The sequence below is a fragment of the Pseudomonas sp. LTJR-52 genome (assembly GCF_003691465.1).
In the GTDB taxonomy this organism is placed as follows: Bacteria; Pseudomonadota; Gammaproteobacteria; order Pseudomonadales; family Pseudomonadaceae; genus Chryseomonas; species Chryseomonas luteola.
In genome coordinates this window covers 858,375-916,045 of record NZ_CP033105.1, presented here as the reverse complement: position 1 = coordinate 916,045, position 57,671 = coordinate 858,375, and the positions used below count along the sequence as shown (strand labels likewise).

Genomic DNA, 57,671 nt, shown 5'->3' with positions numbered 1-57,671 from the left:
GAGCGAGTGAACAAGACGTTCAGCCGTCGCCAACCCGAGTCGCTGTTGATCGGGCCAAAGCGCTGGGGCACCTTGCCACCGGCCTCCATGGGGCCGTAGGTGAACGAGATGAAAATGACGTCTCGCTCATCCCCCTGCACGTTTTCCAGGTTCTTGATGAACAGCGGCTCGGCCAGTTCCGCATTACGCTCCCAGGCAAGCTGAAGCTCCGGGTTCTGCTTGGCGCGTAGCTCCAGCAGGCGTTCGATTTGGTCAGACTGTTTGACGTTCATCGCAACTACGCCCAGGGATTCCTGTGGGCGATTGAGCAGGTGATGCTCAATCGCTGCCACAACTGCCTCGGCTTCCTCTACGTTGCGCTGCTCGACGAAACGGCCGTTGCCGATACGCTCAAACTTGACGCCAAACTCAGCCGACTCACGATGCGGTGAGGGATAGACCACCAGGTTACCGTCATAGAAGGCTGCGTTGGAAAACGCAATCAGGCTTTCATGCCGCGAGCGGTAGTGCCAGCGCAGGCGGCGCAGCCGGAATAAGGGCATGGCCGCATCCAGGATACTTTCGGAATCCTGAGCGAGGGACAGGTCCTCATCTTCTGCGTCGTCTCCTGTTCCCTGGCGTGCAAAGAAGTTGGTGGGCGGCAGCTGTTTCGGATCACCGACGACCACGAGCTGACGACCTCGGGCAATGCTGCCCAAGGACTCTTCGGGACGCATCTGCGAGGCTTCGTCCATCACCACCAGATCGAACTCCACTTCGCCCGCGGGCAGATACTGCGCCACCGCCATTGGACTCATCATGAAGCACGGCTTGAGTGCCTGCAGCGCCTTGACGGCGCGCTGCATGAGACTGCGAATCGGCTGATGGCTCCGCTGTTTGCTGGCTTCGTGTTCCAACAACGCCAGTTCGGTACGCTCCTTCACCTTACCGGAGTTGTTGCCGGCAGGTACCTCTACCTGATCGATGTCATATGCCACCTCGTCGCGCTGAATCTGTTTGAGCGCCTGGTCGATTTCGGCAAAGCGCGCTCGAATAGCTTCCTGTTCCTTACCGGAAAACTGCCCCAGCGCTGGGTTATCCTCCAGAATCTGGCAGGCCCAGCGGTCCAGCAAGCCCAGCAGGCAGCCGTCGGCGCATTGATCTGCAGTCAGTCGCTGCCGCTCAATGGCCACAACGGTAGACTCGAAACCAAGATCAGCCAGCCGGCTACGCAGTCGACGGTATTCGAACCAGTGATCGAGCAGGTCTTCACGTTCGGACGCCCGGCGCAAACGTGCTTCCAGCGCCTCGAATGTCGGCTCCGTAACGACCTGCCACCACTCGTCAGGCTCGATTTCTCCTCGCACCAGAAAGGCGTCCAGACGGTCCTCCCAGGCTGCCATGGCCTGCTGAATGACCGCAGCCTGCTCTTGCCACTCCTGGATCAGGCGTTCGGCGCCGTCCGCGTCCTCCTCGGCCAGACGTGCCATCAGATCACGCCCAACAGACAACGCCAGCAATGGCCGGGCAAGCTCGACGGTATGACGCCAAGTGTTGAGGGTGGCGCGGGCGCTTGAGGCTTGCTCTAGGGTCGGTAGCTCGCGGCCTTCCAGCACAGCCGCAAGCTGCTGGTCCTGACGCAGCTGGGTAGCGCTTTGCTGCCATGCCTCCAGGGTTTTGATCTGTGCCTGCAACCCATTGAGCGTTGGATTCTGCTCCCGAACATAGGGCAGCATCGCCTTGAGCGCCCCACCCACGCTCTTGAGCAGGCGGACCAGCACACCTTCAGCGGCCAGCAGCGGCTGTGTGCGCAGATCATGAGCATCAAAGGTAAACAGGGTTTCGAGGTCCTGCCTTAAATCCTCTACTTCTCCTAGATAGGCCAGCAGTGTATCGGCCTCACCCTGTAACGCGGCGATGTCAGCAGCATCTGCCTTGGTCAGGTAATCCGCAATCCATACCTTGGCACCAAAGCCGCGGCCGCAGGTTTCCCGTACCTGACGATACCAGGCGCGCAGACGCAAGAGCTCATCGATTTCTGTCTCTAGCCCTTTGAACAGTGGCCCCAGCTTTTGGGCATAGCCGGTATTCTGCGCCAGCGCCGTGCTTTCACGCTGAAACGCGACGGCCTCCACCAGCGCGTCGATGCCTTCGCCCAGCTTCACACCGGGCCGTATCAACGTCAGCAGTTCTGTCTTGGCCGCTCGCCACTCGCCCTTGAACCAGCGCAGCAGAGACGCATCGGACAGCACGCGATGCAGATCCTCTAAACGCTGGCTATCAGGCAGGCGACTGAACGAAAACACCTTGGACAGATGCTCACGCTGACGGCGCAGTTCGGGCAGCTGATCCGCGAGCTTGGAGAGCAGTATATCGAGCGCCTCGTCTTCATAGCTTCGCTGACGCGCCTCGACCAATTCGGCCGGCAGTGCCTGCGCCAGGAGAAGCAACGTACCTAGCTGCTCCAGTCCCTCCCGGTCGCTTATCCACTCGCCTGCCGCGCCCTGCTCTTGCAGGTGTTGCACGGCCGTATTGACCTGAGCAGCTGCCTGCATCAAATCGCGGGTTCGCTTCATGAGGTCCAGCGCCTGTGACAGGTCCAGCTCTCCTTCCACATGCAACCGTAGCGCAGCGCAAGCCCGATTAAGCAGCTGGCAGATATCGGCGGAACGAATGGCGTCAGGCTTGAAACGGCGCGCTAGGGCTTCCTGCCCCTTGAGCAAGGCATCGAACCGCTCCAGCCAGTCACCCAATGCTGTACAGGATGATTCATCCAGCAAGGGCAGCAATGTCCAATCCTCGTCGCCTTGCGGGAGGATCAACGCGGGAAGGCGCTCCGCCAGATCAGCCAGTGCCTGGGGCGTGAACTGCGCGAGCGCCGGTGCCCCCATCCGTTCGGCCAGTGGAGCCCTGAGCGCAGCAAAGCGGGTCAGCGCTTGCCGGGCATGCTCAAGCGACGACATAAGGCCTTCCCGCTCGGTGCCGGTCAAACGGGTGAGGCGGCAGCCAAACCAGGGATGGGTTTCCAGCCGTCCCGGCTCGCCAGCTTCCTGTGCAGTCTTGCGGTAGTAGGTGGCGTAAAAGTTGGCTTGCTCTTCCAGCTGCACACGCGAAACAGGCAAGTCATACATAGGATGCAGTTCGGAAGGCGCCACGGGCAGGCTCTCACGCAAACGGGTCGCTTGCATGAGAATCTGATGCGCCGTCATGCCAACCTGCTCGTAGGGAGCATGCAATTGCTCGACATAGCGGTTGAGCTGTCGCTTCAGACGTTCATAGTGCTCGATCTGAGCCTGTCGCTCCTTGGGCGAACGAAAGGTACCCCGTTTCTGGATTCGCTGGCGGATACTGGAAATCACCGCCTGCTTCTGGCTTTTATGGCTGTGCAGCTCCAGGCAGAAATCACCCAGCCCTGCCCGCTCCAGACGATTCTTGACCACCTCCAGCGCTGCGCGCTTTTCTGCCACGAACAGCACCTTCTTACCCTGAGCCATGGCCGCCGCGATCATATTGGTAATGGTCTGGGACTTGCCGGTACCAGGGGGCCCTTCGATGATCAGGTTTTCACCCCGGATGACATCCACCAGCGCACTGTGCTGGGAGCTGTCCGCATCGTCGATCAGCGGATAATGCTCGTGCACCTCGGGCAGTTCATCAATTGCGTATTCAGCACTGAATCCAGCCTCGGCCAGAGGCTCCTTTTCATCCACCGAGGCGCCTGTCAGGCGCTGTACCAGCGGATGCGTCCCCAGCTGCCCTTCGCTCCAGCGCTCCGAATCAAGATCCAGATACATCATCAGCTTGCCGAATTCGAACAGGCCGAGCGAGGCAAACCGGCGCACCTGCCAAGTAGGCTTGGCCCTGAGGATCGTATCCTGTACCAGACGGAAATAGGCCTCGGGCGTTAGCTCTTCGGTGATGGAGGGCAACGCAATTCCAAAGTCCAGTTGCAACTTTTCCCTGAGCGACAGATTGGTCAGGATATCTTCGCCGGTGTACTGGATACGGTATTCGAAGGTCGCGGTTTCCGCGTTGAGCCTGCCTTTTTCCAGCTGCACGGGCACAAGCATGAGCGGCGCCAGACGCGTACTGTTGCTACCGGCTACAGATTCGTCCCATTCCAGAAAGCCAATGGCCAGATACAGGATATTCGCACCGCTTTCTTCCAGCGCGACCCGTGACTGGGCATGCAGAATCTGCAGGCGCGCCTCGAGTTCGGGCGGAAAATAAAGGCTCTGAATGGACTCATCCGAGTGCTTGCGCTCCCGGATCTCCTCCAGCACGGGAGGCTCTTCGATCAGGCCCCCTTCGTTTTCAAGCCGCAGAAGGCTGTCATCCACAACAGGCGCCTCGGCCAGTGTCGGCATGGGAAGTTCATAGCTGGAAGCCATGCCCAATACAGCAGCCCACTCTTCTGCAGTAGGTAGCTTTTTAACTTCGCGCATTTGCCCCGTATAGGGGTCTTTTTCCAGAAAGCCATGCTGGAGCAGCAACGCTTGCGTAGGCTCAGGCACGGCCGCAAAGCGCATCGAGCGCTCGGAAAGCAGCATCTCGAACAACTGGTCCGGAAGCTCGTCGATCACGCGAACGAAACGCTTGCTCCGCGCATGGGAAAAATTGAGCAGCCGGTTACGGGCGCTGAGATCGAGCAGACGGCTTCGCAGCCGCTCGAGATTGGAGAGATGGCTGACGGATGAGCCTGTAGTGTCGTCCACGAACAACGTCCTCAAAACAGCAGACCGACAGCCAGGCTGTCGGTATTCAAATCAACGGTCATCAATAGATAAGTCAGTCTGTCGGTGAAAAGATGAAGAACAGAAAACACTGACCGTAATGGCGAGCGCCATACACTGTGCGCTTTAAAACGCCTTGATCCGCAATGTATCGATACACATCAGATACTGTACATAAATACACCTGAAAAGCACGCGATATCCGGAAAAGTTCTGCTTAAAGCGTGGCAATGGCCGGACATGGCCTTATCCGTGTAGCCTAACGATGCATTTCTGCCTGCAACAAAGCCGCAGAGCGGCGCCAACAAGCCCTGTGCATATCACCGGTGCATAACGACTGCCATGAATAACCCGTCTGCTACCCGATTCGAATCCCTTCGCCTTGCCAACGGCCTGACCATCATTCTGGGACAGGTGCCTCGACTCAAACGGGCCTCGGCCGCCATTCGGGTCGCCGCAGGAAGTCATGATGTGGATAGCGCATGGCCCGGGCTGGCACATTTCCTTGAGCACCTTCTTTTCCTGGGCACGCAGGCCTATCCCGCCGATGAAGGCCTGATGGCTTACGTACAACGCCATGCCGGGCAGGTCAATGCCAGTACACGGGATCGCACCACGGACTTTTTTTTCGAGGTGCCACCTGCCGCGCTGGAAGGCGGAGTTGCCCGTCTGTGTGACATGCTCGTCCACCCGCGTCTTGCCTACGAAGATCAACGCCGCGAGCGCGAGGTTATCCATGCCGAGTTTATTGCCTGGTCAAGGGATACCCGCACGCACCGCCTGACGTGGCAGATGCACCCATTGTCGCGCCGCCACCCTGTCACAGCATTCCATGCGGGCAACCGCTACAGCCTGCTCGTGCCCAACCTACGTTTTCAAGCAGCACTGAAAGGCTTCCACGAGCGCTTCTATCAAGCCGGACAGATGACGCTGGTCTTGGTCGGACCACAGCCCCTGGATGAACTACGCCAACTGGCAGACCGTTACGGCGCTAGCTTCAATGCGGGGGCGCGTATCGAGCCATTATCGCCCCCTGCGCTTCTTCCTCCAGAACGCATCGCACCAATAGAGCCTCCGGACACAGAGACGCTCAGTTTGCTGTTCGCCTTGGAAGACCTGCCCGCTGATAGTCGTGAAGCCATTGATTGTCTGTCCCTCTGGACGCACGCCGAACATACCGGCGGCCTGATAAGCACCTTGCGAAAGAAAGGATGGATCAAGACGCTGACGCTGGAGCCGCTCTATCACTTCAGGCAGCAGGCGGTACTCGCTGTTGAAATAGCCTTGACCGAAGCAGGCATTAAAGCGTCATCACAGATAGCTCATGCCTTTTTCGACTGGCTGACGTTCCTGGAGCGCCAGCCTGATCTGACTGAGCTACAGGCGGAGTACACGCGCCTCGCGCAGCGAACACGTGCTACCAGCGCCGCATTGCCACTGGCCCGGTCACTTCTCGACGACGGGTTGAAAGCACCAGGTCTATCAAGCGCTGGCGTGACTGCCTTGCGTCACCTGTTCGAGCAATTGAAGCCTGAACACAATTTGCTTCCTGCTCCAGGCGCATGCGAGCGTCAGCAAGCGCCAGCCCTGAACTGGACGCTTCCACCGCTCAACCCGTTCCTCGTGCCTGCACAGATCGAGACGGGAGCAGATTCCGTTTCGCTACCCGCCCTTCAGAGTATCCAGGAAGCGGCTGCCGGCCTGGGTGAAGGTGCACTGTATATCCGCTGGCACTTTCTGGAGCCGGCCGCCCATCAACCGGCTCTCGTCCGCACACTCAACCACGCACTACAAGCTATCAGCCATCAGGCACGCCAGGCAGGTGTTGAGGTTTCCCTCAGCACACTTGGCCAGCAATGGCAGCTTAGGCTGACTGGCTTGAGTGAGGCGATTCCGGCTGTACTTCATGCGCTCATCCCTATGCTCCATAGGCCCAGCCACGAAGCTTGGCAAGCCTTCAGCCAGCCGCCCGCTGAGCCGAACAGCATGCCTATCAGGCAGTTCATAAGCCGGCTCACCGATCTGATGGCGGAGCCTCCTCAGACCCAGACGGATCAGGCAGGTCAGGAAATGGAAGGCCCCACCCAGCTTGCTGGACAATGGTCTGTTGCACAGTGGGATAGCTTGTCTATCGGCTTTTCGGAGATGGAGCTGAACTCGCTTCGCCATTGCTTGCTGGACTTGCCCGGAGTACCTGCACAGCGCCCCCCAGTCCCGCCGAGCCGTAGTGGTCGATGGTGGCACACCGTTCCCGGGCACTCGTCTGAACATGCCGTTCTGCTGGCCTGTCCGGCACCGCCCCATGACATCCGGCAGGAGGCCGCCTGGCGGTTCCTTGGCCATCTCGTGCAACCGCGCTTTTACCAGCGCATGCGTGTGGAGCTGCAGCTGGGGTATGCGGTATTTTCCAGTGTTCGTCAGATCGCAGGACGGTCAACGCTCGTGTTTGGCATCCAGTCTCCAACGGTGACGACCGCAGACATCCTTAATCATATCGAGGCGTTTCTTGCCCGGTTGCCGACCGAAATCGCTGCACTGACCCATGAGCCATTCGGGCAGCAGCAAAAGGTCCTTGCCGATCAGTTCCTACCTAGTGCACTCGACACCCGCCAGCTGGGTGAAGAGCTATGGAGCGCTCATCAGGGAGGTTATCCGCCGACCTATCTTGATGATCTTCGCAAAGCGATCCTGGCTCTGCACCCGGGCGACCTTCAGCACGCTCTGCATGCCTTACACAGCGCCTACCACGGCTGGACCTGTTTAGCCAACCATGTCTCGACAGAAACACATTGGCGAACCCTGTAACTATACGTCGCACCATATCAGGGTAAACTAGCTTAAGTGCGTTTCAGGATGTGTTTATCCTGAACGTATGCAAGGTATTTTGTACTAAGTAAATCGGACCTTTCCGATATCACTTTGAGGGGTATTCATTATGTGGACTAAACCTGCTTATACCGATCTGCGCATTGGCTTCGAAGTCACCATGTACTTCGCTAACCGTTGATTGCGTGATCCAGCGCCCCGGTTATCCGGGGCGTTCCTTTTCTAGCCACCTTAGAAGTGGGTCATGCCTACCGTGAGGCCTGTTCGGCGCAGCCGGACCGCCAACAGGAGCTTCTCCTGAATGTCCCTCGCCGCTCGTGACAAGTTCTAAGTTGGCCGCATTTCATAGATAAATCATGTATATCCAGATTCTTGGCTCCGCTGCAGGCGGCGGCTTTCCCCAGTGGAACTGCAACTGTCCCAACTGCCGTGGTGTTCGTGACGGCAGTCTTCGTGCGCAACCTCGCACCCAGTCGTCCATAGCCCTGTCCGATGACGGCGTAAATTGGGTGCTGTGCAACGCCTCACCGGATATCCGCGCGCAGCTGCAGGGTTTCGCCCCCATGCAGCCGGGCCGTGCACTACGGGATACTGGCATCGGCGCGATCATTCTGCTCGATAGCCAGATCGACCACACTACCGGCCTGCTCAGCCTGCGCGAGGGCTGCCCCCACGAGGTCTGGTGTACCGATATGGTTCATCAGGATCTCACGACTGGCTTCCCGTTGTTCAACATGCTGGAACACTGGAACGGTGGCCTGCGCTGGAACCGTATCGAGCTGGAAGGCAGCTTTGTTATTCCGGCATGCCCGAACCTGCGCTTCACACCTCTACCGCTGCGTAGCGCTGCACCACCCTATTCGCCGCACCGCTTCGATCCACACCCCGGTGACAATATCGGGCTGATCGTTGAAGACCTGCTTACGGGCGGCAAGCTGTTCTATGCGCCAGGCCTGGGTCAGGTGGATAACGCCCTGCTGGCCAAAATGGCCGAAGCCGACTGTCTGCTGGTTGATGGAACCCTGTGGGAAGACGATGAAATGCAGCGCCGTGGCGTTGGCACGCGCACTGGCCGCGAGATGGGCCATCTGGCTCAGAACGGCCCCGGCGGTATGCTTGAGGTCCTCGACCAGCTGACCTCGCCACGCAAGGTGCTCATTCATATCAATAACACCAATCCGATTCTGGATGAGGACTCGCCCGAACGCGCAGAGGTCGAGCGACGCGGCGTCGAAGTCGCCTGGGATGGCATGAGCATCGAGCTGTGATCCGCGTGCATCCGGTCATTTTATCTACCGAGGAGGCCAGACATGCCACACGCCCTCACGCCTGAAGAATTCGAGCAGGCCCTGCGCGCCAAGGGTGCGTACTACCACATCTATCACCCCTATCACGTCGCCATGTATGAAGGCCGTGCGACACGCGAGCAGATCCAGGGCTGGGTGGCCAACCGTTTTTACTACCAGGTAAACATTCCTCTGAAAGACGCCGCCATCATGGCCAACTGCCCCGACCGAGAGATTCGTCGTGAGTGGGTTCAGCGCATTCTTGACCATGACGGCGCCCCCGGAACGGAAGGTGGAATCGAAGCCTGGCTACGCCTGGCTGAAGCAACAGGGCTCGACCGTGAGCAGGTTCTCTCGCAAGAACTGGTGCTCCCTGGCGTACGCTTTGCGGTAGATGCCTACGTCAACTTTGCGCGCCGCGCCTCCTGGCAGGAAGCAGCCAGCAGCTCGTTGACCGAACTGTTTGCCCCACAGATCCACCAATCGCGTCTGGATAGCTGGCCCCAGCATTACCCTTGGATCGACCCAGCCGGCTATGAATACTTTCGCACACGCCTTGGTCAGGCACGCCGCGATGTGGAGCATGGCCTGCACATCACCCTCCAGCACTACACCACTTATGATGCCCAGCAGCGCATACTTGAAATCCTGCAATTCAAGCTCGATATCCTCTGGAGCATGCTGGATGCCATGAGCATGGCCTACGAGCTGAAACGGCCGCCCTACCACACCGTAACCGACCAGCGCGTCTGGCATAAAGGAATTCAACTATGAGCTTTGACCGTACTCAGGTGCCGCGCTGGCGCCCTGGCTATCGCTTCCAATTCGAGCCCGCACAAAACGGTTTCGTCCTGCTCTATCCGGAAGGCATGATCAAACTGAACGAAAGTGCTGGCGCCATTGGCGAGCTTATCGACGGTCAGCGTGACGTGGCCGCCATCATTGATGCATTGAACGAACGCTTCCCAGGCGTCCCGGAACTCGGTGACGATGTGGAGCAGTTCATGGAGGTTGCTCGTGCAGAGCACTGGATCCAACTCGGCTAACCTGCCTGAGCAGCCTGCGGTAGGACTGCCCTTGTGGCTCCTTGCAGAACTGACCTACCGCTGTCCCCTGCAGTGCCCCTACTGCTCCAATCCCCTGGACTTTGCGGCTCAAGGCAAGGAGCTGACCACCGAACAGTGGTTCACCGTCATGCAGCAGGCCCGGCAGATGGGCGCAGCACAGCTGGGCTTTTCCGGTGGCGAGCCTCTGGTACGCCAGGATCTGGCCGAACTGATCGGCGAGGCTCGCCGGCTGGGGTACTACATCAACCTGATCACCTCCGGCATCGGCCTTACCGAGCAGAAGATCGCTACCTTTCGCGACGCCGGGCTCGATCATATTCAGATCAGCTTTCAGGCCAGCGACGAAGAGGTAAACAACCTGCTCGCCGGTTCCAAAAAGGCCTTTGCCCAGAAGCTGGAGATGGCCCGCGCGGTAAAAGCCCATGGCTACCCCATGGTGCTCAACTTTGTCACGCATCGGCACAATATCGATAAGATCGACCGTATTATCGAGCTGTGTATCGCCCTGGAAGCGGATTTCGTCGAGCTTGCGACGTGCCAGTTCTATGGTTGGGCGCAGCTCAATCGGGTCGGCCTGTTACCCACTAAAGAGCAACTGGTGCGCGCCGAACGCATCACCAACGAATACCGCGCCAAGCTCGAAGCCGAAGGTCATCCCTGCAAGCTGATCTTCGTGACGCCGGACTATTATGAAGAACGTCCCAAGGCCTGCATGAACGGTTGGGGCAGTATCTTCCTCACCGTCACGCCGGATGGCACCGCATTGCCCTGCCACGGCGCTCGCCAGCTGCCGATCCAGTTTCCGAATGTGAAGGATCATAGCCTTCAGCACATCTGGTATGACTCCTTTGGCTTCAATCATTTCCGCGGTTATGACTGGATGCCAGAGCCTTGCCGCAGCTGCGATGAAAAGGAAAAGGATTTTGGTGGCTGCCGCTGCCAGGCCTTCATGCTGACCGGCGATGCGGCCAACGCCGATCCGGTCTGCAGCAAGTCCCCACATCACGACGTGATTCTTAATGCCCGTACCGAGGCCGAACAGGCCACTCAGACCATTGAGCAGCTGAGCTTTCGTAACGAGCGGAACTCCAGGCTTATCGCCAAAGCCTGAGTCTTACATAGCAACGGAGAAGCACCATGGCTTACCAGCACCCTGCTTCTACAGACGCAGACGGCACCTTTACCGCTCAACAGGCCGTCGCGGCAGGCATCGATTTTGCCGAGCTACAGGCATCGGCACTGGGGCTTTTCTGGAATCAATATGATCCTGCTGACGGCGCCTGCCGTCTATGGCGCTGGCATGATGGCAAACCGCACTGCCTGACACCGGATGGCTACAGTGCACGCAGCCGCGTTTATGAGTACGGAGGCGGCGCGTTTTGCCTGACCGAGTCAGAGGCCGTCTTCGTCAACGACTCGGATCAACAGCTTTACCGTCAACCACTCGATGGTAGCCAACCTGTGGCATTGACCCAGGGTAAACGCCGCTATGGTGATCTGCACTATGCAGCCAACCTCATCATGGCGGTGGAAGAAGCCCATGAGGACGAGGCCGTCATTCACCGGCTTGTCGCTATTTCCCTCGCAGACAGCCACCGTCAGGTCTTGGCCGAGGGTGCTGACTTCTACGCCTCGCCTACGCTGAGCCCCAGCGGCAAGCGCCTGGCCTGGATCGAGTGGAGTCGCCCACACCAACCATGGACCTCCACCCGCCTCATGTGCGCCGAACGCCTGGACAATGGGCAATGGGAGGCGCCGGTCTGCATTGCAGGCAGCGATCCGGAATCGATTCAACAGCCCCGTTTTGATGAACAGGACCAGCTCTACTGCCTGTCCGACCATGACGGCTGGTGGCAACCATGGGGTGAATGCACCTCAGGCGTCAGCAGACTGACTGCCATCAAGGCCGATCATGCGGCCGCCCCCTTCCAGCTGGGCGGCAGAAGCTGGTACAGCCTGGGCGGCGAGCGTTACATCGCCACCTGGTTCGAAGAAGGCTTCGGCCACCTGGGCAGACGCGAGGCCGATGGTCGAGTGCTGCGCTTCGCGGAAGACTTCACCCGCTTTCGCAGCCTGGCCCTGCATGATGGATACATCTATTGCATTGCCGCAGCGCCCAATCGTCCCTCGTGCATCCTTGAGATCAACGGGCAGAATGGCAACATCGAGATTCTAGCGGGCGGTATTGCGCCATTGCCTAACGAGCGCATCAGCCAACCCAAAGCCCTGCGTTACCCCAGCGGCGATGGCGAAGCGCACGGCTTTTTCTACCCGGCTATGACAGGAGAGGCCAAGCCCCCCCTGGTAGTATTCATTCATGGCGGCCCTACGTCAGCCTGCTATCCCGTCTTCGATCCCCGTATCCAGTACTGGACACAACGCGGCTTTGCCATTGCCGATCTCAATTACAGAGGCAGCACCGGCTACGGACGTGAGTACCGCAACGCGCTTCACCTGCGCTGGGGTGAGGCCGATGTCGAAGATGCCTGCGCTGTAGTGGATTATCTGGCCGAGCAAGAATTGATCGAACCGGCCCACGCCTTTATCCGAGGCGGCAGCGCCGGTGGCTATACGGCCTTATGCGCGCTAGCGTTCCAGACTGTGTTTTGCGGCGGCGCCAGCCTGTACGGCGTAACGGATCCGGCCGCCCTGGCTCGCGTGACCCACAAATTCGAAGCCGACTATCTGGACTGGCTCATTGGCGACCCCAAGAAGGATTCGGAGCGTTACCGGGCGCGGACGCCTCTCCTGCATGCCGACACGATCGATGTCCCGGTCATCTTCTTCCAGGGTGAGCTGGACGCAGTCGTTGTTCCGGAGCAGACACGGGCCATGCTTCATGCACTCAAAGATCGCGGCATTCGTGCCGAAGGCTATTTCTACCCCAACGAACGCCATGGCTTCAGGCAGGCCAAGAACCAGGCCCATGCCCTTGAACACGAATGGTTGTTCTACCGCAGTGTGATCGATCAGAACGCCTGATACAGGCGGCTTTCGGCGTTTCGCTGCCGGAAGCCGCTTCCTTGACGCTTGCAGCACACCAACCGACGACGGTATAAACCACTCGTCTCTTGGACGAGGTCAGGCTCTTGCGCCTAAGTGCCAGTAGCGATACATCTTGCCTCGAGCGTGCCATATTCCTGCACAGGTCACATGAGGAACCCCGCGATGGAACCGCAAGTCCGCCCTGCTCCCACCCTCACCGATTACTTCTACGCCTCCCCTGTCAAAAACGAGCTTGATGAGAGCCTTGATGTTGTCGAACGCCTGTTGACTCGCTCTGAGAACCGAATTGCGGAGTTGATCGAACTGGGCAATATGAGCAGCGACCTCAAGCTGATTCATATCCAGAACATCGAATCGATGATTACGGCCGCCGTGCGGCAGACGGAAGACTCATCCAACCACATGCGAGCTCATGAGGTCATTGAATTCTGTCAGCACCTTCGAGGCACCTTGCGCCCGAGTTGAAGAGGTACGCCTCCCATGTGCCAACCATGCAACATACCGATGTGAGAGTTCGCCCGGTTTTGCAATAAAGTTGGCATCCAAGGCTTCACAGATGAACTTACCCGATATGATTTGGGCGGTTGATTATCCTCTGTGAGAGCCAAGGAATGGACTCCCTGCATAGCCGTACCGCATCTTGTCTTGCTGTTTCCCTGCTGGTGGTTGCCGCCTGGTTTCTAGGACACGAAACCCAGGCGCAACCTTCACCCACGCTTACCACTACCTTGTCTGCCTACCCCAACTCACCTGCTGCACTGCCCAGCTCCGCCACACAGGCCGAACTTTCCGTTCGCCCCTGGAGACCTGCCAGCGCCAATATGCATCAGCGCCCGCAACGCTGGATTTTTTAACGCATATCACACTTTCCTGCAGGTCGTGCCCGGCCTGCAAAGACCTTGTCTTACACAACATCCGCCGCTTCACGTGTCGAATGAGCACGCGTTACGAAATAAAGCACCACGCCGACCCCTAGCAGAATGCCGGCACGCAGCCAGGTCTCCGCGCTCTGCTGACTCAAAAGCACCAGACACGACACGATCGCCAGCAACGGTACCAGCGTAGGGGTCCGGAAATGCGGCTGATCGACCTTGTCGCGGCGCAGCACCAAAACGGCCACGTTCGTACTCATGAATACAAAAAGCAGTAGTAGCACAACCGTCTCGGCCAGAGCCGACAACGTTCCTGTAACAGTCAACGCCATGGCTACAAGCGTTGTGGCAATAATCGCTACCCAGGGCGTACGCCGACGCGGCAGTACACGCCCTAGCACTGGGGGCAGCAGACCCTCCTCGGCCATGCCATAAGCTAGACGGCTTGCCATGATCATGGTCAGCAATGCGCCATTGGAAACCGCCAGCAAGGCCGCCACGGCAAACAGTTGCGGGGGTATGCCGTAGCCGGTTGCCCGAACCACGTCCAGCAACGGCGCAGAAGACTCTACCAGTTGTGCAGGTGACAAAACGATGGAAGCCGCCAGCCCCACCAGAACATATATTACGCCCGCGATCAGCAGCGCACCGAACAAGGTCCTTGGGTAAATACGTCTTACATCTTTCACTTCTTCGGCAATGTTGGCCGACACCTCAAAACCCACAAATGAATAAAAAGCCAGCAGCGCAGCGCCTAATACCGCCAGCGGTGGAGAAGTCCCCTCGGCAAATTGAAGAACCCGCGCCGGCTCTCCCTGCCCATGACTTACATACAACGCGGCTAGAATAACGACCAATAAAAGTCCCGACAGCTCAATCAGCGTCATGACCAGATTGGCATTAAGCGACTCCTTGATCCCGCGTGCATTAAGCAGAGCCACTAGCGTTAAAAAGACCAGTGCTGTCATCGTGGGCGAAACGTGAATAAACGCCCCGAGATAATCACCCGCAAAGGCCAGGGAAAGGCCGGCAGCACTCGTGACACCGGCGGCCAACATCGAAAAACCCACTAGAAAGGATACAAGGGGATGCTTGAAGGCCCGTGCGGCAAACACCGCAGCGCCTCCAGCTTTTGGGTATTTGGTGACGAGCTCTGCATACGAGGCCGCCGTCAACATGGCAAATCCCATTGCCACTACCAGAGGCACCCAGATGGCTCCGCCTACCTCACCTGCAATCTTCCCCGCCAGTGCATACACCCCGGCCCCAAGCACATCCCCGAGGATAAACAACAGCAGCAAAGGACCTGTAATCGCGCGGCGCAGTTTTGTATCGGGCTCGGGTGAAGACGTCGACATATGTAATCTTCCTATGAATGTCAGGCTCTGACATGTGAATTGGCAAGTCCGGGTCAGGACAGGACACTCACTGCACGCTGCTGTAACCCTTCCGTCTGACCACGCCTCTACTGGCAATACATATTGAAGGCTTCATTCATCGACCGCATGACGTTGCTGTCGGTTCGATATCCTGTCGATATATCCATTAGGATGCTATTGGTTTTCGGAACCAAGTAGGGCTGAGCGTTATCAGCTTAGTAACATCAAACAGACCTCATCCAACTCGTTAGCTATTTCGTGGAGAACGCATATGTCAGCTTCCAAGGTTGCCCTGGTCGTTGGGGCAAGCGGCATCATCGGCAATGCCGTTGTTGAAACTCTGGCCGAAAATCCTGAATGGCGAGTCCGCGCCGTCCGTCGTACCTTCGTACCGAACGTTGAAACCATTGATCTTGATCTAACTGACGCCAACGCCACTGCCCAGGCGCTAAGCCAGGCGGGGGATACGACTCATGTCTTTTATGCAGCGTTACGTCCTGATAGCAGCCTGGCCAAGGAAGCCGACATTAATGGCGCCATGCTGCGCAATGTACTGGACGGCCTGAAGTCTGCCGGCGCTAAGCTCCAACGTGTCGTTCACTACCAGGGGGCTAAGGTTTACGGCGTGCACCTGGGTCTAACAGCGGCGCCTTTTTATGAGGACGACCCGCGCCACCTCTCGCCTAATTTTTATTACACCCAGGAAGACCTGCTGCGCGAGCGCGCCGCCCAGGGAGAATTCGAGTGGTCTATCCTGCGCCCTGATGTGGTGGTGGGTGATATTGCAGGCAATCCCATGAACATCGCGCTGGTCATCGGGGCCTTTGCAGCCCTGAGTAAACAAGCCGGTGTGCCCTTGCGCTTCCCGGGCTCGATGAAAGCCTATCGTGGGGTCTTGGCTCAGCTGACCGATGCACACTGGCTGGCACGAGCCAGTGTATGGGCGGCGCTGGATCCGGCCGCTCGCAACGAAGCGTTCAACCTGGTCGGCGAGCCGTTCCGCTGGGAGCGGCTCTGGCACAAGATTGGTGAAGCCCTGGATATGGACGTCGCCGATCCGCAGCCTTTCTCACTGGCAACACAGATGCCGAGCAAGGCTGGCGACTGGCAAAAACTGGCTGAGCAGCACCAGCTGGAATCCGTACCGTATGAGAAGCTTGTAGGTTGGAAGTTTGGCGATTTTGTCTTCAACACCGAGTTCGACATGATCTCGGATATGGGCAAGATTCGTCGTGCAGGCTTTACAGAAGCGGTCAGCACCGAAGACTGCCTGATAGGCGCAATCAAGCGCCTACAGGAAAAGAAATATATACCTTGAGTCATAGGTCTCGCCCAGGGCTTTCCTTGGGCGAGCCTCCCCTGCTACTGAGCCGAGGCGTGCATTGCCTTGTCCGGTGAAGTCCGCAATGCCGGTGACAAGGACTGAACTGCTTTCCAGGCAGCCTGCTGCAACTCTCCTGCGTTCGCCTTTTCCAGCCGCTTGGACTCTGCTGCACTAGGCTGAGGCGGCATCTGACCATAGATCAGCGAATAAAACACCGAAGCGCCTATGTACGAGCCGGTGAAAGAAGGATGGCTACCGTCAGGCAGGAACAGCGACGGTTGAGGCTTTTCCGCCAAAGCAGTCTGCCAGGCCTGCCCCACTGGCGCCAACAGCGCACCCAGCTCATTGGCCAGTGTCGTGTACGCCTTATCCAGCTTGGCCTGCATCGCCGGATCGTTCTGGCGAGCCCACGTCAGGTACAGGATTGTCTTGGCACCGTTCTTTTTGACCTCAGCATCGATCAGCCGGGCATACTTGTACATGAAGTCTGGATTCTTGACCGGCAACATGCTGTGCTCCTGCAAGACGACGTAGTCCCACTTCTGCTCCTGCAACGCCTGCTGAACGTCCTTTTTCGTCCAATGCTGCTCAAGCGATGCGCCCGAGAAAGCCAGTGTCTTGGTCTCGATCGGGCGGGCCTGCTTGCCTTGCCTGGACATCTCACTCAGTACGGCTGGCAAGTCATTGACATAGGTATAGCTGTTACCTACAAACAGAATTCTAATTGGATCCGACTGGCTCTGCTGAGCCTGAGCATATGCCGCACCTGCCAGAAACATAAGGAAGAGCATCGTGATCTGTCGAATGCTGATTCGCATGCGTGTCCTCTCTGCGCATTAAAAATGAAACGCCTCGAGGCAACCGATGCCACCGAGGCCTTCACTCTGACAGGCATTACCCTGCTTTTGTTAGCCTGTAACCGTGCGTTACCTCGCACAACACAAACGTTTATGAAAGCAGAGGCGTGTTTTTAAGCCCCTCAACAGATGAATAAAGGCGCTCATCAAGCGTGCCGTTTGGATAAGCTACTTTTAATTCAAAAACAAAAAGAGATGCCTTGAACAAGTAACCAAGGCATCTCTTCGAATCAGAAAAACAACAAATAAAACTAAATCAATAATTACACTCGACAATCAAATAGATTAAATAACTCTATTAATTATCATTGCAACCAGAACCCGAAACCTGATATTCCATTACATGGATTTTGTCATTATGGTCTTCATATGTCATGCGTACAGGACGGACACCGCAGAAACTGGTGATATCGGGACTGTCGATGACACGTTTGATATCCAGGTGGTCTGAATACGTGTAATGCTCGACAACAGGCGTGCTGGCGGCATCGGAGGGGATTTGGTCAGCTAATACGGAACTGCTGGCAAGGACAAGGGCAGCTACAATCAAACCTTTCATTTTCATCTCGCTTCCAACTATAAAGTTACCTTCTCCCTGATAAACAAGCAGGCGAATACCTACTTATAAACAGGTCCGGGGTTTGTTCTTTAATTATCGGAACGGGGCAGCACAGGGAGATGACGTAATGATTACAGAAAAGTCATTGTAGATATAATGCCCAGTGAACAAATGAATATTGCCTAATAAGTAACGAATCGTCTTTAAATGCCAATACCGTTTAAACACCCTTTCAAATTGAGAAACAGTTCATTCTTTAAAGATGCTAAAGGGCAATTTGGGGCAAGCTCATGAAGCCCTAGTCGCCCTTGACCGGACATACACGGGAGTCGCCGTTGCCTCTCTCTTGACTGATAGCCGCAACGGCACCCTTGCCCTAACCTTTTGACTTGCGTGGATCGGCGCTACGAGGATAGGTACGCTCCTCCTCAAGGGTGCCATCCACCTTGTGAATTTTGACTGACGCCGTCTTTCCCTCAAAAAACTCATGCATCTGCTCTACGAGCTGCGCCTTGGTCTCAGCACTTTTAGAGGCACGGGTTGCGCCTTCTTTTTTCAACTCCCAGCCCTTGTCGCCTTTGGTGACGTGATAGTTATCCATTGCTCTCTCCTGGTCTAGAAATACGCCTTTAGAAGACGCTCCCGTTAAGGACTGCTACGGCCTGAACAAAGTTTGCTAACACCTTGCCATTATCGGATCTAAACGAAAGCGCCTTTCCAGGCGCTTTTACCAAGGCAATCGCTCATCCATAAAAAAACGTTAGTTTTTAAGCAATTAAATGCAAAAGAGGGGTTGACACAGAGCTTTGGAGAAAGAATAATGCGCGCCTCGGATGGCTACGTAGCTCAGCTGGTTAGAGCATAGCATTCATAATGCTGGGGTCCGGGGTTCAAGTCCCTGCGTAGCCACCACCTATTTCTAGGGTCTAGCTTCGGCTAGACCCTTTTTTATTGTCTGCGAAAAATTTCCATAAAAAAGCCCGCTACATTGCGGGCCTTTTTAAGCCTTTGCCACTTAAGCGCCTGTAGCTCCTACTGCACGCAGGTTAGCTACAGGCCTAGCCTTTACCGCCCGCAAATCCTTGAGGAACTTGTCACGCCAGGAGGCCAGATCATTCTTGCGGATAATCCGCATCATGTCCTCATAGCGATCCTTACGCTCCTGTAGCGGCATACTAATGGCGCGATCAAGGGCTTCGGCCATGCCCACCACATCGTAAGGGTTCACAATAAGCGCCGAGTTGAGCTCACGGGCTGCCCCTGCAAAACGCGAGAGTACCAATACGCCAGGATCTTCTGGATCCTGCGCAGCCACATATTCTTTGGCTACCAGATTCATACCATCTCGCAGCGGCGTTACCAGACCAATATCAGCAGAGCGGAACAGCCCCATGACGGTACGGCGGTCATAGCTCTTGTTCAGATAACGAATCGGTGTCCAATCCAGCTCGGAGAAGCGACCATTGATATGGCCCGCCTGGGACTCAAGCTGTTGACGAATATGCTGATAGGTTTTCACATCGGAGCGAGAGGTCGGTGCGATCTGAACAAACTGCACCCGCTTGCGGTGCTCAGGAAACCGTTCCAAAAGCTTTTCATAAGCGCAAAAGCGCTCCACCAGCCCTTTTGAATAATCAAGACGGTCCACGCTAACAATCGTCTTATAAGGCACACCTTCGATACTGCGCGAGATGAAGTTACGGCGTGCGCGGTAGGATTCGGCTTGCTTGATAATATCGTCCGGTACAGTACCGATCGGATAGACCTCGGCACGGAAGTTATGGCCATACGCCGTAAGGCTGCCATCGCTCTCCAGCACGCCACGAACCTCGCGTGTAATGTAATCCTGGAATGCCAGCTTGTCCGTTTCCGTCTGAAAGCCCACCACATCATAGAAGCACAACGTCTTAAGCAGCTCATTGTGCGGCGGAATGGCTGTCAGGATTTCAGGCGCCGGGAACGGTGTGTGCAGGAAGAACCCGATACGGTTGCGGATACCGATCATCTGACAGGCTTCCGCAAAGGGAATCAGGTGGTAATCATGCACCCAAATGATATCGTCAGGCTTTAACAGAGGCTTGAGACGCTCTGCCATAGCTGCGTTGACGCGACGGTAACCATCGTACTCTTCCCGGCTGTAGCGCGAGAGATCGACACGATAGTGAAAAACCGGCCACAGCGTTGCATTGGCAAAGCCGCGGTAATACTGATCATAGTCACGCTTGTTGAGCGCGAAGGTATGATAGGTGATGTTATCGTGTGTCTCGTTCTTGCCGGGCGGCACTTCCTCATTGGAAACATCGCCATTCCAGCCCAGCCAGATACCGCCTGACTGCCGCAATGCGTCGAGCACGCCTACTGCCAATCCTCCCGACGGAGCCTTTCCCGGTTCAATGGGTGCTACACGGTTAGAAACTACCACCAAACGGCTCATCTTCAATCCTCTTGTTCTACGCGTGCATTACCGGCTTGTTCTGCCAGGCCGCACAGCCAATCGGCCACAGCTTCGACCGACTCCAGTCGTTGCTGCGCCACAGTCGAGCCTTCTCCGATTTTGATGGAAAGGCCTCCCATTTCATTGATGACTTCAAAGCCAGCCTCGTCGGTCAGGTCGTCACCGAGAAAGACAGGGACTCGTCCATCGAAGGGTGCCTCACGCATGAAGGTACGTATCACCGCGCCCTTGCTCGCGCCTTTAGGCTTAAGTTCAAACACGCTTTTGCCGGGCTGCAACGTCAGCTGCTGCGGATAACGCTCAACCAGAGTTTCGGCAATCCGCCGCGCTTCATCTTCCAGCTCAGGCGCCTGACGATAATGCAGCGCAAACGCCATGCCTTTGCTTTCCAGATAGAGCGTAGGATGCGATTCAATGGCAGCGCCAAGCTCTGCGCCTACGCGCGCCAGCAGATCAGCGTCGAGCGCCAGACGATGCATCTGGCCTGAATAATCGCGGCGCTCGGCACCATGAATGCCTCCGGCTGGCAATTGCAACGGCTTGACCAGATGGTCAATATCATCGATTCGGCGTCCAGACACTACCGCGACAGGAATGCCTGCCTGGGTAAGCGTATGAATTGAAGAAAGCGTTTTTTCAGGAATAAAAACCTGTTCCGGGCGGGACTGTAGGGCAGCAAGCGTTCCGTCCAAGTCGAGAAAAAAAGCGCAGCGTTGAAGAGGTACGGGTAATTCGATCTCTGAATTCATCATGTACGCTCTGACTGTGAATTTTCATCATCGTTCGAAGGGTTTTCGACAACTCCTTGGCAGATCGAGCATAGGCGAACAAAAGGAATCCCGTCGCCTAAATGGGGTCACACCAACATGACCCGACTGTATGGGATAGCCGAATCTCTTGAGGAGACGCTTATGAAAAAGCCTGATATGAACCGAGACCCTCTGCCCATCGACGATAACGAAGACCGCATGGGCGGCATGCAGGAATTGAACTTCAACGATGAGCTATTCCATGGCAAGGACCGAGGCCAGCAGACCGAAGAAGACTACGAAGGCCAGTTCCCCCCGGAGCGCGTCAGTGAAGCGGGCATGACGGAAGGCGAAACAGCCGATCACCACGTCACTCTGGATGACATGACGCCTGAAACCTTGTTGGACGACTCAGGCGCACGTAATCCGAATGAATATGGTGATGCATGGCCTGTCGACAAGGAGCTGACCGTAGTCAGTGACAGGGACATCGGCGGTGGCGTTGGCATGGACGAAGCCGAAATGGGCCGCGTCTTGCCGTTGGATGGTGAAAAATGGGACGGTAACCCGGACGAAGTCAACGAGGCCGACCAGCGCCGTGCCGAGAACTCAGCCGACCTGGATGCAACCGACCTTGATATTGAGCAGCCTGCTGATGATTTTGATCTGAACGAGAAGAAGCCAGGACATTAAGTCCTGGCTTAGTCCAGCAACGTGCACGCCATGACCAGGGCATCTTCTCGCCCGCCGGCGGCAGGATAGTAATCCCGACGACGGCCTATTTCATTGAAACCATAGCGTTCATAGAGTCGATAGGCCGCCTGGTTACTTTCGCGAACCTCAAGAAAGCACTCTCTGGCATCAGCCAGGCGAGCCTGCTTCATAAGGTGATCCAGGAGTTGGTAACCGAGGCCTTTACCCTGGCTTTCCGGCTTCACGGTGATGTTCAACAGATGGGCCTCATCCAGAATGACATTGATCACACCGTGTCCCACTTGCTGCTCACCTTCAAACATTACCCAGCAGTTATAGGACTTAAGGCCGTCCAGAAAAATACCGCGTGTCCATGGGTGACTAAAGGCAGCATATTCAATCTTGAGAACAGCATTGAGATCGGCTTCGGTCATCGGCCGAAAATGAATGGAATCGCTCATCTAACATCTGTCCAACGGGGGCGGATACGCTGCATGGCACGCCATACATCAGTTTTTAGGCGGGGTTGCTCCATGAGGGCTTCAAGCCCCGGAATGACCCAGGCAGAACCGAGACTATCCAGTTGGATTTCCTGGCATTCGATTTTCACATCATCGCTTGAAACAAAGCGAGCGGCGGCGCTACCAACCAACCAGAGGCAATCGCAGGTTTCGGTTTCCAATTGAGAGGCCACAACACTCTGCACAAAAGTTCGCGCCTCGGCAGGCCCTTGATCAAGCGCTGCATTGGCCAGTAACGGCCAGCGAATAGGCTCACCCAATGACTGGGGGCTGTCAGGCAGACCAGCCGCATGCAGCATGTTTCTGAGGAGTACATAGGCAGGATCGCGTCCTGCCAGGGAAGCGCCTGCAGGTAGATCAACCAGCAGAAGGCAAGATCCGGCTCGCAGTAATTGCAGGGAAAAGCGAGGCGGCGCTTCTCGCTTGATCGGCTCAGGACGAGATTCAGACTCAGGCGGCGTGGCGACCTTGGCCGAAGAAACAGTAGGACGCTCCGGCCGAACCAGCTTTGCAGCCGGCGCCTCCACCTTGGGGGCTGGCCGAGCGACAGCCAGTGCTGGCTCCTCGGGCAAGACAGTTGGATCGACATATACCAGCAATTCCGGACGGGAAGGTGCAGCAAAAGGCAGCGTCGTTCGTGGCAGCCAGACGTCTATCTGCATGGCGCGCAGATACGCGCGGCGCCGATCTTCGGCCATCATTGGCAGCATTCCGTCAGCAACAAAAAAGTCATACGGCTCATCATAGATCAGCGCCGCAGCGGACGCTGTAAAAAGACCAATTATCGCGCGCCTTGCTACCTGACGGAAAGGCCAAAGCGTACTCATTACGCAAACTGGCCGACCACATGTCAAAGCTGATCCTTTAGCCTAGGGCCATACAGTACAATTGACTCTTTTGTGCAAACGGCCCCGTCATGATCGATCCCAAGCGCGTTCTTCGCGCACTTGCCGAACATTGGGCGCAGCTGGACCCACTGTGCGAGCACTTCGACAGCGGCACGCTGAGCCTTGTAGAACTCCGCACTCGGCTTGGAGCCCAGCTACCTGACAGCACGCCAGCCGATATCACGGCACTACTCGATGCGTGGATCCGCCTGGATATTCTGGTCCCGGTTGCCAAGAGCCCCAACCGTTTCGAGCTTAACGCACAGATTCATGATTTCCTGGCCTACCTGCGCCGCGAACACCGCCTGGGTCTATGCCTTGAAATAGAAGCCTACCTGCGCCACCTGGAACGGCTTGCCGCTCATATCCAGGACGCTTTCGAAGCACGAGACAGCAATGAGCTGGCCCGACAGCTGCGCCTTTTGGATATGCGTGTACGGGACGTCCTGAAAAAGCTGAGTAACGACGAGCACGCCCTTGTAGGGGTCGCCGAGCGGGCCAAGACCAGTGATCGTCAGATCCCGTTGCGCCAGCGTTACGCCGAAGTCCTGGCTACCTGGGACGAATATGTCGAACCCATGATTCAGCTCGTCTCGGCCGATGGCATCTTCGAGAAAGGCGTCAATCGGGTCGAGCACGTCCTGTTACGCCTGATGGGTGAGCAACATCGCCTAGGAAAGCTGGTCGATGATGATCTGCTGCTGCGCACCCATGCCCGAATCCTTGAAATGCAGACAACGGCCCAACTCTCGCTGCGCCGTGCACGTGAGCTGCTACTGCCGCTACGTGAAGAAGCCCGCCGCCACAATGCCATTACTCGTGGCGCGGCCCTGGCGTTGGCCGCTATACGCCGTAAAGGTCTGGATGCCGTTCCGCAGACAGCTATTCCCCTCTTCAGTCGCCCCCAGAGCGTCTTCCTGGGTACAGCCGCTCAGGTGGAAAGCTATGTATACGCCCTGGCACGCTTCGAGCCCAAGCCAGCGCAATTTCCCAAGGCAAGCGAGTCACGCAAGGAAACCACGAAGCCCAAGGCACCTCGTACCGCCCGTGAAATGCTGGATCGCTGCGAAAATGCCCTGCCTATGCCGGACCTCATGATCTGGCTACTCGAACAGGAGCCTGAAGGCGCCACCGACGAGCTCCTGTACTGGTTCTCTCGTCTCTCCCGCGACAGCCGCTTCCAGCGCGAGCGTCTGCCGCGCCGTGATTACGATACTGCCGAGCACCAGGTCAGCCTGTGCTCTTTCGCCCTCTCCGCCCGAGATACTGCGAGCACCACTCATGCACATTGATTTAACTGAACTCTCCTTGCTTGCGCCGATTTTCCGCGAGCTGCTCAAGGGCTTTCATATCAGCCGCCGCGAGCCCGAGCTATACGCACAACTGTCCAACCTTCAGGATGCCTATCGAACCCTCTTCAAGGCGCTGGGCTTCGAGCTTGTTTGCGATACACGTGGTTTTTATTACTTCGTGCCTGAACAAATGGGCGCCCAGGTAAACAAGACGGCCCAGCGCTTGGCGCTGTTCACGTTCATCATGGTCGAGCATCTGGCGGATCAGGGTCGTGATCCGCTCAGCGTTCTGGATGGCGGCAGCTTAGGTCGTGACGAATTGCCGGCCCTGTTGGAAAAGTACCGAGACCTGTTCCTGCAGGCTGAAGTACAAACGCAAGATGAGCTGGAGGAAAAAATTCTGCGCCGCCTGACCCAGCTTGGCTTTGCTTCGGAAGACAATGGTATCTATCGCTTCCTACCGCCCATGCACCGCTTTTTGGACGTCTGCCTGGCAGTTCAGCAGGACCGGGATCTGGCCGCCACGCTCCACAGTGATCTGCCCTTGCCCGCCCCCGAATTGCTTGATGACGATATCGACGCCTTGACGACACTTGATGAGGAGGACGAGCTGGCCCGAGCCGTCGCAGAAGAACGCGCTTACCAGGAGACCGACGCATGAGCCTGACCCGTTACGGCATCCGCCGCTTTGCCCTGCTCAATACAGCGGGTTACAGCTTGGGGCTTTTTCCGCTTGAACATCCGTTGTCAGTCTACGGCGCCAACAACCTGGGCAAGAGCGCCTCAATCAATGCGCTTCAGTTTCCTATCCTGGCGCGCATGTCTGACATGAGCTTTGGCAAGTACAACCTCGAGCAATCACGCAAGTTCTACTTCGCTACCGACACCAGTTACATCCTGGTAGAGCTTTCCCTGCCCCACGGACCCCATGTGATTGGTGTAGTAGGCCGAGGGCCGGGAGGCGGTTTTGGTCATCAGTTCTTTGCTTACGCTGGCGAGCTGGATCTGGCTCACTACCAGAAAAACGGCACCTGCCTAAGACAACGCGAGCTGTTCAAGAATCTGGAGCGAGAAGGCATCAAGGCTTACGAGGTCAAACCCGAGGAGCTAAGGCGTCTTCTGGTTGGCGGCCATACCTCCATTCCTCTGGACCTGACGCTGATCCCTCTGCGCTCCACCAGTGAACAAAGCCTCAAGACCTTCCGGGCCTTGTTTATCAACCTGCTTCACATGCGTGAAATCACGGCGGCCAAGCTCAAGCAGTTATTCCTCGATGCCTTCGAGCACAGCCTGCGCTCCGGCAGTGTCGACTATATCGCCGCCACTGAAGAAGCCTTCCGCGACGTACGTCGTATGGAACAGGACTATCAGGCTCTGGTTGCAGCCGGCCCGCTGATAGAAGCCCTGGCCAATGGTGTTCAGCAACGCGAACGGCTGCGCGGTAAACTGCACCGCCTTTCGCCGTTGCTGGATGCACTTCTCGGTGCGTGGCAAACCTATTCCGAAGATCGCCGCGATGAGCTGGTCAGCCAGGCCGAACACTTGCGCAGCGAACAAGATCGCCTGCAGAACACTCAGCGTAACAGTACCCAGGAAATGATGCGTCTGGAGCGCCAGCTCAGCGAGATCCAGCGTTGGCTGGGTGAGATGGCCGCCCTGAAGAACCGCTTTACCCTGGTTGAATCTGCCGCTCAGCTCGAGCAGAACCTCATGACTGCCAAAGACGCGCATGATGAGCTGGCCGGCGCCCTATCCCAGTCAAGACAGTTCAGCAGTGGCGATCTTGACGAGCGTGTCCGTGACCTTGAAAGGCGTCTTAAATCGATCGCTCAGCAATTGGATCACGCGGATAACAACAGCTATGCGCGCCTACGTGAGGAGTTTTCGCAGCAGGATGTTGATCGGCTGATGCGCCTGTTTAATGGCGCATTGTTCAGCCTGCCTTTGGGTGAACAGGGCATCCGTCTGGATGATACCCAATGGATAAAGACACTTAGCACTGTACTTGATGGCTTCAACGGGGATCGCTTCGAGGCTCCAGGCCTCTCGATAGACCTTTCATCCATTGATCCTCCAACCTTGCAGGCGTTGGCTGACCGCGCTGCACTACGCGACCAGCGTGATCGTCTGGAACGCGAACTCAAGCAGCTCAAGACCCAACAAGCCGTTGCCGCTGATCGCGTCTTGAGCAAGGCGCAGTCCGATAAGCTCTATCAGGAAGTACTGGATGCTCAAAAAGCTCTGGAAGACTTCCGTCGCTATCAAACCCTTGCTGCCCAGGAGGATGAAAAACTCGAGCAGCTGGCTCAACTCGAAGCCTCCCAGGACGAGCTCAAGCGCTCAAGCGATGCATTTACTGAACGTGTTCAGCAGGTTTCCGTAAAGCTTCAGCTGATCGCACGCCAACTGGCCGATCTGGAAGCCAAGCAACGTACCCTGGACGACTCTCTGCGTCGCCGGCAGCTTCTTCCTAGCGATCTTCCCCAGGGAATTCCCTTCATGGAATCAGTGGATGACTCGCTGGATAACCTGCTGCCCCTGCTTAACGACTATCAAGACACCTGGCAAGCCTTGCAGCGTATCGATACACAAATCGACGCCCTCTATGCCCAGGTTCGCCTCAAAGGAGTCGCCAAGTTTGACAACGAAGACGACCCGGAGCGCCGACTGACCCTACTCGTCAATGCCTACGCCCATCGCCAGGACGAAGCACTGACGCTGGCCAAAGCTCGTCGCGCCGCTGTGACCGATATTGCCCGTACGCTGCGTAACATCCGTAACGACTACGACAACCTGGAGCATCAGCTGGGACTCTTCAACCGAGAAATCAACCGCCGTCAGGTTTCGAACCTGGAAAGCTTTCGCATTGCTCTCGCGCCAAACAAGGACGCGCTCAAGCACATCGATCAGATCATTCACAGCGCAAGCCAATATGAAGAGGGCGAAACGCTTTCTGTTTTCGATCTTACCCAAAGCGCCGAGCAGGACGCCAAGAACGAAGAGGCCAAGGAATATCTTGCTCGCCTGGTTGCAGCCAACCATAACCAGCTGGGCCTGAAAGATCTGTTCGAACTGGCCTTTGAAATTACCAAGGTCGGTGGCCAACCGATCATTCATACCGATATTGACGGTGCAGCCTCAAACGGCACGACCATGACCATCAAGGCACTGACCAACATGTACCTGCTCCTGCACTTGATGGATCGTGAACAAGCCAGCCGCATACGTCTGCCCTACTATCTCGACGAAGCCGCGGACATTGACGAACGCAATCAGATGGCCCTGATCGAGACGAGCCGCCAGCTAGGCTTTGTGCCCATCCTGGCCAGCGTAAAGCCTCAGGTAGCCGCCCACGTGGCGATAGACCTTGAGGGCGGCAGCAGTCCGAATGGTATTTATATCGATGAGGATGACTGGAAATACATTCACCGCAAGGAAGAATCGGCCGCGCCTGCAATAACGGAGACGCTTGAAGAGGAACAGGCTTAGGCCTGTTCCTCTTAATTTGCGTTACCCAATTTGATCTTCGGCGACCAGCCCTGCCACTCAGGCTCTACTTCATCAAACAGAACAAACGTCTGGCCTGGCAGGGCCTGTTTACCCATATCCTGTTCAGGCGTGGCAAAGGCAATTCCGCCTTCTAGAAGAGCCTCAAACGAATTGCTGCGTAGCTTCACACCTCTAAACAGGCTGGCATCCACCGCAACACCACTCGCATTCCAGAACCGCGTTCCGGCATGTATTAAAGGAGCATAACGTGGCTCGATCAGAATATGTACCAGTACACGGTTGGCCTCGCTACTCAACTCCAGGCGCGTAACCTTGCCTACCGGTATTTCCTTATAGCTCACCTCAACGCCTGGCTTAAGCGAACCACGTCGAGAAGCGCTGAGGACCAGATGCAGCCCCGGCTCTTTGTCCAACGTGTTAGGTGGCTCGGGTAGAACATCGAAACGGGTCTTGGCGACACCTACACGAGCAGCTGGTGAGACTTCGATATAGCGTCCGGTTACCAGCGTACCAAGATTCTCCGTTCTCAAGAGCCCCAGTTCGGGCTTTACCACCCAGAATTGAGCACCCGAGCTGGCAATACGGTCTTCCGCGTCGGTCACGCGAACCTTGACCCTTACACTTGCCAAATCATCTGCCAGCTCGACATCTTCTACCTGCCCCACCTTCAAACCACGGAAATTAAGTGGAGTTCCAGGCTTCATGCCTTCGCCGTTATCCATACGCAGCTCAATCAGTGTGCCTTTACGTATCGCCTCATCCTGATCCTTGAACAGCGAAAAACGATGTGCATCACCTACACGTTTGGCTTTTAGATCCGGCGTAGAAAATGCAATCCCGCCAGCAATCAACGTTTGCAGCGACTCGCTTTTGACCTGAACACCATTTAGATTACCGGTAAGCGTCACGCCGCTGGCATTCCAAAAGCGAGTTGAAGAGTTGATAAGAGACGCGTATTCAGGCTCGACATGTATACCGATAACAACCCTCTGTTGATCGCGAGACAGCTGATAGCTTTGCACGCTTCCCACTTGCATTTGCCGATAGAGAATCGGGCTTCCAATATCAATTGAATTCAAACGATCACTGAACAGAACCAAGTGCAGACCAGGCGCATCCGTGTTCAATGGAGGCGCTTTGGAACGAATCGTGAACTCGCGAGCGGGACGTCCGTGCTTGGCAAACCGCACGGCAAGGTAATTTCCTTTTACCAAGGCCTCGATTCCCGTTACGCCTGCCAGTGAAATCGAAGGCTTGACCGTCCAGAACTCACTGCCCGCATTCATGAGCGATTCGGTGCGAGGATCCATCATCAACTCGGCAGTAGCACCAGTATAGTCCTCATTCATGCTCAAGGCTCTCATGGTACCTACTTGCACACCATTGAACATGACAGGCGTGCGTCCCGGATTCAGCCCTGCAACGTCGCGCACATGCAGAACCACCTTGTAACCCGCCTCGGCAGCCTCATAATCGCTATACAGCTTGAAAGGAGAGCTATTGGTAGGTGGACTGTCTTCATGGTTTCCAGGCGTGAAGAAGGCAATCCCGCCCGCCGCAAGACTTACGATCGACTCACTATGCACCTTGAAGCCGTCAAGCCCACCGGAAACACTGATACCGCTGGCGTTATAAAAGCGGGTATGTTTGCGGACAAGGTGCGCATATTCTTCACGGACATGAAGCTTGACCTCGACAACTCGAGGATCGCTGCCTAGCTGATACCCTTCTACCTGCCCAACTTCCAGCTGCCTGTAATAGACAGGGCTACCCTGTATAAGAGAACCTAATCGTTCGGCTTTGAGCGTAAGGTGCAGGCCGGGCAAATTACTGGTTAATGGTGGAGGATCGCGCAATGCCACAAAATCCCGTGCAGCCTCTCCGCCGCCAGGCTGAATTGCAATGTACTGCCCAGAGACAAGGGTTTCCAAGCCGGTTACACCTGCTAACGACACGCGGGGTTTCACCAGCCAGAAACGTGTTTCAGAACGCAGGTATTTCTCGGCATCCTTGTTGATATTGATCGTAGCGATAACTCCCCGGCTATCCTCTGTGACCTTGATGTGACTTACCTTACCCAGAGAGATACCTTTATAAAGCACCTCTGTTCGATCAACACTAATACCTTCCCCATCATCAAAGCGGATCGTGGCTTGCGTTCCAGACTCGTTATAAGCCTTCCACCCCAACCAGGCAGCAATGGCCAAGGCAATCAGTGGTAACACCCAAAGGGCAGACCAACGTGAGGCAGGACGTATTACAGGCTGGGGCAAATCACTCATCGTTATTCTCTGAGCAGGCGTGATCCCAGATCAATCGAGGATCAAAAGTCTTTGCAGCAAGCATGGTCAAAATTACTACAGCTGCGAAAGCGATCGCGCCGGGATTGGCATCCACGTTGGCAAAATTGCCGAAATTGACCAGGGTTACCAAAATTGCGATTACGAAGATATCAAGCATGGACCAGCGTCCAATCCACTCGATAAAACGGAACAGAAACATGCGTTGCCGAGCGCGCATTGCTCTTTTGCGCTGGACGGAAATCAACAGCCAGGCCAGTCCAATAAGTTTGAATGTTGGAACAACAATGCTGGCGACAAAGACAACTGCAGCAATAGGAATCATCCCGTTGTTAATCAAGTCAATGATGCCAGAGATGATGGTTGACGGTTCGCCCTTGCCAAGATAGCTCACCGTCATGATGGGCAAAAGGTTTGCCGGAACATAACAGATAGCGGCGGCAACCAGTAGCGCCCAGCTCCTCGATATGCTCCTGGGAACACGGAGGTAAAGAGCCGCTCCGCAACGACTGCAAGAGTTGGCAGGCTTGTTTAACTTATGACATTCACGGCATACCCATAGGCCTTGATCAACGGCCCGCATGACCAGACTCCACCTCTATTTCCTGCCATAACTGCTGGGGTGACATAAGCGAGTCCAGCCAGACCTGGATAAGCAGTAGAGCCGTAAAGCAAAACAAACCCACACCCAGACTTAATTCGGCTACATCGCCAACTTTGACCATCGCAACCAGGATGCCTAACAAGTAGATCTCCCACATTCCCCACTCACGAAGATGCTGATAGCACCTTAGCAATAAGATATCTGTTGATCTGATTGAAGGTCGCTTAAGGCTGATAAGGACCAACAACTGACAAATCAGTTTAATGAGAGGAATAAATAGGCTACACGAGAGTACAAGTGAAGCAATGATCGTCATGTCTGCTTTATAGAGCGCTATGACTGCACTCCAGACAGTGTCACATGTCTGTTGCCCGAACATTTTAAGCTTCATGATGGGCAGGAAATTAGCAGGCATAAAAAGCAGCAAAGCAGTCACGACCAAAGCGAGCCCCTTGTCAACCACTCGCCTTTTAAAGTGATAAAGCTCATAGCCGCATCTTGAGCACAATATCTTGTGCTCAGTTTCTACTGCTAGTGTGACCTTTTGCATTAAAAGATCACACTCAGGACAAGCGATCAACGTATCAGGATCATGTGATATATGTGGATTAAGAAGATCTGACATCGGCCTAGATTACCTGATAAATATATTCATCAGCCGATCATTCTGGCAGTGATAAGCAGCATATTGGAAGTTTTCCTGCCACAAAAGCAAAACCCCCGGGCGGTTAGGCCTGGGGGTTTTGGGTATAGGTGCTTGACGATGACCTACTCTCACATGGGGAAACCCCACACTACCATCGGCGATGCATCGTTTCACTTCTGAGTTCGGAAAGGGATCAGGTGGTTCCAACGCTCTATGGTCGTCAAGCAATTCGGGTGGGGAACCGGTGTCTAGTCGTTTCCCCGAATGGGTATGTGATCGGTATTTGCGGTTCAACCAAGCTTTCGGCTGGTCTTTACCAAACAACAGATTGTTTGGGTGTTATATGGTCAAGCCTCACGGGCAATTAGTATCGGTTAGCTCAACGCCTCACAGCGCTTACACACCCGACCTATCAACGTTGTAGTCTTCAACGGCCCTTTAGGAAGCTCAAGGCTCCAGTGAGATCTCATCTTGAGGCAAGTTTCCCGCTTAGATGCTTTCAGCGGTTATCTTTTCCGAACATAGCTACCCGGCAATGCCACTGGCGTGACAACCGGAACACCAGAGGTTCGTCCACTCCGGTCCTCTCGTACTAGGAGCAGCCCCTCTCAAATCTCAAACGTCCACGGCAGATAGGGACCGAACTGTCTCACGACGTTCTAAACCCAGCTCGCGTACCACTTTAAATGGCGAACAGCCATACCCTTGGGACCGGCTTCAGCCCCAGGATGTGATGAGCCGACATCGAGGTGCCAAACACCGCCGTCGATATGAACTCTTGGGCGGTATCAGCCTGTTATCCCCGGAGTACCTTTTATCCGTTGAGCGATGGCCCTTCCATACAGAACCACCGGATCACTAAGACCTACTTTCGTACCTGCTCGACGTGTCTGTCTCGCAGTCAAGCGCGCTTTTGCCTTTATACTCTGCGACCGATTTCCGACCGGTCTGAGCGCACCTTCGTACTCCTCCGTTACTCTTTAGGAGGAGACCGCCCCAGTCAAACTGCCCACCATACACTGTCCTCGATCCGGATAACGGACCAGAGTTAGAACCTCAAGCATGCCAGGGTGGTATTTCAAGGATGGCTCCACGAGAACTGGCGTCCTCGCTTCAAAGCCTCCCACCTATCCTACACAAGCAGGCTCAAAGTCCAGTGCAAAGCTACAGTAAAGGTTCACGGGGTCTTTCCGTCTAGCCGCGGATACACTGCATCTTCACAGCGATTTCAATTTCACTGAGTCTCGGGTGGAGACAGCGCCGCCATCGTTACGCCATTCGTGCAGGTCGGAACTTACCCGACAAGGAATTTCGCTACCTTAGGACCGTTATAGTTACGGCCGCCGTTTACCGGGGCTTCGATCAAGAGCTTCGCTTGCGCTAACCCCATCAATTAACCTTCCGGCACCGGGCAGGCGTCACACCCTATACGTCCACTTTCGTGTTTGCAGAGTGCTGTGTTTTTAATAAACAGTCGCAGCGGCCTGGTATCTTCGACCGGCATGGGCTTACGGAGCAAGTCCTTCACCCTCACCGGCGCACCTTCTCCCGAAGTTACGGTGCCATTTTGCCTAGTTCCTTCACCCGAGTTCTCTCAAGCGCCTTGGTATTCTCTACCCGACCACCTGTGTCGGTTTGGGGTACGATTTCTAATTACCTGAAGCTTAGAGGCTTTTCCTGGAAGCATGGCATCAACCACTTCCTCTTCATAAGAAGAGTCGTCATCAGCTCTCGGCCTTAACTGTCCGGATTTACCTAAACAGTCAGCCTACCGCCTTAAACTTGGACAACCAACGCCAAGCTGGCCTAGCCTTCTCCGTCCCCCCATCGCAGTAATTAGAAGTACAGGAATATTAACCTGTTTCCCATCGACTACGCCTTTCAGCCTCGCCTTAGGGGTCGACTCACCCTGCGTCGATTAACGTTGCGCAGGAACCCTTGGTCTTTCGGCGTGCGAGTTTTTCACTCGCATTGTCGTTACTCATGTCAGCATTCGCACTTCTGATACCTCCAGCAAGCTTCTCAACTCACCTTCACAGGCTTACAGAACGCTCCTCTACCGCTCATCTTGCGATGAACCCGTAGCTTCGGTGTGTAGTTTGAGCCCCGTTACATCTTCCGCGCAGGCCGACTCGACTAGTGAGCTATTACGCTTTCTTTAAAGGGTGGCTGCTTCTAAGCCAACCTCCTAGCTGTCTAAGCCTTCCCACATCGTTTACCACTTAACTACAACTTTGGGACCTTAGCTGACGGTCTGGGTTGTTTCCCTTTTCACGACGGACGTTAGCACCCGCCGTGTGTCTCCCATGCTTGCACTTCTGGGTATTCGGAGTTTGCATCGGTTTGGTAAGTCGGGATGACCCCCTAGCCGAAACAGTGCTCTACCCCCCAGAGTGATACATGAGGCGCTACCTAAATAGCTTTCGAGGAGAACCAGCTATCTCCGAGCTTGATTAGCCTTTCACTCCGATCCACAAGTCATCCCCTGCCTTTTCAACGGAAGTGGGTTCGGTCCTCCAGTCAGTGTTACCTAACCTTCAACCTGCTCATGGATAGATCGCCCGGTTTCGGGTCTATACCCAGCGACTAAAACGCCCTATTAAGACTCGCTTTCGCTACGCCTTCCCTATACGGTTAAGCTTGCCACTGAATATAAGTCGCTGACCCATTATACAAAAGGTACGCAGTCACCCAACAAAGTGGGCTCCCACTGCTTGTACGCATACGGTTTCAGGTTCTATTTCACTCCCCTCTCCGGGGTTCTTTTCGCCTTTCCCTCACGGTACTGGTTCACTATCGGTCAGTCAGTAGTATTTAGCCTTGGAGGATGGTCCCCCCATATTCAGACAACGTTTCACGTGCGCCGTCCTACTCGATTTCACTCAAAAGATCCTTTCACCTACGGGGCTATCACCCACTATGGCCGCACTTTCCAGAGCGTTCGGTTAAAATCAATTGAGCTTAAGGGCTAGTCCCCGTTCGCTCGCCACTACTTAGGGAATCTCGGTTGATTTCTTTTCCTCAGGGTACTTAGATGTTTCAGTTCCCCTGGTTCGCCTCTCACACCTATGGATTCAGTGTGAGATACCTGACTTATGTCAGGTGGGTTCCCCCATTCAGAGATCTCCGGATCACAGTCTATTTGCCGACTCCCCGAAGCTTATCGCAGGCTATCACGTCTTTCATCGCCTCTGACTGCCAAGGCATCCACCGTATGCGCTTATTCACTTGACCATATAACCCCAAAGAATCTGAAGTTATGTTTGGTTTGGAACACGACATTCGCCGAAAACTTGCGCTTGAACTCGCAAATTTACCTTGACCACATAGTCTGCAGTGAAACAGCCTATGTGTTCGTACTTCTATCACATACCCAAATTTTTAAAGAACAGTCTGAAAACAAAGTTCAGAAGTCAATGCTCCGACCCAACCCTTAGGGGGGGGGGGGTAAGCACTCAGTTCTGAGCTTTAACGCGGTGTTAGATGGTGGAGCCAAGGAGGATCGAACTCCTGACCTCCTGCGTGCAAAGCAGGCGCTCTCCCAGCTGAGCTATGGCCCCATCGATTGGTGGGTCTGGGCAGATTCGAACTGCCGACCTCACCCTTATCAGGGGTGCGCTCTAACCAACTGAGCTACAGACCCAATCGTCTAACGCTTGAGTCTTGACTCATCTCGCGTCTTTATTTCAGTGAATCAAGCAATTCGTGTGGGAGCTTATGCCAAAGCTGGGATCTATCGATTAAGGAGGTGATCCAGCCGCAGGTTCCCCTACGGCTACCTTGTTACGACTTCACCCCAGTCATGAATCACACCGTGGTAACCGTCCTCCCGAAGGTTAGACTAGCTACTTCTGGTGCAACCCACTCCCATGGTGTGACGGGCGGTGTGTACAAGGCCCGGGAACGTATTCACCGTGACGTTCTGATTCACGATTACTAGCGATTCCGACTTCACGCAGTCGAGTTGCAGACTGCGATCCGGACTACGATCGGTTTTATGGGATTAGCTCCACCTCGCGGTTTGGCAACCCTTTGTACCGACCATTGTAGCACGTGTGTAGCCCAGGCCGTAAGGGCCATGATGACTTGACGTCATCCCCACCTTCCTCCGGTTTGTCACCGGCAGTCTCCTTAGAGTGCCCACCATGATGTGCTGGTAACTAAGGACAAGGGTTGCGCTCGTTACGGGACTTAACCCAACATCTCACGACACGAGCTGACGACAGCCATGCAGCACCTGTGTCAGAGTTCCCGAAGGCACCAATCCATCTCTGGAAAGTTCTCTGCATGTCAAGGCCTGGTAAGGTTCTTCGCGTTGCTTCGAATTAAACCACATGCTCCACCGCTTGTGCGGGCCCCCGTCAATTCATTTGAGTTTTAACCTTGCGGCCGTACTCCCCAGGCGGTCAACTTATTGCGTTAGCTGCGCCACTAAAGTCTCAAGGACCCCAACGGCTAGTTGACATCGTTTACGGCGTGGACTACCAGGGTATCTAATCCTGTTTGCTCCCCACGCTTTCGCACCTCAGTGTCAGTATCAGTCCAGGTGGTCGCCTTCGCCACTGGTGTTCCTTCCTATATCTACGCATTTCACCGCTACACAGGAAATTCCACCACCCTCTACCGTACTCTAGCCAGGCAGTTTTGGATGCAGTTCCCAGGTTGAGCCCGGGGATTTCACATTCAACTTACCAAGCCACCTACGCGCGCTTTACGCCCAGTAATTCCGATTAACGCTTGCACCCTCTGTATTACCGCGGCTGCTGGCACAGAGTTAGCCGGTGCTTATTCTGCTGGTAACGTCAAAGCTGCAACGTATTAGGTTACAACCCTTCCTCCCAGCTTAAAGTGCTTTACGACCCGAGGGCCTTCTTCACACACGCGGCATGGCTGGATCAGGCTTTCGCCCATTGTCCAATATTCCCCACTGCTGCCTCCCGTAGGAGTCTGGACCGTGTCTCAGTTCCAGTGTGACTGATCATCCTCTCAGACCAGTTACGGATCGTCGCCTTGGTGAGCCGTTACCCCACCAACTAGCTAATCCGACCTAGGCTCATCTGATAGCGTGAGGTCCGAAGATCCCCCACTTTCTCCCGTAGGACGTATGCGGTATTAGCGTTCCTTTCGAAACGTTGTCCCCCACTACCAGGCAGATTCCTAGGCATTACTCACCCGTCCGCCGCTGAATCAGAGAGCAAGCTCTCCTCATCCGCTCGACTTGCATGTGTTAGGCCTGCCGCCAGCGTTCAATCTGAGCCATGATCAAACTCTTCAGTTCAAACATATCCGGGTTTTGAGAAAACCCTAAACTTGGCTCAGCAATCGCAAATAAACTCTCGAATTCACGAGTGTTACTTGTCTTGCTGATAATCTTGTCGATCCATCAGTCTTACAGCACAAGCACCCACACGAATTGCTTGATTCAACTTGTTAAAGAGCGGTTGGTTAAGACCTTGTCTCAACCGAGGCGCGCATTCTACGCTAACCTCTTGTCCTGTCAAGCTTTTTGTTCAACCGGTCTAACCAGCCGAACCGCTTGCCGGACCTGCCGGATCAGAAAACCTGTTCTGGCAGCGGGAGGCGTATTCTACACAAGCCCAGGGGCTTGTCAACTACCGCTTCCCTCTTTCCACTTCTGCCAGACCGGAGGCCTGACCTTGACTAAACAGCTAAGCCATTGATCTACAAGGCTTTTACTGTTCCGTTGCAGCGGAAGTGGGGCGCATTATAGGCCCCTCCGCTCACAGGTCAAGCTTTATTTGAACTACTCAGCTTTAAGAACAATGCGGGCAAATGCCTTCTTGCCTGCCTGACAAACATGAGTAGCACCCAACTTGAAGACAAAGCTTCGATCTACTACTTCACCATCAACCTTTACGCTACCTGCGTTCAGCAAATCACGTGCAGCAGCTGAGTTCTTTACCAGACCTGCGCGATTGAGCACTGCGGCTACGGGCATATCCTCCGCAGTCGTTAACGTTACCTCTGGAATTTCCTCTGGTAGCTCGCCGTCCTTCATGCGATTGCCAGCAGAACGGTGAGCGGTAGCAGCTGCCTCCTCACCATGGAACCGGGCAACGATCTCCTCGGCCAACTTGATCTTGATATCGCGCGGATTGGCACCCGCCTCCACATCATGGCGAAACGCTTCAATCTCACTCATCGCCCTAAAGCTTAAAAGCTCAAAATATCGCCACATCAGCGAGTCAGGCATTGAAACGATCTTATTGTACATAACGCCAGGCGCTTCCTGGATACCTATATAGTTGCCAAGCGACTTGGACATCTTCTTGACGCCATCCAGCCCCTCAAGCAAAGGCATGGTGAGAATGGACTGCGCCTCTTGGCCATAGGCACGCTGCAACTCGCGCCCCATTAACAGATTGAATTTCTGATCAGTTCCACCAAGCTCGACGTCTGCTTTCAATGCAACTGAGTCATAACCCTGAACCAAGGGGTACAAGAACTCATGAATGGCAATGGGTTGATTAGTCGCGTACCGCTTACTGAAATCGTCACGCTCAAGCATGCGTGCGACCGTGTACTGAGACGCCAGGCGGATAAAGTCAGCCGGTGTAAGCTTGTCCATCCAAGTAGAGTTAAACGCCACTTCAGTTTTCGCAGGATCCAATATCTTGAATACCTGTGCTTTATAGGTTTCGGCGTTTTCAAGAACCTGGTCACGCGTCAACGGCGGACGAGTCGTGCTTTTACCACTGGGATCGCCAATCATGCCTGTGAAGTCACCAATCAGGAAAATGACCTGATGACCCAGCTCCTGGAATTGACGTAGCTTATTGATCAGAACGGTATGGCCTAGATGAAGGTCTGGAGCTGTAGGATCAAAGCCTGCTTTGATACGCAACGGAGTCCCTTTCTCAAGCTTTGTAATGAGCTCAGATTCAACCAAAAGCTCGTCAGCTCCACGCTTGATCAGCGCTAACTGTTCTTCTACCGATTTCATTAGCCAATCCCGCTTAAATTAATGGCGCAACCATACAAGATCACCTGATAAAAACAAGATTTCCAGAAACATCTACCTATCAGGCACATATTGAAAATTATTAAGGGTTGTTCGGAACTTTATTTGATTATATTTTAGGCAGTTATTCATGCTCAAAAGCACCGCTACGTCATGACACAACCAACTCCAAAAAGCCCGTTGTATCCTAAAAGCCATATCCTGGCTGCTGGTGGGGTCGCTGCGCTTCTGAGTTTGGCTCTGCTGGTGTTTCCTTCTCGCGATGTCGAGGCAAAGAAAACGCTCGTTAATATGGATATTCAGAATAGTGCTGAGCGCATTATTCAAGAAAAGGATGACCTTCGACAGCTAAGCACTCTCTCAGAGCCTGAAGCGTCCGCAACTGAAAGTCCGTTCGCCAATATTCCTGAGTCAACCGAAACGGCTCAAGAACCCAACTCAGCGGAACCCTCTTCTACCGAAAGCCTTGCCTCAGTTGACCCTCAGTGGAAAGTCGAAACTGTTAAAAATGGCGACACGCTTTCCACATTATTCTCGGCAGCCGGTTTGTCAGCAAACGTGCTGCAAGACGTTTTAAATAGCGACAAAGAAGCCAAAGCCCTTAGCCGAATTCACATAGGCCAAAAGCTCGAATTCAAGGTATCTCAGACCGGTGACCTGCTCGGCTTTCGAAGCAAGCCAAACGCCTTGGAAACCATCACGATCTCCAAAGCTGAAGGTGGTTATGACTTTAAGCGTGAAATAGCGCAGCCTGATGTTGAAAAGGCTTATGCACGCGGCGTTATTGATAGCTCTCTATTTACAGCTGGCCGACGCGCCGGCCTATCCCATGACATGATCATGTCACTGGCCAACGTATTCGCCTATGATATTGACTTCGCACTGGATATACGAGAAGGCGACGAATTCGAGGTCATCTACGAAAAGAAGGTGGTCGATGGAAAGCGTGTCGGCAACGGCAATATTCTAGCGGCGCGCTTCACCAACCGCGGTAAAACCTTTACCGCAGTCCGCTATACCAGCAAGCAAGGCACTACGAATTACTACACGGCTGACGGTAGCAGCATGCGTAGGGCATTTATTCGTACTCCAGTAGAGTTTACCCGTATCAGCTCCCGCTTTTCCTTGGGTCGTTACCATCCTGTCCTGAGCAAGATTCGTGCGCATAAGGGTGTGGACTACGCAGCACCAACCGGTACGCCTATCCATGCGACAGGGGATGGCAAAGTGGTAGAAGCTGGGCGCAAGGGTGGTTACGGAAACGCTGTAGTAATCCAGCACGGACAGCGCTACAGCACTGTTTATGGACATATGAGCAAATTCGGTCAAGGCATTCGACCAGGCGTACAGGTCAAGCAAGGACAGGTTATTGGATATGTAGGTATGACAGGACTCGCGACGGGACCTCATTTGCACTATGAATTCCGCATTAATGGTACGCATGTCGATCCGCTTGGCGTAAAGCTACCTATGGCTGATCCTATCGCAAAAAATGAGGTGAAACGTTTCTTGAGCCAAAGCCAGCCTTTAATGGCCCGCATGGACCAGGAAAAGTCCACCCTTCTTGCCATGAACAAGCGTTGACAGGTATGACGCTTTATATAGGGCTAATGTCTGGTACCAGCTTGGACGGACTGGACATTACCCTTATTGATCAAACGGCTAATAGATGCACGCTTATCGGCTCTCATTATGTACCGATGCCATCGAGCCTCAAACATAAGCTTCTTGAGCTGTGCAGTGCTGGCGACAACGAACTGGAACGTGCCGCACTGGCTGAGCAGGATTGGGTCCATTTGGCTGCTCAAGGTATTGAGCAACTCCTCAGCGAAGCGCAGCTATCGACCTCGCATATCAGAGCGATTGGTAGTCACGGGCAGACAGTCAGGCATAGTCCATCTGATGGCTACACGATTCAGATCGGTAACCCGGCACTTCTTGCAGAGCTGACGGGGATTGATGTTGTTGCAGATTTTCGTCGACGGGATGTTGCTGCTGGTGGACAAGGCGCTCCCCTCGTCCCCGCTTTTCACGCGGCCATATTTGGAGATCCGGCGAAAGAGCGAGCCATTCTTAACATCGGCGGCTTTACTAATATTACATTGCTATCACCCAGCCACCCTATAGAAGGCTTCGACTGCGGCCCAGGTAATGTATTGATGGATGCATGGATAAACGAGCACAAAGGCGATCCTTATGACCAGTTTGGTTCCTGGGCTGCCAGTGGCTCCATTTCATTCATGCTTCTTAATGCCTTTTTGTCTGATCCTTTCTTTGCCAAACAGGGGCCTAAAAGTACTGGGCGCGAGCTATTCAATTTAAGCTGGTTAAAACAAAAGCTCTCAGTACTTCCTGCGATACCGGTAGCCGATGTTCAGGCAACCCTGGCCGAGCTTACCGCCATTTCTGTCTGTGATTCGCTGCGACTGGCTCAACCCACATGTGCCGAGCTATTTATCTGCGGCGGCGGTGCTCACAATGAGTTTCTGCTTAAGCGACTCTCTGCTCATTTACCAGAAACGCTCGTTACAACCACAGACACACTTGGCGTTTCGCCAGACTGGGTAGAAGCAATGGCATTTGCTTGGCTAGCACATTGTTTTGTTGAGCGCATACCGGGTAACTGCCCGGACGTAACAGCGGCTAAGGGGCCTAGAATCTTAGGCGCGCTGTATCCTGCCTAAGCGAAAGCGCCGCGTTTAAACGCGGCGCCTCAGTAAAGTCTTCTTAGATTGAGAAAGACTGACCGCAGCCACATGTAGTTGCCGCATTAGGGTTCTTAATGACGAAACGCGAACCCTCCAGCCCCTCCTGATAATCGACTTCAGCGCCAGCCAGATACTGGAAGCTCATGGGATCGACAACCAGGCTTACGCCGTCACGCTCTACAATGGTGTCGTCTTCAGCCGTATCTTCATCAAATGTAAAGCCGTACTGGAAGCCAGAACACCCTCCCCCCGTCACAAACACGCGCAGCTTAAGACGAGGGTTGCCCTCCTCGTCGATTAAGTTCTTTACCTTATTGGCTGCACCGGGGGAGAACAATAAGGGAGTCGGAATGAAGGTTTCGATGGTCATGCTTGAATCTCCCGGCTTTCGCCGATACCAACTGCAATATGCAACATTATCCGCTTAACCTAGAAAAATGGTCAACTATTCTGCGACCGACCGATAATTAAAACTTAAATCGCTTATAAGGTGACGCCTGCAACACGGGCATCTACTATCTCTGGTTTTATATTGCCGGAGATACCTGATGCTCTATCTATGGATCAAAGCGTTACACATCATAGCTTTAGTCTGCTGGTTTGCCGGTCTGTTCTATTTGCCCCGACTGTTTGTCTACCATGTGCAAAGTGAAGACACCGTTAGCCGTGAGCGCTTCATTCTGATGGAGCGAAAGCTCTATCGAGGAATCATGCTGCCTTCAATGCTGGCTACGCTTGTTTTCGGCATTGTATTACTGGTCCTGAATCCAGGCTGGCTGAGTCAGGGCTGGATGCATACCAAGCTTGCACTTGTCTTTTTGCTGGTCGGCTACCACCACATGTGCGGTGCCATGCTGAAACGCTTTGCGCGAGGTGAAAACAAACACAGTCATGTATTCTATCGCTGGTTTAATGAAGCTCCTGTCCTGATCCTGATTGCGATCGTGATTCTGGTTGTCATCAAACCCTACTAAATTTCCAGACGCAGCATATCCTGACAATATGCTGCGTGCCTCCTCTATTGTGCGACAAGGAAGCTCGCCATGTCCGATACGCGTTACAAAATCACCTTTGATGGGCAATTGCTCCCCGGCGTCAATCGAGATGATGTACTGGAGAGTCTTGCGAAACTTTTCAAAAGTGATACGCAGAAAATAGCCCAGCTGTTTCGCGGTCCGGTTACATTAAAAAGGGACCTTTCGGAACCTGAAGCTGATCGTTATCTGGCAGCCTTGAGACAAGCTGGCGCTCAAGCCAGGAAAGAACAGGACTTGGCCTCCATGCTTACGCTGGTTGAGGACAAAGAAACACCAGCAATAGAAAGCACACGGTTAATGACTTGTCCAAAATGTGGACATGAACAGACCAAGCGCGACGAATGCGAGCAGTGCGGCATTATTGTTGAAAAGTACTTGGCACGTAAGGCTGAGCTAGCGTCAGAGCCGCCCGCACCGTCAGCTGCGCCAGTCATGGCCGCGTCTCCTTATGCTCCGCCTCAAGCAGACCTTTACACCCATGGCGAACATGAATACGGTACCTTGAAGGTCTTCAGCCTCAAAGGTCGAATAGGACGCCTGCGCTTTTTAGCTTGGTCGCTTGTAGCATCTGCCGCTTTTTTTGCCGCCTTTTTTGCACTACTGACAACGGTAGGGATCGCAAGTCTCATGACGTCGCATCCCTCAATCCTTACAGGGCTTGGGCTTAGTGCTCTGCTTGGTCTTGCAATGCTATTTATTAACCTGAGCATAGGTGTTCAACGCTTGCATGATTTAGGCTGGTCAGGCTGGCTCTGGCTTTTGAGCATCGTTCCGCTCATAGGAGGCCTCTTTACTTTCGTGCTGATGGTCTTACCAGGATCACGTACAGCCAATCGCTATGGTGCACCGCCTCCACCTAACAGCATAGCGGTCAAGCTTTTAGCGGGTGTCTGGCTATTTATTGTGATCGCTGTGATTCTGGCCTCCCTTGTGCGCCCTAGCTAAGGGCACCCTGCCACGCCGGAGCGGTCCAACTCCATGCCGTACTTCTGAGGGAGCATCATGCCTCGCTATGCATTAATTACTGGCGCCTCTAGTGGAATAGGCCTTGCGCTTGCTGAAGCACTAGCGCGCCGCGGTCATCCCTTGATCTTACTTGCCCGAAAGCGGGAGGCACTTGAAAGCATTGCCAGTGAGCTGGCACAGCGATTTGGCGTGGAAGTACTTTATCGCGTTTGCGATCTGTCGGAGCCGCTGCATGTGACAGGGCTTCTGCACGAGCTTGAGCAGAGCGAGAAGGTTATCGACCTGCTTGTGAACTGTGCAGGCATGGGGACTGGCGGCCCCTTTCTTTCCTCCGACTGGTCACGCGAGCAGCACCTTATTGAGTTAAATGTGCTGGCCCTGACTCGCCTCTGCCATGCCCTAGGTGAGCACATGGCTCAACAGGGCGGCGGACAGATTCTCAACGTGGCTTCGACGGCCGCCTTCCAGCCCATTCCGCTTATGAGCAGCTATGCCGCCAGCAAGGCGTATGTCCTGCATTTTTCCGAAGGGCTGCGTGAAGAGCTAAAAAGCCGAGGCATTTCCGTCTCGGTGTTATGCCCCGGCCCAACGCGTACAAGCTTTTTCCGAAAAGCCGGCATGCAGACTGCCTCAATGGAGAAAGGCAAAACCATGATGGGCGCCGAGGAGGTTGCATTGATCGCCATGCATGGCCTCGCCAAGCGCAAGGCCATCATTCATTGCGGATGGCGAAACCGCCTGACGACAATGGTACCTCGTTTTTTGCCACGCTCACTTGTAAGAAAAGTTACCGCCAGAATAGGCCGCATGCTGACATCACCTTGACTTGCGTCTGTGCGCAAAAGATAACCCTCGCTACACTTTGATCTTCAAATACACAGGAGACATCCATGGACTGCCTGTTCTGTAAAATCGTGGCGGGAGAGATTCCAGCCCGCAAGCTTTATGAGGACGATCATGTCATTGCCTTCCATGACATATCGCCCCAGACCCCCGTTCATTTTCTTGTCATTCCCAAGAAGCATATCGCCACGCTTCATGATCTGAGCGAAACCGATGACAAGACGCTAGCAGGTCATATCCTGTTTACGGCACAACGCCTGGCCCAGGAACAAGGTTGCGATGAAGGCTTCCGGGTGGTCATGAACTGTAATCCAATGGGTGGACAAACGGTTTACCACATCCATATGCATGTACTTGGCCAACGGCAAATGACGTGGCCGCCGGGTTAAGCGTTCCTTTACCCTCCCCTGATTTGAACCTGGAGACTGGAATGGCTAACGATCGTCACTATTCCCCTGCAGATCACCTGTTCATGCAGGTTGATGCCGCATTAAAAACACTACTGCCTTTCAATGGACACCCTAATAGGGCCTCTCCTGCGCTGAGTCATTCGGAAGCCGAGCTGGATGAGTCCAGCACCCGGCACGTGGCTGGACTGATGCGCATCAACCACACCGGAGAAGTGTGCGCACAAGCGCTCTATCAGGGACAGGCCTTGACGGCCAAGCTGCCTGAAATTCGAAGCGCCATGGAAGAAGCCGCTGACGAGGAGATTGATCACCTCGCCTGGTGCGAACAGCGAATTAAGGAGTTGGGAAGCCATACCAGCGTACTTAATCCATTGTTCTATGGCCTATCATTTAGCATCGGCGCGACTGCTGGCCTGATCAGCGATCGTCTCAGCCTTGGCTTTGTCGCCGCGACAGAAGAGCAAGTCTGTAAGCATCTTGATGAGCACTTGATGCAGCTTCCTTCGGAAGACAAGCGCTCCCGAGCGATTCTTGAGCAGATGCGCATTGACGAGGAGCAACATGCGGATCATGCCCTGGATGCAGGCGGGCTACGCTTCGCTACGCCTATCAAACTTGGCATGACGCTTCTTTCAAAGGTCATGACCAAAAGCACATACCGCATTTAAGACAACAAAAAGGGCGCTCAAAGCGCCCTTTTAATTTCAACCTGCTACTTAACGAGGCAGGTTACGACCAGAAAATATCTCACGCATCTCATGCTTGAGGCGTTGCGTTACCTGCTCACGCTGCTCACGCGAAAGATTCTGAGTAGCATCACCAAACAGGTAATTTTCTAGCTCGAACTCTTTCAATAGCATCTTGGTGTGGAACAGATTGTCCTGATAGACGTTTACATCCGTCATCTGATAGGCCGAACGCGTGTCTTCAGACAGGTAGTTCTGGATGGAATTGATCTCATGATCGATAAAGTGCTTGCGTCCTTCCACATCGCGGGTAAAACCACGAACGCGATAGTCGACAGTCACAATATCTGAATCAAACTGATGAATCAGATAATTCAATGCCTTTAGCGGTGAGATGACGCCACAGGTAGACACATCGATATCGACACGGAATGTGGCAATGCCGTCAACGGGATGAATTTCCGGATAGGTATGAACCGTAATATGGCTTTTATCCAGATGCCCTAGAATTGTTTCGCGTAGCGGACCGGGTGATTCCTCGATCTGGCTTTCGGTAGGCTCAACAGGCTGCTCCGAAATGAGAATGGTCACGCTGGCGCCCTGAGGGTCGTAATCCTGGCGAGCGATATTCAGAATATTGGCACCGATGATATCCACGACGTCTGTCAGGATCTGAGTCAGACGCTCGGCATCATACTCTTCATCAATGTACTGTACATAGGCTTGCTGATCTTCTGACGTCTCTGCATAGCAGATGTCATAGATATTGAAGCTCAAGGTCTTCGTCAGGTTGTTGAAACCATGGAGCCTGAGTTTACTTTTCACCGTAGGGAACTCCCATAGGTACGGTCTCTGACCGTGGTCGTGAATGCCCGTCATCTGCATAAGGCGCAGGTGCGTAGGGCCGTTTCATACCTCTTCGCATTGGCGATTGTGGCTGTGCTTGTCGGGCCTTGCCCTGAAAAGGGGCGCATTATGCAGAGCCTGAGGGCTATCCGCCAGAGGTTGCGCCCGAAAGACGATGAATTGATGACAGTCAGGGCTTAATTAAGCTCTATGATCTCGTATCCGTGCGAAATCTCGACGCCCGCACGCTCTAGCATGATGGAAGCTGAACAATACTTTTCTGCAGACAGCTCGATGGCGCGCTTGACCTGCGCTTCCTTCAAGTCACGGCCCTTGACTACAAAGCGGATGTGTATCTTGGTAAATACCTTGGGTTCGGATTCAGCCCGCTCAGCCTCAAGAAAGGCCTCACAGCTCTCTACAGCCTGGCGAGACTTCTTTAAGATACTCATCACATCAAAGCTGGTGCAGCCACCCAAGCCGATTAGCAGAGCCTCCATTGGGCGGACGCCCAGGTTACGACCGCCATGATCAGGAGGGCCGTCCATGACAACCACATGGCCACTGCCCGACTCGCCCAGAAACATGGCCTCACCGGCCCATTGAATTCGTGCTTTCACCATGAGACTCCACAGCAAATAAAAAAATAGAGTACCACAGCCCCATAAATGTGATGGAATGCCATCAAACTGCCAGTAAACTGTTAGTCACGTCGCACACTTCACAAGTCGTGATCTGCGGAGTAAAAATTCACTTTAATTTAGTGGCAAACTTGCCGATATGTTCAAATCCCTGTAGACAAGGCTTGTCTCAACTTCAGGAACCAGCATGGCCGCTATTATTCCTCCTGCAAAACTTCAACATCTCGATAAACTGCTCGCGCATTGCTCGCGTCGCCGCTATACCGCCAAGACGACGATCATTTATGCGGGTGATAACAGTGAAAGCCTGTTCTTCATCCTCAAAGGGTCGGTAACGATTCTGATCGAGGACGACGAAGGTCGCGAAATGATCATCGCCTATTTGAATGCGGGCGACTTTTTCGGCGAGATGGGGCTATTTGCCAAGGAAGGAAGCGAACCCGAACGCAGCGCCTGGGTTCGTGCACGCACGGAGTGCGAGGTTGCCGAGATCAGCTACAGCCAGTTCAGAGAACTGAGCCAGCAAGATCCCGACATGCTCTTCTCGCTGGGCCGCCAGATGGCCGAGCGTCTGCGCCAGACTACGCGTAAGGTAGGTGATCTTGCCTTCCTGGACGTGACTGGTCGTGTCGCTCGTACGCTGCTTGACTTGTGCAAACAGCCCGACGCCATGACGCATCCGGACGGTATGCAGATCAAAATCACGCGCCAAGAAATTGGTCGCATCGTTGGATGCTCACGTGAAATGGTCGGTCGCGTACTCAAGTCTCTGGAAGAGCAGGGCCTTGTCCATGTGAAAGGCAAGACAATGGTTGTGTTTGGTACTCGCTAAACACACCATGCTCTGACAAAAAAGCCGGCTCGCGCCGGCTTTTTTATTGATCACTCTACGTCGGGGGAGGAGATCCCCGCGCGTCTTTCAGGAAAGAACAGCCGGTGCAGCTCGTGTCCGGGATCCTCTGCACGCATGAATGCTTCACCTACTAAAAAGGCATGCACATCACTGACTTGCATCAGCTCAACGTCAGCCCTGTTCAGAATGCCACTCTCGGTTACCACCAGACGCTCTCGCGGAATAGATGGCAACAGGTCCAGTGTTGTTTCCAGGCTCACCTCAAATGTATGCAGATTGCGGTTATTGATACCGATCAGCGGCGTGTCGAGTGTTTTCAGCGCGCGCTCTAACTCATTTGCATCGTGGACCTCAACAAGCACATCGAGGCCAACCGATTTTGCGGTAGCGGCCAACTCTGCCATCAAGGTATCGTCCAGGGCGGACCCAATGAGAAGAATGCAATCAGCACCAATCGCACGGGCCTCAACGACCTGATATGGATCGATCATGAAGTCTTTACGAATGATAGGTAACGAGCAGGCTGCCCGGGCTTCCTTCAAATAGGCATCGCTGCCTTGAAAGAAATCGATATCCGTCAGGACCGAAAGACAGGTCGCGCCGCCTGCTTCATAGCTTCGTGCAATATCTGCCGGCACGAACTCCTCCCGCAGGACACCCTTACTGGGCGAGGCTTTCTTGACCTCAGCAATTACCGCTGGTTCTCTGCGGGCCACGCGATCCATCAGGGCCTGGGCAAATCCCCTTGGTGATTCAGAGGCCTGCGCCAAGGCCTCCAGATCGGCCAGTGGAAGCGCTGACTTACGCTGTGCTACTTCTTCAGCTTTGCGGGCCAGGATTTTTTGCAGAACGGTAGGTACGCTCACGCTTGATTCTCCACTTTGTATACCGCTGTAAAGCTGGCCAACTCATCCATTTTTTCCCGGGCAAGGCCGCTGTACAACGCGTCATGCGCCAAGTTGACACCTTCGTGTAAACTGGAAGCCAGATCGGCTGCATACAACGCGGCTCCCGCATTGAGCACAATCATGTCAGCCGCCTTTTGCCCGGCCTCGGTTTTACGACGCCCCAAGGCATCTCGGATCAAGCTCAATGAAGCCTCCGGGCTGTCGACTGTAAGCCCGATCAGGCTCTGGCTTTTGATACCAACATCCTCTGGAAGGACTTCATACTCTTGAATTTGTCCATCCTTGAGTTCAGCGACACGTGTAGGCGCCGCCAGGCTGAACTCGTCAAGCCCATCCCTGGAGTGAACAACCAGCACATGCTTGCTGCCTAGCCGCTGCAGCACTTCGGCAAGGGGACGGCACAGTGCAGGCGTAAATACCCCTACCACTTGATGTAAGACACCGGCTGGGCTGGTCAACGGACCTAGCATGTTGAATAACGTACGCAGCCCCAGAGACTTGCGAGGGCCCGCAGCATGGCGCATCGCACTGTGATGAGATTGGGCAAACATGAAGCCTACGCCTATCTCGTTAACGCAGCGGGCTATTTGTTCGGGCGTCAGGTTGAGATAAATCCCTGCCGCTTCAAGCAGGTCGGCACTGCCGCTTTTACCTGAAACAGCACGGTTGCCGTGCTTGGCTACCTTTCCCCCAGCAGCCGCGACAACAAAGACAGAAGCCGATGATACATTGAAGATATTGGCACCATCTCCTCCTGTTCCCACGATGTCCACAACGTGCTCAAGGCTGGGCAATTCAACCTTGGTAGCCAGCTCGCGCATCACGCTTACGGCACCACAGATTTCATCGATGGTTTCGCTCTTGATACGCATGCCCATGAGAAAAGCGCCGATCTGGGCATCATCACATTGCCCGGTCATGATCTGGCGCATGACGTCCTGCATTTCGCTTGTGGTCAGGTCGAGTTGACTGACGATTTTGCCAAGCGCTTCCTTGATATCCATGACTAGCGTGCGCCTCCGGTCTGCTTGAGGAAATTGGCCAGCAGGTCATGACCGTATTCGGTAAGAATCGACTCGGGGTGAAACTGGACACCTTCCAGCATGTACTCGCGGTGACGGAGCCCCATGATTTCATCCATGGTTCCATCTTCGTGTTGAGTCCAGGCAGTAATTTCCAGACAGTCCGGCAGCGTTTCTCGTTTCACCACAAGCGAATGGTAGCGCGTGACCGTAAAGGGGTTGGGCAATCCGGCAAATACACCCTCACCCTTGTGATAAACCAGGCTCGTTTTGCCATGCATCGGCTCACGCGCTCTGACCACCTCACCTCCAAATGCCTGCCCCAGGCTCTGATGACCAAGGCACACACCCAAAGTAGGCACTTTGCCTGCGAAATGTTTCAGCAGTTCGAGCGAGACGCCTGCCTCATTCGGTGTGCAGGGGCCTGGGGAAACGACAATGCGCTCCGGCGCCAGCGCATCGATTTCGTTTACGGTCGTTTCATCGTTGCGTACGACTTTTACGTCTGCCCCTAACTCGCCCAGGTATTGTACGAGGTTATAGGTGAAGGAGTCGTAGTTATCCAGCATCAGTAACATGGTAGCGCTCCTTCAGGTACGCAAAGTCGTAGAAGTTTGTTCAGCCAGTGCAACCGCGCGGAACATCGCACGACGTTTATTGATCGTTTCTTCCCATTCCGCAGCAGGTTGAGAGTCTGCAACGATGCCCCCACCGGCCTGAACATGAAGCTCACCGTTTTTGATGACGGCAGTACGAATCGCGATGGCAGTATCCATATTGCCATTCCAGGCCAGATATCCTACGGCACCGCCGTAGACACCTCGCTTGACAGGCTCCAGCTCGTCGATGATTTCCATGGCGCGGATCTTCGGCGCGCCGGACAGCGTACCTGCCGGCAGAATGGCACGCAGGGCATCCATGGCATTGAGACCGTCCTTGAGCTGGCCGGTCACGTTGGACACGATGTGCATGACATTGGAATAACGCTCGATCACCATTTTTTCGGTCAGCTTGACCGAGCCGGTCGACGATACGCGGCCAACATCATTACGACCCAGATCGATCAGCATCAGATGCTCGGCAATTTCCTTTTCATCACTGAGCAGGTCTTTTTCGAGCTCAAGATCCTGCTCCTCAGACGCTCCTCGTGGACGCGTTCCGGCGATAGGTCTAACCGTTACCAGCCCTTCCTCTACTCGAACAAGGACTTCCGGCGAACTGCCTACGACATGGAAATCACCGAAGTTGAAGAAGTACATGTAGGGCGTTGGGTTGAAGCAGCGTAGCGCGCGATAGAGGTCGATGGGGGCGGCCTTGAAATCGATGGACATCCGCTGGGAAGGCACGACCTGCATGCAGTCCCCAGCCAGGATATAGTCCTTGATCTTGACAACCGCCTGTTCGTAATCCGCTTGAGTAAAGCTGGCTCGAAACTTGGGCTCCTGCGCCTGAGGTGCACTGAAATCGAGCCCACGGCGCGGCGTAATAGGCTGACGCAGGCGCTCCAGTAATTCATCCAGGCGCGCTTTACCTTGGTCGTAGGCATTTTCATCGGCCGGGTTGACCAGCACGATGGCATGCATCTTGGTAGATAGATTATCGAACACCACGACAGCATCAGATACCATCAGCAGGATATCGGGATTGCCCAGCGGGTCAGGATTGGGGCAGGCACCCAGGCGCTTTTCAACGTAGCGGACACAGTCGTAGCCGAAATAGCCGACCAAGCCACCATTGAAGCGCGGAAGGTTAGGCAGTGTGGGCACGCGATAGCGCTGCTGGAATGCTTCGACAAACGCTAGCGGGTCTGCGACCTCAACGGTTTCGACGACCTCATCACCCTCATGAATCGTGGCCTGGTGGCCATAGACTCGCAGTACGGTGCGACTGGGCAGCCCGATAATGGAGTAGCGACCCCATTTTTCACCACCTTGGACAGACTCAAGCAGGTACGTATTGGTGGTATCGGCCAACTTGAGATAAAGCGACAGCGGCGTGTCGAAATCGGCCAGGGTTTCGAATGTCAGGGGAATACGGTTATAGCCGGCAGCGGCCAAACGCAGGAATTCTTCGCGGGTCATGATCAGCCTCGTGGAGGGTAAAGGTCAGGTGCAAAACGCGCCGGGCATGCCGGCCAGGAATGAGTCAGGCGCGCCAGCGCCAACGCGCCAGGGCCTTGATGACCTTCATCCACAGTTTGCAGGTGACCACCACGATTCGATCTCTTCACCGGGTAGATAGGAATACGGCCACACTAGCTCAGGCAACTCGCTGAATCAACCTCTTTGCCATAGCGAGTGTGGCATTTTATCGCTAAGCCAGTAACTGCCTAAGGTCGTCCAGTAGCCAGTCAGGTGACTCATCGGCTATGGGCTGACCATGATTGTAGCCATAGGTCATCGCGACGCAGCGCACTCCGGCAGCCCGTGCGGCGCGGATATCGTTACGTGAGTCGCCAATGAACAGGGCGTCGTCAGGCTTAGCACCCGCCTTGCCCATGACATAGAGAAGCCCGGCAGGATCAGGCTTTTGTTGAGGTAACGTATCCCCTCCTACGATCCAGGAGAAAAAACCGCCCAGCTGCATGTCATCCAGAAGTGGGGCAACAAAGCGCTCCGGCTTGTTGGTAATGACGGCCATCGCAATCCCTTTGGCCTTGAGCGTCGCCAGCGCTTCCTGAACGCCGGGGTACACGACCGTGAGCTCGTGGCTGCCCCCATAAAGAGACATGAAAAGGCTCAGTGCCTCATCTGCCTCAGCCTCCGTGATGTGGCTGTGCTCCATCTGATCCGCCAAGGCACGACGAACCAGCACACGGGCTCCATTGCCAATCCACAGCCTGACCTTATCCAGCCCTGCAGGGGGTCGACCTAGCGTTTCAAGCATGGCATCAACCGCTGCGGCCAGATCTGGGGCTGAATCGAGAAGCGTGCCGTCCAGATCAAACATGATCAGCCGTGGCTGCTTTCCATCAAACAAGGTTTCCAGCACGCCTTGACTCATACCGCACGTGCCTTGGCCAGCTCATTACGCATGGTCTTGATGACCTCTGCATAATCCGGCGCATTAAAGATGGCGGAGCCCGCAACAAACGTATCGGCACCGGCACGTGCGATTTCACCGATGTTGGAAACGTTGACGCCGCCATCGATTTCCAGGCGAATCGGCAGGCCGGAGGCATCGATCAGCTCACGTGCCTCGCGCAGTTTGTCGAGTGTTTTCGGAATGAACTTCTGGCCACCAAAGCCCGGGTTCACACTCATCAGCAACACCATGTCGATCTTGTCCATGACATATTTCAGGCAGTCCAGAGACGTCGCCGGGTTAAAGACCAGCCCTGCTTTACAACCACCTGCCTTAATGAGCTGCAGTGAGCGGTCGATATGCTCTGAAGCCTCCGGGTGAAAGGTGATGAACGAGGCGCCCGCCTCGATGAAATCACCGATAATACGATCCACTGGCTTGACCATCAGATGCACATCGATAGGCGCCGTCACGCCATACTTGCGTAGCGCCGAACAGACCATGGGGCCAATCGTGAGATTGGGCACATAGTGGTTGTCCATAACATCGAAATGGACGATATCGGCGCCCGCTGCGAGCACCTTGTCTACATCTTCACCCAGACGGGCAAAGTCAGCGGAGAGGATCGACGGAGCGATAGCATAAGGTTGCATGGAAAAGCCTCAAGGCAAGTCAGCGGAAAGCGGCATTGTACCCAATGCAGCGGCTGGGCATTCATGCCTTAGAGAGCTGACAACCGGCATTTCTCCCCGCTGCTGTCTTGCACAGCACATCTTGCAGGGCACACTTGCCGCTTGTGGCGGTCAGTGCAAGTAGATGCCTCTTATTTGCGTGCCGCGGTAGACATTGCCCATGACAGCATGACCAAAGGTGATTAGTCTTCCGCCCATTCTGGACAGGACGAAGTGCACTTCATGTTTAGCCGACCCGGTGTGTTCAACAAGACCCTGCTGCTGATTGCTCTTGGCATGGCCAACAATGCCTCTGCCGAAGAAGCTACTACCCCGCCAGCCCCTGCTGCCGAACGAGCAGCTCCGATTGGACGCAGTCAGGATACTGCGCAGGCGCTGGAGCGTACGCTCCCCAAAAGCGAGCAGCAGACCCTGACGGCGGGCAACGAGCAATTCCTGGCGTTATGGAAGCCTGCCAATACTGCCCAGCCTCAGGGAACGATCGTCCTGATACCGGGTGATGGCGAGTCCGCTGACTGGCCCAACACCATCAGCCCACTCAGGCAAAAATTGCCCGACGAAGGTTGGCAGACACTTAGTCTGACCCTGCCCGACCCGCAAAACCAGGCTCCACTGCCGCGTAACGCCAATGGGGCGACTTCTGCTCCTGCCGATGCCGATGCATCCACTGCAGAGGGTGCGTCCCCCACACCCGTAGAAGGTGTGACCGGCACCGCACCAACACCTGAAACCCAGGCTGAAATGGGCAGTGGCGAACCCGCACAGGCAGGCAAGGCACCCTCGGATGCCAAAGCATTGCAGGATGCCTATGCGGAGGGCGTCATGGCTAGACTGGCGGCCGGAATCGACTTTGCGCTACAGCGAGGCTCCAAGCAGGTGATTCTGCTCGGTCACGGTACCGGAGCCTATTGGGCAGCTCGCTACCTCGCTGAACGAGAGCCCAGCGAGCTTCATCACTTGATTATCATTGATGGCAAGGCACCGGTTAATTCGGGCTCAAATCTGGATGCGATCGTGCCCAAGCTCAAGGTAGCAACAGGCGACTTCTATCATAACCAGTCTTCGATCGCTCAAGCCTCAGCCCAGCAGCGCCGCCAGGCTGCCAAGCGGGAACAGGCCAGCGATTACACCCAGGTTGCCCTAAAGACGATTCCCGGCGACCCCTCCGATGAGCAGGAACAGTTGTATCGTCGTGTGCGAGGCTGGCTTAGCACACACATAGCGGCAGGCGGTGGAGAGCAGCCTGCGCCCTAACGAAAGCCATGCCGTTCTTTGATAAGCCGATAGGCTGCGTGCAAGGCAGCGGTTTTTTCCGCTGCCTCCTGAACTACATATTTATTGGCGCCGGCACCTTGAACCTTGTCGGGATGATGCCTGCTGAGCAATCGCCGATAGGCTTGCTTGATACTTTTGCTATCGCTGCTCTCGCTTACCCCTAGCAGCGCCAAGGCCTCTTTATAGCCATTGTTTGCCCGCGGCTTCTTCGCTGACCGCAGGGGCTGCAGTTCATCTACTCGCGTTTGTGAGAGCCCGGCCCACAATCCCCATTGCCGGATCAGGTCCCGCTCACCAGGCCGGACGCTGCCGTTCACCCATACCATTCGCCAACAGGCACGAATGATAATTTCAGCCTGACTTTCCGCTGCAGCCAGCCGGGTACGAGCCGAGCGAACTGCCGTTTTACCCTGATTGAACGCAGCGATTGCACGGCGGCGGCCCTCAACGTCCAAACCCAATCGCTTAATTTCACCCTCAGCCTGGCGAATATGTGCCGTCGACACTTGCCCCCCTGCCTTGGCCAGATGGCCGAGCAGCTCAAACAAGAGCTGATGCTCAAAACCAACCTGCCCCAGCCGCAGGCGCAGCGCAGACCAGGAGGTGAGTCCCAGCTTACGCTCGGCCGCATGCCCTAACATTGCACCCAGCAATGCCCCAGAAAGATCGGCTGCCGCCCAGCCGGTAAGCGCCCCGGACAGCGTTAAAGGCCATGGCCAGAACACTAGGCGCTCGCCTCGATCAGTTGCTCGACTTCTGCCAGCCGCTCATGGGTTCCTACATCGACCCAACGACCGGTATGCAGCGTCCCGCTGACGCGCCCTTCTGCAATGGCTGCGCGCAGTACAGGCGCCAACTTGAAGGCGCCTGCCTCGCAGGTGCGAAATAGATCGGGATGCAGTATTGCAATACCGCTGTAGGTAAACCTGTCGCAAGCCTCGCCAGCTTCAACCACGCGTCCATTACTCAAAAAGAAATCCCCTTCAGGGTGGTGAAGAGGGTTATCGACCAAAATCAGATGCGCTAAATCGCCGGCGGTCAGCTGTAACGGCCGATAGTCGTAATCCGTCCAGATATCGCCATTAGCCACCAAGAAAGGCTCTTTGCCTAACAGCGGAAGCGCCTTGAAGATGCCGCCGCCGGTTTCCAGCGGCTCACCTTCAGACGAATACACGATGCTGACGCCTAACCGCGAGCCATCTTGCAGGTAGTCTTCTATCTGCTGCCCCAGCCACGCATGGTTGATGACGAAATCGTTGAAGCCAGCCGTTTTCAAAGCCCGAATCTGATATTCGATCAACGGCACTCCGCATGCTTTAACCAAAGGCTTCGGGGTATGCAAGGTAAGCGGGCGAAGCCGCTCCCCACGCCCTGCTGCAAGAATCATAGCTTTCATATGGTAGAGGCCTCCCGAAGCTCGGCGAGCAAAGCCTTCAAAGGCGCGAGTTCAGGGCGCCGCGCGATAACCGCCTCTATATAGGCGAAGAAACGCGGCACGTCAGCCAAATACTTGGGCTTGCCGTCTCGATGGCAAATGCGCGCAAAGATCCCGATGACCTTGAGGTGTCGTTGTACGCCCATCAGGTCGCTGGCTCGGTAAAAATCTTCAAAATCCTCGCCAACCGGCAAGCCTTGCTGCCGGGCACGGGTCCAGTAAGTTTCGAGCCACCCTCTGACTCGCTCCTCCGGCCAGCTCAGGAAGGCATCCTTGAAAAGGCAGGTCACGTCATAGGTAATCGGGCCGTATACCGCATCCTGAAAATCCAGGACACCCGGATTTGGCATACTGACCATCAAGTTGCGCGGCATGTAATCGCGATGTACCAAGACGCGCGGCTGCGCCAGTGCGCTGTCAATCAGCAGCTCACAGACCGACTCCCACGCGTCCTGTTGCGCCGCATCGAAGCGATGATCAAGAACGTAGCGGACATACCAGTCAGGAAATAGCTGTAGCTCACGTGCCAACAGGGCGTGGTTGTACTCCGGCAGACGACCTTCCGTCGGAAGAACCTGATAGGTCAATAACGCATTCAAAGCGTCATTAAAAAGCGCGTCGGCATTATCGGATGTCAGGACGTCAAGGTATGTTTGCCGCCCTAGATCATCCAGCAGTAAAAAGCCCTGTCCTATATCCTGAGCCAGGATTTCCGGCACATGCACACCGGCCTTGGCCAGTAGCGCGGCCACATTCACAAACGGCCGGCAGTCTTCCTTTGGAGGTGGTGCATCCATAACGATCAGGGTACGGCCGTCACATTCCCAGCGAAAATAACGACGAAAACTTGCATCGCTACTGGCGGGGGTCAGCTCGCCTTCTCCAGGCGCTCCCCAGCCTTTTTTATTGAACAATTCAGGCAGACACGCGTCCAGCCACTGACAGAGTTGGGTAAAGCGAACATCTTCAGACATTTATAACGGTTTCCCTCGGCCCTAGCCGTTGCGCAGGTCATGCTTTATTATCCGATATCTTTTTGAGCCCATCGAGAGGCCTGCGGTCCGTTTCCGGGCCGATGGCGCGCAGGATAACTTTAAGGATGGCCGTGAAATCCCCCGCGTTTCGCAGAAAGTTTCCCTTGCTGGTTACTGGCAGTCTGCTGGCTTTTCAGCCGCTGACCTCCGTTCTTGCTGCTCCGGCAGCCCAGCAGTTCAACTGCGCTCCTTCCGCCACAGGCGGCTGGGCGTGTAATACTACCGAGGCCACGAGTAATGTGCCTCCCCGCCCAGCTCATACGGAGTCGGCTGTCAGTGCAGGCGATGGCCCGCAGAACGCAGCCGCCCGCGAGCCGGAGAAGACGCTGGTCACCGAGAGTGAAGGCCGAGGCCTTGCGTCCCGAAGCGCGGACTATAGCCATCTGGATTGGGTGCCGCGTGAAAAGCTGACCCCTGCGCAGCTGGCGGAAACAGGCCCCTACTGCTCGGGCGCCTATGTCGAGCCACAGCGCCCCGGCATGAATGACAAAACGCCGATGAGCGAATCGCCGACGTACGTCACCGCCAAGGTGTCTCGCTATCAGGAAGAGACTCAGACCGCCACCCTCGCAGGTGATGTAATCCTGCGGCAAGGTCACATGCAGGTCGAGGCGAATGAGGCCAACCTGCATCGAACTGAAAACCGGGGCGAGCTGAACGGTAACGTCAAGTTCCGTGACAACGGCATGCTCGTGGTGGGCGACAATGCTCAAGTGCAACTCGACAACGGCGCCGTCCAGGTGGATAACGCCGAATACGTTGTG

49 protein-coding genes, 3 tRNA genes and 3 rRNA genes (2 of these 55 cut by a window edge) are annotated in these 57,671 nt (G+C 54.9%); 25 read left to right on the top strand and 30 right to left on the bottom strand.

What is annotated here, in order from left to right; genetic code table 11:
* Positions 1 to 4,694, bottom strand: the 5' portion of a protein-coding gene (gene hhe / locus EAW52_RS04190) for a DUF4011 domain-containing anti-phage protein Hhe (protein ID WP_122041513.1). The gene continues 625 nt to the left of window position 1, outside the view; only the first 4,694 of its 5,319 coding nucleotides appear in the window; it begins with the start codon at positions 4,692 to 4,694; the stop codon falls past the left edge of the window.
* A 360-nt stretch (positions 4,695 to 5,054) separates the two neighbouring features.
* Between hhe and pqqF the strand changes: the two genes are divergently transcribed.
* The 9 genes from pqqF (at position 5,055) to EAW52_RS04145 (ending at position 13,751) form a co-directional block, all read left to right on the top strand.
* Complete coding sequence (gene pqqF / locus EAW52_RS04185; RefSeq protein ID WP_122041512.1) at positions 5,055 to 7,517, top strand: pyrroloquinoline quinone biosynthesis protein PqqF; 2,463 nt, start codon at positions 5,055 to 5,057, stop codon at positions 7,515 to 7,517.
* A gap of 130 nt (positions 7,518 to 7,647) precedes the next feature.
* The gene (gene pqqA / locus EAW52_RS04180; RefSeq protein ID WP_003243383.1) at positions 7,648 to 7,719 is read left to right on the top strand and encodes a pyrroloquinoline quinone precursor peptide PqqA; all 72 of its coding nucleotides are present in this window, start codon (positions 7,648 to 7,650) and stop codon (positions 7,717 to 7,719) included.
* Between the two features lie 175 nt (positions 7,720 to 7,894).
* Positions 7,895 to 8,806 carry a pyrroloquinoline quinone biosynthesis protein PqqB gene (pqqB, locus tag EAW52_RS04175; RefSeq protein ID WP_122041511.1) on the top strand — a complete coding sequence of 304 codons (912 nt, stop codon included), beginning with the start codon at positions 7,895 to 7,897 and terminating at the stop codon, positions 8,804 to 8,806.
* 42 nt (positions 8,807 to 8,848) lie between these two features.
* On the top strand, positions 8,849 to 9,598 hold the full coding sequence (gene pqqC, locus EAW52_RS04170) for a pyrroloquinoline-quinone synthase PqqC (protein WP_122041510.1): 750 nt from the start codon (positions 8,849 to 8,851) through the stop codon (positions 9,596 to 9,598).
* The gene (gene pqqD, locus EAW52_RS04165) at positions 9,595 to 9,870 is read left to right on the top strand and encodes a pyrroloquinoline quinone biosynthesis peptide chaperone PqqD (protein ID WP_074821790.1); all 276 of its coding nucleotides are present in this window, start codon (positions 9,595 to 9,597) and stop codon (positions 9,868 to 9,870) included. The genes pqqC and pqqD overlap by 4 nt, the downstream gene beginning before the upstream one ends.
* The gene (pqqE, locus tag EAW52_RS04160; RefSeq protein ID WP_122041509.1) at positions 9,842 to 11,002 is read left to right on the top strand and encodes a pyrroloquinoline quinone biosynthesis protein PqqE; all 1,161 of its coding nucleotides are present in this window, start codon (positions 9,842 to 9,844) and stop codon (positions 11,000 to 11,002) included. Before pqqD ends, pqqE begins: the two co-directional genes overlap by 29 nt.
* Positions 11,003 to 11,028: 26 nt before the next feature.
* Positions 11,029 to 12,873: a prolyl oligopeptidase family serine peptidase gene (locus EAW52_RS04155; protein ID WP_122041508.1), complete on the top strand. Its 1,845-nt coding sequence runs from the start codon at positions 11,029 to 11,031 to the stop codon at positions 12,871 to 12,873.
* Between the two features lie 186 nt (positions 12,874 to 13,059).
* Positions 13,060 to 13,362, top strand: a complete 303-nt coding sequence (locus tag EAW52_RS04150) for a hypothetical protein (protein WP_122041507.1) — start codon at positions 13,060 to 13,062, stop codon at positions 13,360 to 13,362.
* A 146-nt stretch (positions 13,363 to 13,508) separates the two neighbouring features.
* Positions 13,509 to 13,751 carry a hypothetical protein gene (locus tag EAW52_RS04145; RefSeq protein ID WP_122041506.1) on the top strand — a complete coding sequence of 81 codons (243 nt, stop codon included), beginning with the start codon at positions 13,509 to 13,511 and terminating at the stop codon, positions 13,749 to 13,751.
* A gap of 50 nt (positions 13,752 to 13,801) precedes the next feature.
* On the opposite strand, the gene EAW52_RS04140 is transcribed toward EAW52_RS04145, so the two are convergent.
* Positions 13,802 to 15,127, bottom strand: a complete 1,326-nt coding sequence (locus tag EAW52_RS04140; RefSeq protein WP_122041505.1) for an APC family permease — start codon at positions 15,125 to 15,127, stop codon at positions 13,802 to 13,804.
* Positions 15,128 to 15,419: 292 nt separating this feature from the next.
* Between EAW52_RS04140 and EAW52_RS04135 the strand changes: the two genes are divergently transcribed.
* Positions 15,420 to 16,466: an SDR family oxidoreductase gene (locus EAW52_RS04135; protein ID WP_122041504.1), complete on the top strand. Its 1,047-nt coding sequence runs from the start codon at positions 15,420 to 15,422 to the stop codon at positions 16,464 to 16,466.
* A 44-nt stretch (positions 16,467 to 16,510) separates the two neighbouring features.
* Here EAW52_RS04135 and EAW52_RS04130 read toward each other — a convergent pair whose 3' ends face one another.
* From EAW52_RS04130 to EAW52_RS04120, 3 genes are all read right to left on the bottom strand, one after another.
* Positions 16,511 to 17,290 carry a DUF4886 domain-containing protein gene (locus EAW52_RS04130; RefSeq protein ID WP_010795938.1) on the bottom strand — a complete coding sequence of 260 codons (780 nt, stop codon included), beginning with the start codon at positions 17,288 to 17,290 and terminating at the stop codon, positions 16,511 to 16,513.
* A gap of 337 nt (positions 17,291 to 17,627) precedes the next feature.
* Entirely contained in the window at positions 17,628 to 17,894 is a 267-nt protein-coding gene (locus tag EAW52_RS04125; protein ID WP_122041503.1) for a DUF2790 domain-containing protein, read from the bottom strand.
* A gap of 370 nt (positions 17,895 to 18,264) precedes the next feature.
* Entirely contained in the window at positions 18,265 to 18,489 is a 225-nt protein-coding gene (locus tag EAW52_RS04120; protein WP_019366419.1) for a DUF2188 domain-containing protein, read from the bottom strand.
* Between the two features lie 234 nt (positions 18,490 to 18,723).
* Between EAW52_RS04120 and EAW52_RS04115 the strand changes: the two genes are divergently transcribed.
* Positions 18,724 to 18,800, top strand: a tRNA-Met gene (locus EAW52_RS04115).
* A 103-nt stretch (positions 18,801 to 18,903) separates the two neighbouring features.
* Here the strand turns inward: EAW52_RS04115 and otsA are convergent.
* Both otsA and otsB read right to left on the bottom strand, forming a co-directional pair.
* Positions 18,904 to 20,322, bottom strand: coding sequence for an alpha,alpha-trehalose-phosphate synthase (UDP-forming) (gene otsA / locus EAW52_RS04110; protein ID WP_010795941.1), 1,419 nt, complete (start codon positions 20,320 to 20,322; stop codon positions 18,904 to 18,906).
* 2 nt (positions 20,323 to 20,324) lie between these two features.
* Positions 20,325 to 21,092 (bottom strand): trehalose-phosphatase, encoded by a 768-nt coding sequence (gene otsB, locus EAW52_RS04105; RefSeq protein WP_122044716.1) that lies wholly within the window; start codon positions 21,090 to 21,092, stop codon positions 20,325 to 20,327.
* A gap of 162 nt (positions 21,093 to 21,254) precedes the next feature.
* Between otsB and EAW52_RS04100 the strand changes: the two genes are divergently transcribed.
* The gene (locus EAW52_RS04100) at positions 21,255 to 21,785 is read left to right on the top strand and encodes a hypothetical protein (protein WP_010795943.1); all 531 of its coding nucleotides are present in this window, start codon (positions 21,255 to 21,257) and stop codon (positions 21,783 to 21,785) included.
* Between the two features lie 8 nt (positions 21,786 to 21,793).
* Here the strand turns inward: EAW52_RS04100 and rimI are convergent, their stop codons facing one another.
* On the bottom strand, positions 21,794 to 22,246 hold the full coding sequence (gene rimI, locus EAW52_RS04095; RefSeq protein WP_010795944.1) for a ribosomal protein S18-alanine N-acetyltransferase: 453 nt from the start codon (positions 22,244 to 22,246) through the stop codon (positions 21,794 to 21,796).
* Entirely contained in the window at positions 22,243 to 23,007 is a 765-nt protein-coding gene (locus tag EAW52_RS04090) for an energy transducer TonB (protein WP_122044715.1), read from the bottom strand. The genes rimI and EAW52_RS04090 overlap by 4 nt, the downstream gene beginning before the upstream one ends.
* Positions 23,008 to 23,222: 215 nt before the next feature.
* Here EAW52_RS04090 and mksB point away from each other — a divergent pair, with 215 nt between their 5' ends.
* From mksB to mksF, 3 genes are read left to right on the top strand one after another with little or no spacing between them, the layout of a single operon-like run.
* Positions 23,223 to 24,485: an Mks condensin complex protein MksB gene (gene mksB, locus EAW52_RS04085; RefSeq protein ID WP_122041502.1), complete on the top strand. Its 1,263-nt coding sequence runs from the start codon at positions 23,223 to 23,225 to the stop codon at positions 24,483 to 24,485.
* Positions 24,475 to 25,146: an Mks condensin complex protein MksE gene (gene mksE / locus EAW52_RS04080; RefSeq protein WP_010795947.1), complete on the top strand. Its 672-nt coding sequence runs from the start codon at positions 24,475 to 24,477 to the stop codon at positions 25,144 to 25,146. The genes mksB and mksE overlap by 11 nt, the downstream gene beginning before the upstream one ends.
* Positions 25,143 to 27,974, top strand: a complete 2,832-nt coding sequence (gene mksF / locus EAW52_RS04075) for an Mks condensin complex protein MksF (protein ID WP_122041501.1) — start codon at positions 25,143 to 25,145, stop codon at positions 27,972 to 27,974. The genes mksE and mksF overlap by 4 nt, the downstream gene beginning before the upstream one ends.
* A gap of 11 nt (positions 27,975 to 27,985) precedes the next feature.
* Here mksF and EAW52_RS04070 read toward each other — a convergent pair whose 3' ends face one another.
* The 9 genes from EAW52_RS04070 to tyrS all read right to left on the bottom strand — a co-directional run bounded on the left by EAW52_RS04070 (position 27,986) and on the right by tyrS (position 38,509).
* Complete coding sequence (locus EAW52_RS04070) at positions 27,986 to 30,277, bottom strand: PqiB family protein (RefSeq protein ID WP_122041500.1); 2,292 nt, start codon at positions 30,275 to 30,277, stop codon at positions 27,986 to 27,988.
* Complete coding sequence (locus EAW52_RS04065; protein WP_122041499.1) at positions 30,270 to 30,878, bottom strand: paraquat-inducible protein A; 609 nt, start codon at positions 30,876 to 30,878, stop codon at positions 30,270 to 30,272. Before EAW52_RS04065 ends, EAW52_RS04070 begins: the two co-directional genes overlap by 8 nt.
* A complete protein-coding gene (locus EAW52_RS04060; RefSeq protein WP_122041498.1) occupies positions 30,865 to 31,524 on the bottom strand; it encodes a paraquat-inducible protein A in 660 nt (219 codons plus the stop codon). Before EAW52_RS04060 ends, EAW52_RS04065 begins: the two co-directional genes overlap by 14 nt.
* A gap of 130 nt (positions 31,525 to 31,654) precedes the next feature.
* A 5S ribosomal RNA gene (rrf, locus tag EAW52_RS04055) occupies positions 31,655 to 31,770 on the bottom strand.
* 118 nt (positions 31,771 to 31,888) lie between these two features.
* Positions 31,889 to 34,779 (bottom strand): 23S ribosomal RNA (locus tag EAW52_RS04050).
* A 250-nt stretch (positions 34,780 to 35,029) separates the two neighbouring features.
* A tRNA-Ala gene (locus EAW52_RS04045) sits at positions 35,030 to 35,105 on the bottom strand.
* Positions 35,106 to 35,111: 6 nt separating this feature from the next.
* A tRNA-Ile gene (locus EAW52_RS04040) sits at positions 35,112 to 35,188 on the bottom strand.
* A gap of 98 nt (positions 35,189 to 35,286) precedes the next feature.
* A 16S ribosomal RNA gene (locus tag EAW52_RS04035) occupies positions 35,287 to 36,823 on the bottom strand.
* The 16S, 23S and 5S rRNA genes sit together here with 2 tRNA genes alongside, the layout of an rRNA operon.
* 486 nt (positions 36,824 to 37,309) lie before the next feature.
* Entirely contained in the window at positions 37,310 to 38,509 is a 1,200-nt protein-coding gene (tyrS, locus tag EAW52_RS04030; protein ID WP_122041497.1) for a tyrosine--tRNA ligase, read from the bottom strand.
* Between the two features lie 171 nt (positions 38,510 to 38,680).
* Here tyrS and EAW52_RS04025 point away from each other — a divergent pair, with 171 nt between their 5' ends.
* Together EAW52_RS04025 and EAW52_RS04020 are read left to right on the top strand one after the other, a co-directional pair.
* Positions 38,681 to 40,111: a peptidoglycan DD-metalloendopeptidase family protein gene (locus EAW52_RS04025; protein ID WP_122041496.1), complete on the top strand. Its 1,431-nt coding sequence runs from the start codon at positions 38,681 to 38,683 to the stop codon at positions 40,109 to 40,111.
* Positions 40,112 to 40,116: 5 nt separating this feature from the next.
* Entirely contained in the window at positions 40,117 to 41,211 is a 1,095-nt protein-coding gene (locus EAW52_RS04020; RefSeq protein WP_122044714.1) for an anhydro-N-acetylmuramic acid kinase, read from the top strand.
* A 43-nt stretch (positions 41,212 to 41,254) separates the two neighbouring features.
* On the opposite strand, the gene erpA is transcribed toward EAW52_RS04020, so the two are convergent.
* Complete coding sequence (erpA, locus tag EAW52_RS04015) at positions 41,255 to 41,605, bottom strand: iron-sulfur cluster insertion protein ErpA (RefSeq protein WP_019367557.1); 351 nt, start codon at positions 41,603 to 41,605, stop codon at positions 41,255 to 41,257.
* 178 nt (positions 41,606 to 41,783) lie between these two features.
* Between erpA and hemJ the strand changes: the two genes are divergently transcribed.
* The 5 genes from hemJ (at position 41,784) to coq7 (ending at position 45,159) form a co-directional block, all read left to right on the top strand.
* A complete protein-coding gene (gene hemJ / locus EAW52_RS04010) occupies positions 41,784 to 42,209 on the top strand; it encodes a protoporphyrinogen oxidase HemJ (RefSeq protein ID WP_122041495.1) in 426 nt (141 codons plus the stop codon).
* Positions 42,210 to 42,278: 69 nt separating this feature from the next.
* On the top strand, positions 42,279 to 43,217 hold the full coding sequence (locus tag EAW52_RS04005) for a DUF805 domain-containing protein (RefSeq protein WP_122041494.1): 939 nt from the start codon (positions 42,279 to 42,281) through the stop codon (positions 43,215 to 43,217).
* Between the two features lie 57 nt (positions 43,218 to 43,274).
* Positions 43,275 to 44,063: an SDR family oxidoreductase gene (locus tag EAW52_RS04000; protein WP_122041493.1), complete on the top strand. Its 789-nt coding sequence runs from the start codon at positions 43,275 to 43,277 to the stop codon at positions 44,061 to 44,063.
* Positions 44,064 to 44,128: 65 nt separating this feature from the next.
* A complete protein-coding gene (locus EAW52_RS03995) occupies positions 44,129 to 44,470 on the top strand; it encodes a histidine triad nucleotide-binding protein (protein WP_122041492.1) in 342 nt (113 codons plus the stop codon).
* A 41-nt stretch (positions 44,471 to 44,511) separates the two neighbouring features.
* Complete coding sequence (coq7, locus tag EAW52_RS03990) at positions 44,512 to 45,159, top strand: 2-polyprenyl-3-methyl-6-methoxy-1,4-benzoquinone monooxygenase (RefSeq protein WP_010795960.1); 648 nt, start codon at positions 44,512 to 44,514, stop codon at positions 45,157 to 45,159.
* A 48-nt stretch (positions 45,160 to 45,207) separates the two neighbouring features.
* Here coq7 and speD read toward each other — a convergent pair whose 3' ends face one another.
* Together speD and EAW52_RS03980 are read right to left on the bottom strand one after the other, a co-directional pair.
* Entirely contained in the window at positions 45,208 to 46,002 is a 795-nt protein-coding gene (gene speD / locus EAW52_RS03985; protein ID WP_010795961.1) for an adenosylmethionine decarboxylase, read from the bottom strand.
* Positions 46,003 to 46,220: 218 nt separating this feature from the next.
* The gene (locus EAW52_RS03980; protein ID WP_026004192.1) at positions 46,221 to 46,643 is read right to left on the bottom strand and encodes an OsmC family protein; all 423 of its coding nucleotides are present in this window, start codon (positions 46,641 to 46,643) and stop codon (positions 46,221 to 46,223) included.
* A gap of 208 nt (positions 46,644 to 46,851) precedes the next feature.
* Here EAW52_RS03980 and crp point away from each other — a divergent pair, with 208 nt between their 5' ends.
* Entirely contained in the window at positions 46,852 to 47,496 is a 645-nt protein-coding gene (gene crp / locus EAW52_RS03975) for a cAMP-activated global transcriptional regulator CRP (RefSeq protein WP_010795963.1), read from the top strand.
* A gap of 50 nt (positions 47,497 to 47,546) precedes the next feature.
* Here the strand turns inward: crp and trpC are convergent, their stop codons facing one another.
* The 6 genes from trpC to rpe form a co-directional block, all read right to left on the bottom strand.
* Positions 47,547 to 48,383: an indole-3-glycerol phosphate synthase TrpC gene (gene trpC / locus EAW52_RS03970; RefSeq protein WP_122041491.1), complete on the bottom strand. Its 837-nt coding sequence runs from the start codon at positions 48,381 to 48,383 to the stop codon at positions 47,547 to 47,549.
* On the bottom strand, positions 48,380 to 49,429 hold the full coding sequence (gene trpD, locus EAW52_RS03965; protein ID WP_122041490.1) for an anthranilate phosphoribosyltransferase: 1,050 nt from the start codon (positions 49,427 to 49,429) through the stop codon (positions 48,380 to 48,382). Before trpD ends, trpC begins: the two co-directional genes overlap by 4 nt.
* Positions 49,430 to 49,431: 2 nt before the next feature.
* Positions 49,432 to 50,025, bottom strand: coding sequence for an aminodeoxychorismate/anthranilate synthase component II (locus EAW52_RS03960; RefSeq protein ID WP_010795966.1), 594 nt, complete (start codon positions 50,023 to 50,025; stop codon positions 49,432 to 49,434).
* Positions 50,026 to 50,037: 12 nt separating this feature from the next.
* Positions 50,038 to 51,528, bottom strand: a complete 1,491-nt coding sequence (gene trpE, locus EAW52_RS03955; protein WP_122041489.1) for an anthranilate synthase component I — start codon at positions 51,526 to 51,528, stop codon at positions 50,038 to 50,040.
* 232 nt (positions 51,529 to 51,760) lie between these two features.
* Positions 51,761 to 52,450 (bottom strand): phosphoglycolate phosphatase, encoded by a 690-nt coding sequence (locus EAW52_RS03950; RefSeq protein WP_122041488.1) that lies wholly within the window; start codon positions 52,448 to 52,450, stop codon positions 51,761 to 51,763.
* Positions 52,447 to 53,124: a ribulose-phosphate 3-epimerase gene (rpe, locus tag EAW52_RS03945; RefSeq protein ID WP_122041487.1), complete on the bottom strand. Its 678-nt coding sequence runs from the start codon at positions 53,122 to 53,124 to the stop codon at positions 52,447 to 52,449. The genes EAW52_RS03950 and rpe overlap by 4 nt, the downstream gene beginning before the upstream one ends.
* A 261-nt stretch (positions 53,125 to 53,385) precedes the next feature.
* Between rpe and EAW52_RS03940 the strand changes: the two genes are divergently transcribed.
* Complete coding sequence (locus EAW52_RS03940) at positions 53,386 to 54,417, top strand: alpha/beta hydrolase family protein (protein ID WP_122041486.1); 1,032 nt, start codon at positions 53,386 to 53,388, stop codon at positions 54,415 to 54,417.
* On the opposite strand, the gene EAW52_RS03935 is transcribed toward EAW52_RS03940, so the two are convergent.
* Genes EAW52_RS03935 through EAW52_RS03925 form a run of 3 tightly spaced genes read right to left on the bottom strand, consistent with a single transcriptional unit; the run spans position 54,414 to position 56,847 of the window.
* Complete coding sequence (locus EAW52_RS03935; protein WP_122041485.1) at positions 54,414 to 55,163, bottom strand: DnaJ domain-containing protein; 750 nt, start codon at positions 55,161 to 55,163, stop codon at positions 54,414 to 54,416. The two genes, EAW52_RS03940 and EAW52_RS03935, sit on opposite strands and share 4 nt — an antisense overlap.
* A complete protein-coding gene (gene murU / locus EAW52_RS03930) occupies positions 55,163 to 55,834 on the bottom strand; it encodes an N-acetylmuramate alpha-1-phosphate uridylyltransferase MurU (protein ID WP_122041484.1) in 672 nt (223 codons plus the stop codon). The genes EAW52_RS03935 and murU overlap by 1 nt, the downstream gene beginning before the upstream one ends.
* On the bottom strand, positions 55,831 to 56,847 hold the full coding sequence (locus EAW52_RS03925; RefSeq protein ID WP_122041483.1) for an aminoglycoside phosphotransferase family protein: 1,017 nt from the start codon (positions 56,845 to 56,847) through the stop codon (positions 55,831 to 55,833). The genes murU and EAW52_RS03925 overlap by 4 nt, the downstream gene beginning before the upstream one ends.
* Positions 56,848 to 56,972: 125 nt before the next feature.
* Here EAW52_RS03925 and EAW52_RS03920 point away from each other — a divergent pair, with 125 nt between their 5' ends.
* Positions 56,973 to 57,671, top strand: the 5' end (the start) of a protein-coding gene (locus EAW52_RS03920) for an LPS-assembly protein LptD (protein ID WP_122041482.1). 2,115 nt of this gene lie beyond the right edge of the window; only the first 699 of its 2,814 coding nucleotides appear in the window; its start codon is at positions 56,973 to 56,975; its stop codon lies beyond the right edge, outside the window.

Bases quoted from the DNA above. Each gene is read 5' to 3' on its own strand.
- trpE (WP_122041489.1), bottom strand. From the start codon at position 51,528: ATGACCCGCGAAGAATTCCTGCGTTTGGCCGCTGCCGGCTATAACCGT.
- EAW52_RS04065 (WP_122041499.1), bottom strand. From the start codon at position 30,878: ATGCGGGCCGTTGATCAAGGCCTATGGGTATGCCGTGAATGTCATAAG.
- EAW52_RS04130 (WP_010795938.1), bottom strand. From the start codon at position 17,290: ATGCGAATCAGCATTCGACAGATCACGATGCTCTTCCTTATGTTTCTG.
- EAW52_RS04145 (WP_122041506.1), top strand. From the start codon at position 13,509: ATGGACTCCCTGCATAGCCGTACCGCATCTTGTCTTGCTGTTTCCCTG.
- mksF (WP_122041501.1), top strand. From the start codon at position 25,143: ATGAGCCTGACCCGTTACGGCATCCGCCGCTTTGCCCTGCTCAATACA.
- EAW52_RS03960 (WP_010795966.1), bottom strand. From the start codon at position 50,025: ATGTTACTGATGCTGGATAACTACGACTCCTTCACCTATAACCTCGTA.
- trpD (WP_122041490.1), bottom strand. From the start codon at position 49,429: ATGGATATCAAGGAAGCGCTTGGCAAAATCGTCAGTCAACTCGACCTG.
- pqqF (WP_122041512.1), top strand. From the start codon at position 5,055: ATGAATAACCCGTCTGCTACCCGATTCGAATCCCTTCGCCTTGCCAAC.
- EAW52_RS04125 (WP_122041503.1), bottom strand. From the start codon at position 17,894: ATGAAAATGAAAGGTTTGATTGTAGCTGCCCTTGTCCTTGCCAGCAGT.
- otsA (WP_010795941.1), bottom strand. From the start codon at position 20,322: ATGAGCCGTTTGGTGGTAGTTTCTAACCGTGTAGCACCCATTGAACCG.
- EAW52_RS04120 (WP_019366419.1), bottom strand. From the start codon at position 18,489: ATGGATAACTATCACGTCACCAAAGGCGACAAGGGCTGGGAGTTGAAA.
- EAW52_RS04000 (WP_122041493.1), top strand. From the start codon at position 43,275: ATGCCTCGCTATGCATTAATTACTGGCGCCTCTAGTGGAATAGGCCTT.
- tyrS (WP_122041497.1), bottom strand. From the start codon at position 38,509: ATGAAATCGGTAGAAGAACAGTTAGCGCTGATCAAGCGTGGAGCTGAC.
- coq7 (WP_010795960.1), top strand. From the start codon at position 44,512: ATGGCTAACGATCGTCACTATTCCCCTGCAGATCACCTGTTCATGCAG.
- rimI (WP_010795944.1), bottom strand. From the start codon at position 22,246: ATGAGCGATTCCATTCATTTTCGGCCGATGACCGAAGCCGATCTCAAT.
- EAW52_RS03950 (WP_122041488.1), bottom strand. From the start codon at position 52,450: ATGAGTCAAGGCGTGCTGGAAACCTTGTTTGATGGAAAGCAGCCACGG.
- EAW52_RS03995 (WP_122041492.1), top strand. From the start codon at position 44,129: ATGGACTGCCTGTTCTGTAAAATCGTGGCGGGAGAGATTCCAGCCCGC.
- EAW52_RS04135 (WP_122041504.1), top strand. From the start codon at position 15,420: ATGTCAGCTTCCAAGGTTGCCCTGGTCGTTGGGGCAAGCGGCATCATC.
- EAW52_RS04155 (WP_122041508.1), top strand. From the start codon at position 11,029: ATGGCTTACCAGCACCCTGCTTCTACAGACGCAGACGGCACCTTTACC.
- pqqC (WP_122041510.1), top strand. From the start codon at position 8,849: ATGCCACACGCCCTCACGCCTGAAGAATTCGAGCAGGCCCTGCGCGCC.
- rpe (WP_122041487.1), bottom strand. From the start codon at position 53,124: ATGCAACCTTATGCTATCGCTCCGTCGATCCTCTCCGCTGACTTTGCC.
- mksE (WP_010795947.1), top strand. From the start codon at position 24,475: ATGCACATTGATTTAACTGAACTCTCCTTGCTTGCGCCGATTTTCCGC.
- EAW52_RS03940 (WP_122041486.1), top strand. From the start codon at position 53,386: ATGTTTAGCCGACCCGGTGTGTTCAACAAGACCCTGCTGCTGATTGCT.
- hemJ (WP_122041495.1), top strand. From the start codon at position 41,784: ATGCTCTATCTATGGATCAAAGCGTTACACATCATAGCTTTAGTCTGC.
- EAW52_RS04150 (WP_122041507.1), top strand. From the start codon at position 13,060: ATGGAACCGCAAGTCCGCCCTGCTCCCACCCTCACCGATTACTTCTAC.
- erpA (WP_019367557.1), bottom strand. From the start codon at position 41,605: ATGACCATCGAAACCTTCATTCCGACTCCCTTATTGTTCTCCCCCGGT.
- EAW52_RS04100 (WP_010795943.1), top strand. From the start codon at position 21,255: ATGAAAAAGCCTGATATGAACCGAGACCCTCTGCCCATCGACGATAAC.
- EAW52_RS04070 (WP_122041500.1), bottom strand. From the start codon at position 30,277: ATGAGTGATTTGCCCCAGCCTGTAATACGTCCTGCCTCACGTTGGTCT.
- pqqD (WP_074821790.1), top strand. From the start codon at position 9,595: ATGAGCTTTGACCGTACTCAGGTGCCGCGCTGGCGCCCTGGCTATCGC.
- EAW52_RS04005 (WP_122041494.1), top strand. From the start codon at position 42,279: ATGTCCGATACGCGTTACAAAATCACCTTTGATGGGCAATTGCTCCCC.
- mksB (WP_122041502.1), top strand. From the start codon at position 23,223: ATGATCGATCCCAAGCGCGTTCTTCGCGCACTTGCCGAACATTGGGCG.
- murU (WP_122041484.1), bottom strand. From the start codon at position 55,834: ATGAAAGCTATGATTCTTGCAGCAGGGCGTGGGGAGCGGCTTCGCCCG.
- EAW52_RS04025 (WP_122041496.1), top strand. From the start codon at position 38,681: ATGACACAACCAACTCCAAAAAGCCCGTTGTATCCTAAAAGCCATATC.
- EAW52_RS03925 (WP_122041483.1), bottom strand. From the start codon at position 56,847: ATGTCTGAAGATGTTCGCTTTACCCAACTCTGTCAGTGGCTGGACGCG.
- EAW52_RS04020 (WP_122044714.1), top strand. From the start codon at position 40,117: ATGACGCTTTATATAGGGCTAATGTCTGGTACCAGCTTGGACGGACTG.
- EAW52_RS04060 (WP_122041498.1), bottom strand. From the start codon at position 31,524: ATGTCAGATCTTCTTAATCCACATATATCACATGATCCTGATACGTTG.
- EAW52_RS04140 (WP_122041505.1), bottom strand. From the start codon at position 15,127: ATGTCGACGTCTTCACCCGAGCCCGATACAAAACTGCGCCGCGCGATT.
- pqqB (WP_122041511.1), top strand. From the start codon at position 7,895: ATGTATATCCAGATTCTTGGCTCCGCTGCAGGCGGCGGCTTTCCCCAG.
- EAW52_RS04090 (WP_122044715.1), bottom strand. From the start codon at position 23,007: ATGATGGCCGAAGATCGGCGCCGCGCGTATCTGCGCGCCATGCAGATA.
- crp (WP_010795963.1), top strand. From the start codon at position 46,852: ATGGCCGCTATTATTCCTCCTGCAAAACTTCAACATCTCGATAAACTG.
- otsB (WP_122044716.1), bottom strand. From the start codon at position 21,092: ATGAATTCAGAGATCGAATTACCCGTACCTCTTCAACGCTGCGCTTTT.